Raw genomic sequence first — 57,167 nt, forward strand, 5'->3', positions numbered from 1 at the left:
GGACTGCTTGGGGTCCTGCTGTGGTCCTGCCACCTGCTCCAACCTCTTCCAACGGGTGATCAAACTACCCGCGGCTGATAGGTGTTTCGGACCGGGACTGGTTCATTAGCTCTGACGCGGATGGCCACCGCACCGGCGTGACGCGTGACCAGCTCACCACCGCGCTGTGGCCAGACGAGACGGGCAAGGACGTGCACAACGCACTCCGGCACTTGCGCAGCGCCTTGGTCACCGCCACCGGCTACGTGAATCCGGACTCCAAACGAGCGCCCTTCATCAACGCGTCGACGACCAAGGACAGCGCCACCTATCGCATCTACGGCCAACTCATCAGCGTGGATCTGTGGGACTTCCAGGACGCGCTTGAGCAAGCCCGGACTGATTCAACCGCTCTCGGACGGGCGGCGGAACTCTGCGCCGGCGAACTGGCCCGCGGTATGGAAACGGAGTGGATCGAGGATCACCGCTATCCGCTCACCCGCTCGCAGGCCGATGTCCTCAGCCAGCTCGCACACCGATATACGGCGGTCGAGCCTGAGCGGGCTCTGCAACTGCTCGAACAGGCTCGCAATCTTGATCCGGAGGCGGAGGAGTTGTACGTCCGGATCGTCCAACTACAGCTGCAGCTCGGTCGTCGAGAGGAAGCTCGTAGATCAGCCGAGCTCCTCCGCCGGCGTCTTCACACCCTCGGACTGGCGATCAGTTCGCGGACAGAACAGGCGCTGTCCTCCGCCTTCAGGACGAAGCGATGATTACGGAGCACCCCGTTGCGGGTTGCTCGTCGCGGACAGGATGATTCACCTGTTCGCCGGAACCTCGTGGCCGTACGTGGGTCCGCAGGAGTCAGCACCTGTCGTGGCGATCTGCGGTGACGATTCAAGTGCTCTCGATCGCGCGGCAACCCTGATTCAAGACCTTGGCGGACGACCCGCGGTAGTTGGTGGACTCGCCAGTGCCCGGCAGCTTGAGGAGGCCGCCGGATTTGTCATGAGAGTCGTGGCGTCAGGTCACAACCCGCGGCTCGCCGTTCCCGATGTGGATCCAGCACTCCTTCGAGGAGCACAGTCGACCACGGGGTAAGCCAACAGATGCCTCGGGAGGGTCGTGACTCCGGAGTTCACGACCCTTTCCGCTCCCGTGCTCCGCCAGATCTCCAAGGTCGCGGTGCGAACCGATCGACGGAGTAAGTACGTATTGATGTGTTCCTACAGAGAGAGGCGTTCCAATGGCATTGGAATCCATCAATCCCGAAGAGCTGGACACGCCGGCAACCTACAGCCACGTCGTCGTCGCCACCGGCACTCGAATGGTCTTCGTCGCGGGTCAGGTGGCCGAGGACAAGGAAGGCAACATCGTCGGACATCGCGATATGGCGGCTCAGGCTCATCAGGTGTTCACCAATATCGGGCATGCGCTCGCCGCAGCTGGAGCCCGTCCCGACCAGGTGGCCAAGCTAACGATCTTCGTCGCCGACTACAAGCGTGAACATCTCGCACAGATCGAGCAGGGCAGAGTTGCGCTGTTCGGCGACCACAAGCCAGCAGACACGCTGGTGGGAGTCGCCGCGCTGTCCAGGCCGGAGTATCTCCTGGAAGTGGATGCCGTTGCGGTCATCGATGATGGTGTTTGACAGATTCACGAATCGGTTCGTCTTGACTGGCGCCGAGGTTCAGGCCGTCGGTGGTGCTCAGCTATGGTCCCTCCGTCTTGGCAGCATCAAGGTGTACTTGCGCGCGAAAGTAAGCCTGCCTAAGGTTGGAGCCTCATCTGCGTGGCTCTACGGGGAGAGGTATGGCAGCAGAGACGCAAGCGTTACGAACGGTGCGACGGCCCACCGCCGCCGACGTCGCCCGCGCGGTGGGGCTGTCTCGTGCCACACTTGGGTACGTACTGAACAACACCCCAGGCCAGAGCATCCCGGCAGCAACGCGGCAACGCGTGCTCCGAGCCGCCACCCAGATCTGCTACCGGCCGCCGCCGCCCAGGCCCTCGCCAGAGGATCGAACCGGACCGTCCTGTACGTCCTCCCCGACTTGCCGGCCGCCCTTCCGCTGCAACCGCACCTCGACGAGACGGCGCTGGTCCTCGACCGGGCGGGATACTCCCTGGTCACCTGGAGCCCGCGGCCTCATGGCCGCGCACGTCCCCTATGGGAGACGCTCGATCCCGACGTCGTCATCGGCGTGGTCCCGTTCGACGGGGAGCAACTCAACACAATGCGGGCCGCCGGAGTTCAGCGTATCCTCCCGAGTAGCCCCACGCCCGGTCCTCTATCCGCACTTCCCGGTATGGGAGACGCTCGATCCCGACGTCGTCATCGGCCTGGTCCCGTTCGACGGGGAGCAACTCAACACAATGCGGGCCGCCGGAGTTCAGCGTATCCTCCCGAGTAGCCCCACGCCCGGTCCTCTATCCGCACTTCCCGGTGTGGCCACCGGGTCGCTGCGCCAGGTTGAGCATCTCGCCGAACGCGGACACACGACCATCGCGTTCGCCGGCACTCACGAACACCGGCTCCGCTGGCTCAGTGACGGTCGCCGCCTAGCCGTACGCCACCGCGCGCGAGAGTTAGGCCTCAAGGTCGCCGGAGGCGCGTCCATCACTCTCCGAAGCCCGGCGACCAGGCGCACGATCACTCGGTGGCTGAGCACCGAGGTCACCGCAGTCACCGCCTTCAACGACGACACCGCCGCTGCCATCGTGGCCGCCGCGCTCGATCTCGGCGTGCGGGTGCCCCAAGACCTGGCGGTCATCGTTCACGACGACAGCCTGCTCGCCGCCCTTTACCGCCCACCCTTGTCGAGCGTCCGCATCGACTACCGAAGCATCGGCCACTACATGGCCGAGGTGGCCCTGGCCACCGCGCGGGGTGTCCGACCCGACGAGATTCCCGTCCCCGGCATCCACGCCGAGGCGGTCCACCGGGGCACTACCTGAGCGGGGTGGCAGACGTGATCACGGTCACAGAACTCCTTGAGAGGCTGGACGTCCCTCCGCCTCTCGCCCCTGATGGGGTCCCGGCCGAGCCTTGGGTGATGCTGGACCTGGCCACTGTCCCACCTTCGAGCTTTGACGAGGCGAAGGCGGCACGGCTGAGGGAGCGTGCACAGGTGATCATCGGCGTGCTCTCTGAGAGTCCGGCAAAGGCGGCGATGTCGCTGGCACGCGCCTGCACGTTGACGCTCTCGCCGCTGGCGCTATCCGGCCCCCAATTCGTCACGGTTCACGACCTCAGTGCCGCGATCCAGACAGTGACGACCGCCATTCGCGCGCACCCGGTCGCAGCCATCAGCCTCAGCCGGCTTCTCCACCTACAGTCCCAGCTATCCGCCCCGGACGCGCTCGTGGCCGAGTCCGCCTTCTACTCCGCTCTGCTCGCGGGAAGGGAGTTCACCGACTGGCTGGACAGCCGACCGCGCCGACGGCCGCAGGAGACGGCGGATCCGGTCAGTGTGGCGCTTGAATCGGCCACGCTGCGCATCACCCTGTGCCGCCCGGACCGCCGCAATGCCTTCAACGCCGCCATGCGGGAGGCGCTGTGCGATGCGTTGGCGGTGGCGGCAGGAGATCCATCGCTCAGCGTGGAGCTGCGTGGTCACGGACCGGACTTCTGCGCGGGCGGCGACCTGGACGAGTTCGGCACGAGCCGCGATCCCGCCTCGGCTCATCTGCTGCGCACAGCGCGCTCGGCGGGGATGGCGCTTCACCGGGTCGCCGAACGCACCACCGCATACCTCCAGGGCAACTGCATCGGCGCGGGAATCGAGCTGCCGGCTTTCGCGGGACGGCTCGTGGCACGGCACGATGTGCGCATCCGGCTGCCCGAACTGAGCATGGGACTGATCCCCGGCGCGGGCGGGACCGTAAGCCTGGCCCGCCGCATCGGCCGCTGGCGGACGGCCTGGCTGGCGCTCACAGGGGAGACTCTCACCGCCTCGGATGCCCTCGCGTGGGGACTGGTAGACGAGGTACAACCATGACTTCGGCCTGGGTCGCGTCGGCGCTGGCCGCGCTGACCGGGCACGCGGATGGCCTACCGCTCGATCCTGGGCACCGTACGGCCGAAGCTGCCGCGGAATGGGGAGCCGTGCTGGGCGTCGACGGCACCGTCCTTCTCACGGAAAGAGCGGCACTGACCGGACGCGCACGCCGTGGCCAGATTTCCGTCGGCGGGTCGTGCCGCCTGCTGGAGGGAACCGACGGATGGGTGGCGCTCTCGTGCGCGCGCCCGGACGACCCCGATCTCGTCTCGGCGCTGATCGGCGAGCCGATGACCTGGGAGAGCGTGGGCCTCTGGTGCCGTGGGCGCGCCGTATCCGAGGTGACTGAGCGCGCCCGGCTGCTGGGGCTGGCCGCGGCGACGGTCGGTGAATGGTCGAGCCCCGCTCCGTCAGCGGCTCCCGTGCGAGCCCCCGATCTGCGCCACCTGCTCGTCGTGGACTTCAGCGCGCTGTGGGCCGGGCCGCTCTGCGCGCACCTGCTGGGGCTGGCGGGGGCTCAGGTCGTGAAGGTCGAAACACCCGGGCGGCCGGACGGCGCGCGCTCTGGCCATCAGGGCTTCTTCGACCTTCTTCACGCTGGACACCGGTCGGTCGTCCTGGAGCCGCACGACCCCGCCCTCGATGCGCTGGTCGAGGCGGCTGATGTGGTCATCGAAGCCTCCCGTCCCCGGGCGCTGGCCCGCTGGGGCCTGAACGCCGACGCGGTCGCGGCGTCAGGAACGGTGTGGCTGTCCATCACCGCCTACGGCCGCGATCATGACCGAGTGGGATTCGGCGATGACGTGGCCGCTGCGGCGGGGCTGGTGGCCTGGGCTGACGCGGGGCCGGTGTTCTGCGGCGATGCCATCGCCGACCCGCTCACCGGCCTGTACTCCGCCTGCCGCGTGGTAGCCAGCCTGGAAGCGGGCGGCCGTGAGGTGCTGGACGTCGCCATGGCCTCGGTCGCGGCGAGCACCGTCTCCCGCGGCTCTCCGGCCACGCCGGTCGTGTCCGCCCCCGGTCCCCGGGCTCGCACGGTTCCCCCGGTCTCGGCTGCTTCGCCGGGCCAGGACACGACGTGGCTGCGGGCTAAGCTGGGCCATGTTGATTCGTGACGTCGAGGTCCACGGGCGGCGTGTCAATGTACGGCTGGCATCGGGGCGGATCAGCGAGATGGGCTCCCTTCGCCCCGGCCCTCGGGAGGAGGTGCTCGACGGCAAGGGAGGCGTGCTGCTGCCCGGCCTGACCGATCACCATGTCCACTTGAACGCCTGGGCCGCGGCCATGCAGTCGGTGCAGTGCGGCCCACCTGCCGTACGGAGCGAGCGGGATCTGCGCGAGGTGCTGGCGCAGGCGACGCCAGATGCCGCCGGATGGGTCCGCGGGGTCGGCTGCGTGCTGACGCTGGATGCGCAGGCGCTCGACCTGCTGCAACCTCACCGCCCGGTGAAGCTGCAACATCGCGGCGGCTCCCTGTGGATTCTCAACACCGCCGCCATCAGGCTGCTGGAGCTGGATCGCAAGGACGACCCGAGCATCGAGAGAGCGGCGGACGGCTCCCCTACCGGACGGCTGTGGCGAGGCGATCATCTCGTGCGCGACGTCCGGCGCTCGCCTAACCTGCGTCCCGTCGCCGCGGCCTTGGCTCGCTGGGGTGTCACGTCGGTTACCGACGCGACCCCCGGGCTGGAAGAGGTCGTGCTTCCGCAGCGGGTGCAGCTCCTGGGCGCGTCCCGCGGAAGCGCACCACGGAAGATCATCATCCGCGATGATGCGCTCCCTGGCCTCAGCGATCTCATCTCGGAGATCTCCGCCGTCCACGCCACCCGGCGGCCCGTCGCCATGCACTGCCTGACGACGGAGGCGCTGCTGCTGGCCCTGACCGCACTCGACGAGACCAGCTCGCTCGACGGTGATCGGCTGGAACACGCCGCCGTCGTGCCCGCCTGGGGCGTCGAACGCATCCGCGCGCACGGGTTGCGCGTGGTGACCCAGCCGGGTTTCCTGGCCGATCGTGGTGAGGAGATGGCCCGCGACACTGCACCGGGCGACCTGTATCGGTATCGCAGCCTGCTGGAGGCCGGTGTGATGACCGTGCCGTCCAGCGACGCCCCGTACGGCCCGGCCGACCCTTGGCAGGTGATGGCCGCCGCACGCGACCGGGTCATCGGCCATGAGGAGCGGGTGAGCGTACGGGTTGCGCTGAACGGCTACCTTACCCCTGGAAACCTGCCCCGATCAGGGCCTGCGGAGGTACGGCGAGGCGCCGCCGGCGATCTGGTCCTCCTGGAGGGATCTCTCCAGGAGGTCCTCGAAGAGCCGGACGCCGGGCGGGTCCGAAACACGATCATCGGTGGCCGGATCGTCTACTGAGTCAGTGCCCTTTCCAGGTCCTTCTTCAGCTCCTCGGAGGCGCCCGGCACGAAGGCCAGGATCCGGTTGAGGGAGTATTCGGCCGCCTCCGGGGCGGTGCCGTCGAGGGGGATGCCGGGGAAGTGCTTGGCGAACACCTCGGTCAGCGCCCGCCACACCGCCAGGTCGCCAGTGAGCGTCTTCAACGGAGTGTCCATGGTGTACGGCTCGCGCATGGGCTGGATCAGGTCGCAGGCAAAGGAGTGGGTGCCGCCCGCGATCTCGAAGGTCTGGCCGTCGGGCAGCTCGACGGTGGCCTGGCTGCCGTTCGGGATGGTGACGTCCAGGCTGAAGCCGTCGGTGACGCGCCAGGCGATGCGTGTGCCCCCGTGGCTGAGCGTGGCGTGGGTGAGGCCGCCGCCGGGCTTGGGGGCGATGCGCATCCGCCGGTAACCAGGCTCGAGGGAGGTCAAGCCGCCGACCGTCTTGTGCAGCCAGTCGCAGACCGCGCCGAGGGCGTAGTGGTTGAGCGAGGTCATGCCGGTGGAGTTGAGCGTGCCGTCGGGACGGACGGCGTCCCAGCGCTCCCAGATCGTGGTCGCGCCCATGGTGACCGGATACAGGAAAGAGGGACAGTCCGTCTCCAGGAGCAGCAGATAGGCCTCCTCCAAGTGACCGGTCCTGCTCAGGGCCGGCAGGATGAGCGGGGTGCCCGCGAAGCCGGTCGAGATCTTGAATCCGGCCTTGGCGACCAGCGCGGCCAGGCGCTTGCCAGCGTGCACCTCTTGGTCGGGGTCCAGCAGGTCGAAGCAGATGGCAAGCGCATAGGCCGTGGCCGTCTCGCCGGAGACCCGCCCGTGCTTGGTGACATATTCCGCCCGAAACGCTTCTCTCGTCCGTTCGGCCAATGACGCGAAGTATCCGGCGTCGGCCGTGCCTAGGATGCGGGCGGTGTCAGTCATCTCCCGGGTGGTCTTGGCCAGGTAGGCGGCTGCCACGAGATGCCGGTCGGTCTTGCCGCCTCCGGCGTTGTCCGGGGGCGCGTCGGGGTCGAGCCAGTCGCCAAACTGGAAGCCGCTGCTCCACAGCCCGTTGTCGTCGAGCCGGGTCTCGACGTCACGGATGAAGGCGGCCATGGAGTCGTAACTCCTCCTGAGAATTTCCTCGTCACCGTATTCCTGATAGAGAAGCCATGGCAGGCTGACGGCGACGTCGCTCCACAGGGCGGTGGGAGAAGAGGGGTTGGACAAGATGTCCGGCACCACCCAGGGCACGTAGCCCTTCTCGTGCTGCTCCGCGGCGAGGTCTTCCAGCCAGGAACCAAGGATGCCGCGCACGTCGTACAGGAAAGCGGCTGTCGGGGCGAAGGCGTTGAGGTCGCCGGTCCAGCCGAGGCGCTCGTCGCGTTGCGGGCAGTCGGTCGGCAGGCCGACGAAGTTGCCACGCATCGACCAGACGGAGTTCTGGTGCAGGCGATTCAGCAGCTCGTGCGAGGTGTCGAACCAGCCGGTACGGCGCATGTCGCTGTGCACCACCACCGCCTTCACCTCGTCGAACGGGCCATCGATCTCGGCGTAGCGGAAGCCGTGGAAGGTGAAGCGCGGCTCCCAGATTTCCTGGGCGCCGCCGCGCAGAGTGTAGCGGTCAGTGGCCTGGGCCGTGCGCAGGGTTTCGGTGTCGAGCTCGCCGTCCCGCAGGATCTCGGCGTGGCGGATCGTCACGCTCTGCCCGGCCTCGCCGGTGACGGCCAGCCGTACCCAGCCGGACAGGTTCTGCCCGAAGTCGACGATCGTCTTGCCGTCCTTGACGAAGGTCGCCACCGGGGTCAGCTCTTCGATCCGCCGGATCGGGGTGTCGACCGTGGGCACCAAGGTGCGGAGGTCCCAGTCGAAGGGCTCCACCGGCGACCAGTCGCCGGTGAAACCGGGCAGATTCCAGCCGTCCGGCTCGAGCCGCGCGTCGTAGGTCTCACCGTCGTACAGGCTCGCGGCCAGCACCGCACCGGTGCCCGCCGTCCACTGCTTGTCGGTGACCACGGTCGTCGTCTGCTCGCCGTACGTGAGCTCCAGCCGCATGTACAAGGCGGGCCGCTGGGTGTAGTGATGCCGCTTGCCCTCGTAGCCCAGGCGCCCGGCCGCCCAGCCCTCGCCGACGATCGCGCCCAGGGCGTTGACTCCTGGGCGGACCAGCCCGGTGACGTCATGGGTGCTCACCTGGAGCCGGTGCCGGTAGGAGGTCCACCCGGGCGCCAGCACCTCATCGCCCACGCGGATGCCGTTCAGGTACGGCTCGACGGTGCCCAGTGCTGTCACCTGGAGCCGGGCACGGTCGGGTGGCGCGTCGGCGGTGAACTCGCGCCGGAAGTAGGGCACCTCGACGGAAAACGGCGCTGTGACGAAAGACATGAAGGCAGGCTCCTCAGCTGACGGCTTCGGCACGGTAGGAGATCTGCTGAACCACGACCTCGCCGTCGACCGGCTCGACGCCGAACGTGCGACCGGTGAAGCCACCGGCCACTTCCGTCGACAGATAGCGTCCGTCGAACGTGCCAAGGACCTGGGAGGTCCCGTCGGCGGCGAGAACGGTCAGTTCCACGAGGTCAGGCTCCGACGGTGGCATGGGACCCGTCGCCACCGGTTCCCGGACCGAGATGCGCAGCCGCACACTGTCGCCCGGCGGAATCGGGACCCGCGCTACGGTCGTGCTCGCAGGCCCGATGACCACGGTGGCCTCAACCGTCTCGGCGTCGGCCGTCAGCCCGTACCGGTGGGAATCGTCGTGCCGAACGAGGAAGCGCCCAGTCCCTCTGGTGGTGTCGAGTTGGGTCTCCGCGGTCCACTCGAGGTCTCGTGCTCGCGCCGACAACACCGGCCTGGGGTCTCCCTGTGCAGGCGCTGTGAGCACCAGGCGGCCAGGAGCCTCCCACCTGGCGAACGTGTGTGGGAACAGGTTCGGCGATACCCAGCGCGGGTCGAGTTCGCCGGAGTCGAACCGATCGACGAACGAGTGGTCCGGAGGGCTGGGGGTGAAGCGTTCCTCGTCGACCACGGGCCAGCCGTCGACCCACTCCACGCCCGCGATGAACGTCTCACGGCCGTTGACATGGAACATCGGGGTCCGGCCCCGAGGGCGCACCCCGAGATACACCATCGCCCAGGAGCCGTCGGCCAGCTGGACGAGGTCGGCGTGGCCGGTGTTCTGTACGCGATGGCTGGAGCTGCGATGGGTGAGGATCGGGTTGGTGGGCGCCGCCTCGAAGGGCCCGTCAAGCGAACGGGAGCGCGCGATGGTAACCGCGTGGCCCCGCTCCGTGCCGCCTTCGGCGAGCATGAGGTACCACCAGCCGTCACGCCGGTAAAGATGAGGGCCCTCCGGAAAGGCCAAACCTGTCCCGTTCCAGAGCAACCGTGGCGGAGCGAGCATCTTGCCCGTCGCAGGGTCGATCGGAGCGCTGGCGATGCCGGTTAGCTCGGGCGCGGCTGATGCCCAGGTGAGGTGGCACGTCCCGTCCTCGTCCCAGAAGAGATCGGGGTCGATCCCGATAGCGCCGTCCACGTGGACTGCCTCGGACCATGGGCCCGCCGGATCGTCGGCCGAGACGATCAGCTGTCCCCGGTGGAACTCCACAACGTTCGTCGTGACAAGCCAGAACTTCTCCCCGTGGTAGCGAAGAGTCGGTGCGTACACTCCTGTGCTCGCCGGGGCGGCGTGGACATCAAGCTGATCGGAACGCTGCAGCGCGTTGGTCACCAACGTCCAGGTCACCAAGTCGGTGCTGCGATGGATCGGCACGCCTGGCGCGAACTCGAAGCTGGAGTTGGCGACGTAGTAGATGTCGCCCACCCGGCAGATGGTCGGGTCGGGGTGGAACCCGGCGATGATGGGTGTCGTCGTCATTCTGCAGCTCCTCTATCACCGGACGACAAGGCCCCCGACTGTAGGCATCATAACTTTCGCGCGCAAGTACTTGTGCGCGAAAGTTTAGGAGAGTTACGGTACCGCCAAGCTTGCACGCGAAAGTGACGAAACTCCTGGAGGGGCCAGGATGGCCTATCCCAGCCACAGGCCCACCAGCCCGTCGTGGGACGCACCCCCGAACACGGGGCCGCAGGGCTCGGCCCGCACAGGAGCCCGCCTTCCGACGCCGGCCTCAGCCAAGTCCGCGCTAGCTCGACAACGTCGCAGGGGCCGATGCCCTGACGCCCTAGACCCATCCGGTCCGCCACTGGAGGCACCGTGACCACCCCGAACCCCCCTGCCGAGTCCACCGTGAGCGCCGATCCGCCGGAGAACCTGCCCCGCGTCGGCGGCTGGACCATCGCGGTCTACGCGCTAACGATGTTCGGTTTCCAGCTGACGTTGCTGCTGCCGGCTCTGTTCAGCCTCGCCTACAAAGTGCAGCTGATCGACCCGGCGAACAAGGATGCGAGCCTGGGCCTCGTCGTCGGCCTCGGAATGCTGATCAGCCTTGTCGTGAGCCTGCCTGTGGGCGTGATGAGCGACGGGACCCGGCTGGCATGGGGGCGGCGGCGGCCCTTCCTCGCGGCGGGTCTCGTGCTGTCGGCACTCGGCGCGATGATCATCGCTGCCGCCCCCACGGTCGTGGTCATGATTTCCGGCTATGTCGTCGTGGGAATAGCCAACGCCGCGGTCAGTGCCGCGATCAACCCGTTCCTGGCCGAACGAGTGCCCGCGGAGCAGCGCGGCAAAGTCGGCGCACTCGGCGGAGTGGCCTCCGCGCTCGCCGGCGTCGGCTCGACGCTGCTGGGCAGTTTCCTGACCGGCAACATCTATGTCCTGTTCCTGACCCCGGTGGCTGTTCTCGGCGTCACCGCCCTGGTGTATCTGCTGGTGATCCCCGATCGGCCGGCACCGGAGAAGCTGGGGGTCGGATCGATCCTCGACGTGTTCAAGAACCTGTGGTTCAACCCGCTCAGGCATCCCGACTTCGCGCTCGTATGGATCGGAAAGTTCTGCCTGTCCGTCGGGTCCACGTTCTTCACCACTTACCAGTTCTACCTCCTGCTGGACCGCCTGGGCTTCACGCCCGAGGAGGCCGGCCGTCAGCTCGCGGCGGTCGGCGGTCTCAGCCTGCTGGCCATGGTCGGCTTCTCGATCGGCGGTGGCGCGCTCTCCGACCGCACCAAGCGACGCAAGCCCTTCATCTACCTCGCGGCTGGCCTCATCATCGCCGGACTCGTGGTCGCTTCGACCGCGTCCTCGTTCCTGCTCTTCGCCGTCGGCGGAGTCCTACTATCGGCGGGCACCGGCGCGTTCAGCTCGGTCGACCTCGCCCTCGCCTCGGATGTCATGCCCGAGAAGGACGAGGCAGGCAAGTACATGGGCATCTACTACCTCTCCTCCACCCTCGCGGGCGCCCTCGCCCCGCTCATCGCCCCACTGATCCTGGGGCTCGGCGGCGGGGGAAACTATGGCGTCCTGTTCTTGTCGGGCGCGGTCCTTACGTTCGGCACCATCGTGACCGCCGCGAAAATCCGCAGCGTGCGCTGATATTCCATGCCGTGAGCACGGGCAACGCTACACATCGACACGATCACATCACGGGCGGAGGCCAGCGCAAACGCACTCCGAAAGCGAGTCCATGGGTATCGGATGGTGCTCGATCCGACACGTCTCCGAGCCCTGTGCCAGCTCCCCGTTGCAGAGCACTGTAGCCTGGGCGAGGAACCCGTGGTTCGGTTCTCGTCTGATCGAGTTTCCCGACGAGCGCGGGATCGAGGACGGTATCCAGGATCACGGCCGGCGTAGGCAGTTCGGCCCTCAACCGACCGGCCTCGGCAGGTGGCCGCATGTTGGGACTATGGCCAATACCGAGGATCGTTCGCGATTGCCGCACGTGCTTGGGCGAAGGCCGCGTGAAGTGTGTTTTCTGGTGCGGAATCCCATGAGCGGGTAATGACGACCATGGCGTCGGGATCAGGCGCGCCAAGGCAGTGCGGGGCCAGCGCGGCGAAGAAGCTCCTCGGGTCGAGCAGGGTCTCCGGGGTGTGCACGCCGGATTCAGCGCCCGGGAGCAATCCGAGGGCGACGCCCATCGGAACTCCGGTCACTTCGCCCATGGTGGTGCCCGGGAGCTGCGCCAGCGCGCACCCAACGGTGGCCGGACGATTGTCGCGCGTACCGGTCGCCAGCGCGAAAACCGGGGGTAGCCGTCCAGGCGCCAGCGCCCGTTCGAACGTGCTCGGCAGCCAGCGTTCGGCTCGCTCGATGACCGAAGCGGCCCGGAGAGGCGACAGGATGCCCCGGTCCACGGCGATACCGATCGCAGTAACCGCTGCCATCACCCCTGGACCAGCAAAGGCGACATTGACAGTTGTCGCACCTGGATACACGCGCGCCAACGTGATCGCTTCCGGGTGTCCGAAGGTCCTGGCGATTCTGCGGCCGACGCCGGGGTAGTCGAGCCGCTCCGAACGCAGCGGGCGTTCGTCGACAGCCCTGCCGTCCCGGGTCACCCGGATCGTTCCGGTGATTTGCTGGACACCGTGCACCACCGCCGCACCTGGCTTGCCGTTGTGCGTGGGCTCCGGAGCTGCGGCCTCGAGATTCCAACCCGTGATGACTTTCTCCACGGTGTCCAGTTGCTGGCCGGCGAGGACGGCGAGGATATTGGTGATTCCCGGGCTCGCGCCCATGCCCACCAGCGCGGTGACGCCGGCCGATCGAGCCAGATCGTTCAGTTTCAGCATCGGGGCGGTCGGCTCCCAGTCGTCGCAGATGTCCAGGTAAGAGCAGCCCGCGTCGATCGCGGCGCGGAGGATCGGTACGCCGAAGCGGAAGAACGGCCCCACGGTGTTGATCACCACGTCGGTGTCGGCCAGTGCTTCTCTCAACGCCGCGGTATCGGTCACGTCTAGTAGCCTGCCGCGCACGTGTGGCCCCAATGCGGCCGCAGTCCGTTCGGCCCGGCGCTCGTCCAGGTCGGTCACCGTCAGTTCGGTGACCTGCTCAAGACCGGCAGCTACGCGACAAGCATGCTTACCTACCCCACCGGCGCCACCCAAGGCCAGTACTCGCACAACGGTACTCCTCGCTAATATATTTACTGTTATGTCAGTCAATAAACTAGGGCGGCCAAGCAAGGCTCGTCAACGCATGCGAGAGATCCTGAGCGCCATGGCCGGGGTCGTGGCCCGCGACGGACTGACTGGCATCACCATCGCCAACGTCGCTGCAGCGGCCGGACTGCAACGCACCCTCGTGCTGCACTACTTCGGCAGCAGAGACGAGCTGATGGCCTCGTTCATCACCAATGCCGTGGCCGAGTACGGCGACCGGATGGTCGGCGACGATCCGCGACACGCGAAGGAGCCGATCGAAGACCGGCTTGATCGCCTCTTCGAGCCCGGCGCCTACCACAGCCATGAGGACTTGGTGATCTGGGCCGAATTGGTGGCCAGATCGGCCCGCGACCAGACCGTCCGGCAACGCCTGCACGAGCTGTGGACCGGCCGATGGCTACCCGCGATCGAACAACAGCTTGGTGTGGCATATCCGCAGGCCGACGCTGAGCGCATCGAACAGGTCGCTTACGCTCTGGCCTGTCTTGTGGAGGCGCACTGGTACTTCCACCTACAGGGAGTCGACTCCAGTAGCCGCACACGGCAGGCACAGCAAGCCGCCCGTACCCTGCTCGCCACTCTCGACGACTGAGACCGCCCATCGAACCCGGTCCACTGCGATCGAACGATGCGCACGAACCAACGGAACTGCGAGAATTTTCCCATGATGGCAAGCAGAGGGGTGGGCATCGTCGGCTTGGGTCGAATGGGGCTGACCCTGGCGGCTGGGTTCTGCAGATCCGTCGGGTCAGGCCGACTGTTCGCTGCCGGGCGGTCGGAGAGGAGCATTGCACGGCTAAGGGACACGGTGCCTGATGCGACGCTCGTCCCGCTTACAGAGCTGCCCAACCGGGCAGACGTGATTGTGTTGTGCGTGCGTAACGCAGATTTGGCCGCTGTGCTCGACGAGTTGCGGCCGCAGTTGGCAGGCCATCACATCGTGCTCACCCTCAACAATGGGCTGCCACTGCACCTCCTGAGTGAAGCGGTACCCGGCCAAGTGGCCAAACTGATTCCAAGTGTCGGCAATGAAATCGGCGCAGGCGCAACGCTCCTGATGCCTGGTCCGCGGTTGACTGAGCACGCCACCGAGCATCTTCTGGAGATGCTGCGCGGGTTCTCACACCCGTTCTTGATACGAGAGCAGCAGGGACGGGCTGCGACCGACCTCGCTTCCTGCGGTGCCGCTCTGTTGGCCAGCGTGGCCCAGTCGATGATCGCTGCCCAGAGCGAGCGTGGCGCGACACTCCCGATCGAGCTTGCCGAACAGCTTGTTGTACAAAGCGTGCACGCCGTCAGCCAGCTACTCGAGCATGGATCATCCCTGGATGAGATTGTGGCCCGCGTCGCAGTTCCGGGTGGCAATACGGCGGCCGCGATCCAGGCCAGCCGCCACGATCTCTCCGCGGCATGGCGCGCAGCTTTTCAGGCCACTGCGGACAACGAAGCCTCGAAGCCGATACCGCCAATCCTCGCGCATAGCGAGGCGGAATAGCCGAAGCACACGTTGAACGAGCCCGTGCTCACGGCTGCCCGGTCGCGCCCGTGGACCGCACGGTGGATCGCCACCCACGAAAGCCGGTCCAACCGCGAACAACGAAACGGGCAGAATTCGCGTAACGCACTCTCGGGTCCAAAGAAAGGCGTCGCGGTTCCCGACTCAGATCTTGTTGGCTTTCGCGACGGCTCCGAGCCAGCCCAGGCTGGGCTTGGGGCGGCGCTCGAAGGTCTCGTGGTCGACGGCGACGAGTCCGAAGGTGGGTTCCCAGCGGCCCCACTCGTAGTTGTCGAGAAGGCTCCAGTGCAGGTAACCGCGGACGTCGATGCCGTCCTCGATGGCATCTCGGAGGTGACCGAGAGCCTCCTGGGTGTAAGCGATACGGCGTTGGTCATCGTCGGTGGCGAGGCCGTTCTCGGTGATGAGGATGGGGACGTCGCCCACGACATCGTGGGTGTGGCGTACGGCGATGCCGATGGCGTCAGGGCGGTACTCCCAACCCATCAGAGTGTTGTCGGGATGGTCGGGATGCGGTTGGATTCCGTCCTGGTCGACGAATTGGCTGGTGTAGGTCTGGACACCGACGAAGTCGTCATGGCGGGCGGGTTCGAGGTACATATCCTCCCAGATCCACTGCACCTCGGCCAGCTTCGCCTCACCGCCCGGGGCCGCCTGGAACGCTTGGTTGCCGATCGTCCAACCAACCTTGGCACCCACCAGGTCACGGATCAGCGGCGCGACGGTCTTGTGCGCGCTGACCAGGGCGGCGCCGATCTCCTCGTCGGGCAGCATGCCTGGAGGGAACTCCTGGCCCGCGCCGATTCGCCGGGCGCCGTGCATGAGCGCCACGACGTTGGGCTCGTTGAAGGTGCAGACCCACTCCACACCGTCGAGAATCGAGCAGACTTGCTCGGCATACCGCGCGAACAGATCGGTCGCGTCGGCTGCGAGCCATCCTCCTGCTTCGCCGAACCAGACCGGCTGAGTGAAGTGATGCAGGGTAACGATCGGTGTCAGGCCCAAGCTGCGAGCGGTGTCGATCATCCGCCGATAGTGGGCGAGCAGCGCTCGGGAGAAGCGTCCGCGCGTAGGTTCGATCCGGGCCCATTCGATGCTGAACCTGTAGGCGTTGAACCCGGCCTGGGCGAGCAGCCGCATGTCTTCCTCGAAGCGGTGGTAGCTGTCGAGCGCGTCGCCACTAGGTTGCACGCCGGGCCGGGACTGTTCGAGCTGCCACCAGTCGCTGTTGACGTTGTTTCCCTCGATCTGGTGGGCTGCGGTCGAGGCGCCCCACAGGAAGTCGGCTGGGAACTGGCGCGGCATGTGCATAGGTCTCTCATTCTTTGTCGGCAGGGTTCTGGGAACTTCTGATCTGGTCAACCTTTGATTCCGGACGCGACGACGCTCCGGACGAAATAGCGCTGCGCGAACAGGAAGATCAGCATCACTGGGATGACGTAGAGGGCAGCGGCGGCCGCCTGCACGGTCGGCAGGGGGTTGCCGCGCGGGTCCTGGTACCAGGCCGTGATGGCCACGGAGAGCGTCGTGTGATCGATGTCCAGCAGCAGCGCCGGCGCGATGTAGTCACCCCAGCTCCAGGTGAAGGAGAGCAGGAACGCCGTGATCAGCACCGGACGGGACAGAGGCAGGAAGACCTTGAAGAAGATCCTTCCCCAGCCGCAGCCGTCGATGATCGCCGCGTCCTCCAGTTCGCGCGGGATCGCCGCGAAGAACTGCCGGAACAGGAACACCAGGAAGGGCGAGGCGGCCAGACCCCACAGGACCCACGGCCAATAGGTGTTGACGAGCCCGAGCCGCGAGAACAGCACGTATGTCGGCAGGAGCGTCAGGATCTGGGGCAACATCATCGTGGCCAGCAGCACGAGGAACATTACGCGCTTGCCGGGAGCCCGCAGGCGGGCGAATCCGAACCCGACCACCGCGCTGGACGCGGTGATGAGAAGCGCGTAGGTCGTGGCCAGGAACAACGAGTTCATGGCGTAGGCGGGGAAGTTGATGTCGGTGAGCGCGTGGGCGAAATTGCTCCACTGTGCCTGCTCGGGCAGGATCTTGGCGGGCACCGCCGCCCACTCCTCGCGGGTTTTGAGCGCCGCCAGCAGCAGCCAGAGGATCGGGCCGACGAAGATCACAGCCAGTGCCATGAGGAGGACATACACGCCGCCCGCGCTTCGGCGCCTGCGCCTTGGCCGCGCCCGGGACGGGTGAGCTCGGCCAGCGTGAACGGGGCGGCTGCTAACGGTCTGCATCGCTGTTGACCTCGTAGTGGACCCACCAGCGGCTCGACCGCTGTACCAGCAGGGTGAAGGTGAGAATGATGACGAAGAAGACCCACAACATCGCCGAGCCGTAGCCGAAGCGGTTGTTGAGGAAGAACTCCTCCCACACCTGCACCATGTACAGGTGTGTGCTCTGCGGTACCTGACCGACAATCGAGATGCTGTTGGTCTCGGCCAGCAGCAACGGTTGGACGACGATCTGGAGGGTGGCGATGATGCCGGTGACAACCTGGAAGTACAGCACCGGCGAGATCATGGGTACCGTCACGTGGCGGAACGCCTTCCAGCGCCCGGCACCGTCCACCCGGGCCGCATCCTCGAGTTCTTTGGGGACGCCCTGTAGAGCAGCGAGCATGATGACCATGCCACCGCCGAGACCCCACAGGGTCAGGACGATGAGCGCGTAGAAGGCCATCGGGTCGACCAGCCAGGTGATCGCGTCAAGCCCGGCGACTTCGAGGATGGCGTTGAGGATGCCCGCGTCGCGGTTCAGGACGAGTTTCCACATGATGGCCGTCGCGACGACCGGCACGACCGATGGCAGGTAGAAGACTGTGCGCCAGAGCCCCACCGCCTTCAGCCTGCGGTTGAGCAGCACGGCCAGGCCGAGCGAACCGGCGACGCTCAGCGGCACCACTATCGCGGTGTAGCCGATCGTCCTGAGCAGAGCCACCCAGGCGTATTCGTCGCCGAACAGCTCGACGTAGTTGCGCAAGCCGACCCAGCGCCAACGCGGCGAGCTGCCGTCGAAGTTGGTCAGGCTCGTGGCGAACGCGAACACCAGCGGTGCGGCGGTCAGGAGGAGGAAGCCCGTCACCCAAGGGCTGACGAACAGGTAGAAGGTTCGCCGCGGGTAGCGGGACCAGTTACGTTGTGCCATCCCGGTCTCAGCCGATCTGCTCTTTGCCCTGCTTCAGCAACTTGTTGATCTCGGCAGTAGCCGCCGCGCATGCGGCGTCGACGGTCTGCTCCTTCTTGATCGCGCGCTGCAGCTGCTTGTCCAGCGCGACGTTGCACGCGTCGGTCGTGACGTACGGGGATTCCGGCAAAGGGACCGCGTACTGGAGCTCGTTCTGGGCGACGGTGTAGGCCTGCTTCTGGTACGGCAGGTCCTGCGGCAGCTTCGAGGCAAGGGACTTCAGCCCCGGGATTCCCCACCCGCTCGTGGCTCGTTTCTCGGCGGGCGGGCCCGCCAGGAAGTACTCCATCAGCTTCCAGGCCTCGTCCTTGTGCTTGGCCTCCGCCGGAATCCACGCTCCCTGGCCGGAGTAGCTGGGGCTGACCCGCTTGTCCCCCATGATCGGGGCGGGCGCCATCCGGATGCTGCCGTTGATCTCCTTGTTGTCGACGAAGTTGCCGCCGAACCAGTAGCCGTCCTGCGTGATCGCCATCCGCTTGGCACTGAAGGTGGACATGTCCGAGCCGTCCGGCAGCGGGTTCAGCGAGGTGGGACCGACCCCGGCCTCGCCGAAATCGACGTACCACTGGATGGCGCGGCGCGCGGCGGGCGTGGTGAAGTCGATCTCGGTCAGGTCCTCGTTGAACAGCTGGGCGCCTTGCTGGAGGACCATCGTGGCGATGGGGCTGATCAGGCTCCACGCCCACTCGAGTCCGAGGCCGAACACGAGGGTCTTGCCGCCGTCCTTGACCGTCAGCCGCTTGGCGATGGCCAGCAGCTCGTCGTAGGTCGTGGGCTCGGTATCGCTCAGGTAGGGCACCTTCGCCTTGTCGAACAGGGCGGTGTTGTACCAGAGGGTGGCGTCCTGGCTCCAGTCCTTGACGATGCCGTAGTACGGCCCCTGGCCGATCTTGGTGCCGTCCCAGCGGAAGCTCTCGTTGACGGGCTGCAGATCGTCCTTCTTCAGCACCTGGCTCTTGTCCAGATATGGGGTCAGGTCGGTCGCCAGACCGCGGGCGTTGGTGTTCGCGCTGCCGACAGCGGCGCTGATCGTGATGTCGGGCGGGTTGCCGGAGGCGAGCATCGCGTTGAGGCGGGCGAGGTCGTACTCCAAGAGCTGGATCTTGATGCCGGGATTCTTCGCCTCGAAGTCGGCGATCTGCTCCTTGGAGAGGTCCTCGGCACCGAACATCACGGTGAGGGTCACCGTGCCCGCGCCAGGCGCGCTTCCGCCGCTTGACGACTTGCTGGACGGGCCTGCGTTGCATCCGCTGAGCAGGGGCACACCCGCGATTGCTGCCGCACCTGCGAGCAGCCGGCGCCTGCTGAGCGGTTCAGATCTGGTCATGTCGACCTCCTGGCCACGTGCGATCCGGGCCCTTCCGAGGAGCCCGGGGGCGGATTGAGGTGACAGTACAACCAAACCCGAACACATGCTACATTTTCGTTCGGGTCAGTTTTCCTTGAGATCAACTCGGTGTAACCACGCGCCCACCACCACGGAGAACCCGATGACAAGCCCACCGCATCAGGACGCAACGGCAGCCGCGCTATGGTCTCTTCTGTGACCCCGGCGAAACCCGCCCGCATTCGAGGGCCGTATGCCAAGTCGGCGCAACGCTGGCAGGAGATCCTCGAAGCAGCAACAACCGTGTTCGCCACTCACGGGTATCGCGGCGGCTCGTTGCGCGACATCTCACGGCAGCTCAATCTGAGCTTGACCAGCATCGTTCATCACTTCGGCACCAAGTACGAGCTTCTCGAAGCGGTGCTGGAACGGGCGGACAAGACCGTGGGAACGGGGTTCGCCCCCTTCGACTTCGAGGCGGACTGTGAGAAGCGCGGGATCGTCCTGGCCACCATGGATCGCGTGCGGTCCAACCTCGAACGACCGGAGCTGCTCAGGCTCCTGGCGATTCTGGCCGCCGAGTCCTCCGCTCCCGAACATCCCGCCCACGAGTGGTTCGTCAACAGATACCGCACCAAGAGAGCCTCCCTCGCCGAGGCGTTCGCCTTCGACCAGAAGCAGGGCCGCATCAACACCACGCGTGACCCCGAGGTGCTGAGCGGATTCCTCATCGGCGCATGGGACGGGCTCCAGTTGCAGTGGCTCATCGATCCGTCCACCGACATGGTGCGGGGCATGCGCACTTTCTTCGAGTCGACGGTTCCCGAGGCACTGCCACACGAGACGTGAGCAAAGACATTTAGGAGTTCGACTACTTCACAAGTGCGACGCACCTCCTTTTTTGGCATGTCTATTTCACAAGCAATTCGCCTATTGACAGCAGAAATAGCCCTTGTTTCGATGTGCGACTAAATCGGGGATTAGCCAAGGCTTGTGCCTCTTTCAAAGATCACAGGACCGGAGGAAAATCCAGTGGACCGCCATCAATTAAGCGACGACAATAGGTGTCGCGGGATCCAAAAGTTCAGAACGTTCGTAATCGCCGCAACGCTCGCGCTCATCGCCACGGCCTACATGCCAGCAACGCCGGCGAACGCAGCAGGCCTCAGCCTGCGTGAGAAGGCCACCGGAGCGGGAGTTCTCATCGGCTCCGGGGCGGTCAACCCCGCCTATCTCGATGACCCGCAGTTCGCACGGGTGCTCCCACAGCAGTTCAACAGCCTGTCACCCGAGAACGAACTCAAGTGGTCCTTCGTCCAGCCACAGCAAGGCGCCTTCGACTTCTCGAAGCTTGACCGACTCGTCGACTTCGCGGAGGAGCACGACATGGCGGTGAAGGGTCACGGCCTCATCTCCGGCTGCTGCAATCCGGCCTGGCTGGAGCAGATCCAGGACCCGAACCAGCTGCGCGCCGCCATCACCGCGCACTTCCAGGCAATCATGACTCGATACGCGGGGAAGATGGACCGGTGGGACGTGGCCACCGAGGTATTTTCCACCTTCGGCGGAACCGGGCTCGCGCAGAACTACTTCTACCGGGTCCTCGGCCCCGACTATCTGGCCCAGGTATTCCAGATCGCGCACGCCGCGGATCCCAACGCCAAGCTGTTCATTAATGAATCGCTCGTGGAATATTACCCGGCGAAGCGTCAAGAGCTTTATGCGCTCGTCTCCGATCTGGTCGCCAGAGGCGTGCCCATTCACGGCGTGGGCCTCGAAACGCATCTGACCCTGTCCGCGCCCGAGCCCGGCGTGATCACCGAAATCGTCAACTCGTACAAGGCGCTCGGAATCGAGGTTGCCATCACCGAGATGGACGTTCACCTGAATCCCGGTCCGAGTCACGATGCGGACCAGGCGCAGATCTACTGGAGCGTCGTCTCCGAGGCTCTCGCAGCCGGGATCCGCGACATCAGCTTCTGGGGCTTCACCGACAAGTACGCCTTCACCTGGCTCCCGGGCGCCAAGCCGCTGATGTTCGACGACAACTACCACCCGAAGCCGGCCTTCTACGCCACCTGGGCCGCGGTGGCGCTGCACGCCTGCGGCTCGACCCAGGGAGCTTCCGGGTCCCTCCAGGAAGTTACGCAAGCGCTCATCACCGCCGGCGCCATCGACGCCGCCGACGCTTCCAGGCTGACCAAGAAGGACCTCAAGCTTCAGTGGAATCAGCTGCCGAACTGAGGACGGTCAGCCTCGAACTGGTGGAGCCACCGGGTCCGGTGGCTCCACCCCCTTCAGATCGCGTTGGCGCGGGCGATGCCCCCGAGCCACGTGAGGCTCGGCTTCGGCCGGCGTTCGAAGGTCTCCCGGTCGACGGCGATGAGCCCGAAGGTGGGTTCCCACCGCCCCCACTCGAAATTGTCCAGCAGGCTCCAGTGCAGGTAACCGCGGACGTCGATCCCGTCATCCATGGCGTCGCGCAGGTGGTTCAGAGCCTCCTCGGTGTAGGCGACGCGCCTCTGATCGTCGGCAGTGGCGATGCCGTTCTCGGAGACGAGGATTGGGACGCTCCCCACGACATCGCGGGTGTGGCGTACGGCGATGCCCAGGGCGTCCGGCCGGTAGGCCCAGCCCATGAGGGTGTTGTCCGGGTGGGGCGGATGCGGGACGACGCCCTTCTCGTCGACGGGCTGGCTGGTGTACGACTGCACGCCCACGAAGTCGTCGTCGCGAGCAGGCTCGAGGTACATGTCCTCCCAGATGTGCTGAATCTCTGCGTATTTCGCCTCCGCGCCGGGAGTCGGGACGAGTGCCTGGTTGGCGACGGTCCAGCCGACCTTCGCGCCCGTGGCCTGCCGTACCAGCGGCGCCGCCGCGCGATGCGCAGCGATCAGGGCCGCGCCGATCTCGGGGTCGGGCAGCGCCCCCACGAACTGGTACTCCTCTCCCCGAGCGATACGGCGCAGCTGGCCCTGGTTGAGCGCCAGGACGTTCGGCTCGTTGATGGTGCAGACCCACTCGACGCCGTCGAGGATCGTGCACGTCTGCTCCACGTAGCGGGCGAACGCATCGACCGCACCCTCTCCGAGCCAGGCCTCGCCGTGTTCGCCCAGCCAGATTGGGTGCGTGAAGTGGTGCAGGGTGACCACCGGCGTGAGGCCCAGCTGTACCGCTGTGTCAATCATGCGGCGGTAGTGGGCGAGCGCCGCCCGCGAGAACCTGCCCGGGCTCGGCTCGATGCGCGACCACTCCAAGCTGAACCGGTAGGTGTTGCAACCCGCTTCGGCCAGGAGTCGCATGGCCTCCTCGTAGCGGTGGTAGCTGTCCACCGCGTCGCCGCTGAACTGCACGCCGTACTCCGCCGTGGCGAGCTCGAAATGCCACTGGTCGTTGTTGACGTTGTTGCCCTCGACCTGGTGGGCGGAGGTCGCGGCCCCCCAGAGGAAGCCGTCGGGGAATGAGCGGGTCACGCGGAGTCTCCAGTCTTCGCGAGCAGTTCGTCGAGCAGCGACAATGGGAACCGGCCGCCGCTGTAGGCGACCATCTGCCGCAGGGTGAGGTCGAAGGCTGGGGCGAGCACTTCCTCGTCAAGGCCTCCGAGCGCTTCCCGGAGCAGCGCTCCTCCCACGGGGTGGTCAAGCCATTCACGGACGGTGTTGTCTTGCGTGATCGGCGCGACGGGGCCCAGCTCCCGCCTCTGCCGTGACGCGGGCCCTTCGGATGCGGCCGCGCCGACGGTGACAGTGCTGGTCAACGGACGGTCCGGGCCGGGGAAGTGGTGCTTCCCGGTGAGCGTGGCCTCGCCACGCAGCTGGATGGCGGCCGAGGAACCGCCGACGAAGAACTTGATCAGTCCGGGCTCCACCACCCATCCCTCGTCCACGTCCCAGAGCGCGAACATGCTCGCGGGGACCTCGACCGTCACCCGAGCCGCGGCTCCGGGCTCGAGGTGAAGGCGGCGGAAGGCGAGCAACTGGCGCCCGCGCCGTGCCGTACGCGCGATGACGTCACGTCCGTACACCTGGGCGACCTCGTCGCCCGCCCGATCGCCGACGTTGGCCACGGTGAATGACAGGCGCACCACGCCGTCCGTCGGCACCTCCAGGGTGTCGATCTCCAGGTCGCGGTAGTCGAACCGGGTGTAGCTGAGCCCGTGCCCGAAGGGGAACACCGCGCCGATCGAGCCGTCGATATACGTGGGCTGCTGCAGCGTCCGCCAGTAGGGCACCGGAGCCGCCCCGGCGGAACGCAGCATCGCGATCGGCAGGCGGCCCGCCGGGTTCACGTCTCCGAACAAGACGGACGCTACCGCGTTGCCTGCCTCCTCCCCGCCGAAGAACGAGCTCACGATCGCGGGCACGGAGTCGGCCATCCACCCCAGCACGTACGGCCGGCCGTGGCTGAGGACAACGATCGTCGGCGTCCCGGTGGCCACGACGGCCTCGACCAGTTCACGCTGCACGCCGGGAAGAGCGCACTCGGTGCTGTCCAGACCCTCGCCGACCGTGCCGTAGCCGTTGATGCCCGACTGGTCGCCGACGACGACCACGGCCACCTCCGCGTGGCTCGCCGCACGGATCGCAGCGTCGAAACCGGAACGGTCGTCGGTGGCGACCGGACAGCCGGGCTCGTACAGCACGGTCACGTCGTCCCCGGCGCGCCGTCTGATGCCCTCCAGGAAGGTCACGACCGGCACCGACTCGACCATCACCCTGGCATCGTCGGGGCTGCCCTTGCCGGCGAGGTCCTCGACGTCCTCGGGACGCGCCTGCGGGTCGGCGGCCAGGTGGAACCGCGTGGTCATGCTGTCGAGAACCTGGTAGCTGTAGTTCCCGAGCTGACCCATCAGACGGTCCGCGTTCGGACCGATCACGGCGATCGTCCGCAGCGAAGGGCTGAGCGGGAGCAGAGACGTATCGCCGACCGGCTCGTTCCTCAGCAGAATGACGGACTTCTCCGCGATCCTGCGCGCGAGCGCCCGCTCCTGATCGGAGTCGAAGGTCTCGGGCACCAGGTCCGGGTCGGCGTAGGGGTTCTCGAACAGGCCGAGGCGGAACTTGGCGAGCAGCACGCGCGAGACGGCTCGATCCAGGTCGGCCTCGTCGATGACGCCCGCTCGCACGCCTTCGACGATCTGCTCGGCCGACACCTTGTTGTCGAGGTTCAGATCGACTCCGGCGCGCAGCGCCTGGGCCAGCGCGTGAACCTCGTCCTCGGCGACTCCGTGCTTGGTGTGCAGCTGTCCCACCGCAGCGAGATCGGAGATCACCAGACCGTCGAAGCCGAGGTCCTCGCGCAGCAGACCGGTCAGGTAGGCCTTCGATCCCGAGACCGGAACCCCGTCGATGGCGTTGTAGGAGGGCATCACGCCTCGCGCGCCGCCCGCGCGGATCGCCATCTCGAAGGGCAGCCCGTGGATCTCGCGCAGCTCTCGCGGGCCGAGCTGCGCCGGTTCGGTGTTCCGGCCGCCGTCGCTCGCGCTGTAGCCGAGGAAGTGCTTGAGCGTGGCGATGAGGGGAACGCGCGCGTCGGCGTTCTGAAGTCCGCGCACGAAGGCGGTCGCCATGGTGCCGACCAGGTACGGCTCCTCGCCGTACGTCTCCTCGATGCGGCCCCATCGCGGGTCGCGGGCGACGTCGGCGAGCGGCGACAACGCCTGCCGTACCCCGAGCCGGGCCATCTGCGTCCCGATCGTCCTGGCCATCTCCTCGATCAGCCCGGGATCCCACGTGGCCGCCTGGGCGATCGCGTCGGGGAAGGTCGTCGCGTCACGGACCTTGAAGCCGATCAGGGCCTCCTCCGCGAGCAGGACCGGGATGCCCAACCTGGTGTCTTCGACGTGCTTGCGTTGCAGCTCGTTGGCCCTGTGCACCGCCTCGCGGGGTGGGAGCCCGAGTGTGCATATGCCTGCCGTGGCGTTGCCCCACCCAGCCCGGGGCGGAGTGTGCACATCGACGGCCGATCCGAAGGGCGCCTGCGTCTGGGCGGCCTTCTCCTCGAGAGTCATCCGGCTCAACAGGTCACGCACTCGCTCCTCCGCCGGGAGGGATGCGTCTCGGTAATTCTCCATCTGCCTTTTCATCTCTACTGGTGAGCGCCGCCGTCGATGCGGATCTCGGTGCCGGTGATGAACGAGCCGTCGTCCGAGACCAGCATCGCCACCACACCGGCGATCTTCTCCGGTCCGGGTATCCCGCCCGGCAATGCCGGGGTGAGCTTGCCGAACAGTGACCAGTCAGTGTCCGCTGGCATGAGCCTGCCGATGTTGTCGGTGATGCCGCTGCTGATCCCGCCCGGCACGATGTTCACCGCTCGCAGCCCCTGCTTGCCGTACTCCAGGGCGATGCTGTGGGTGAAGGAGGCGACGCCGCCCTTGCTGGCCGCGTACGCGGCCATCGACGGGTGGGCGAAGAAGGCGGCGGTGGAGCTGAAGTTGACCACCACTCCCCGGCCGGTCTCCAGGAGGTACGGCAGAGCCGCGCGCGTCATCAGGAAGGTGCCGGTCAGGTTGACGGCGATGATGCGGTTCCACAGCTCCAGCGAGCACTCGTGGGTGTGCGCGCCCCGCAAGATGCCCGCCGCGTTCACCAGGGCGTCCAGGCCGCCCAGATCGGCGGCGGCCGTGCGCACCACGCCCTCGACCGACGCCTCGTCGGCGACGTCCACGGTGGCAACGGTGAGCCGGTCGGTGGCTGCCAGGGACGCGGTCTCCGCCAGCCCTTCCTCGGAGACGTCGGTGGCGACCACGCGAGCGCCCTCGGCCAGGAGCCTCAGGGCGGTAGCCCGGCCGATGCCGGAGCCGGCACCGGTGATCACGATGCGTCGGTCGATGAGCCGTTCCATGGAATATCGCCTCCAGAGCTACTTTCGCGCGCAAGCTTGTCGGTACGCTAACCAGCATCACTTTCGCGCACAAGTACTTGCGCGCGAAAGTTACCTTGCCTACAGTGAGGCCCCCACCCGCGTCCGTCAGTTGGGAAGGATCCATGCCCTCGATCGATATCGGCTCCCTGTCTCTGGAGCAGAAGGCCTCCCTGCTCTCCGGGGCGGACATGTGGTCGACGCACCCCCTGCCCGAGGCCGGGCTCCTGGCGGTCATGCTCTACGACGGGCCGCACGGACTGCGCTACTTGGAGGATCGCGGCGACACCGCCGACATCTACGGCAGCACGCCGTCCACATGCTTCCCGCCGGCCGTCGCGGTCGGCGCGAGCTGGGATCCGGAGGTTGCCGCCCAGGTCGGCGCCGCGCTCGGCCGTGAGGCCAGGACGCTGGGCGTGCACGTGGTGCTGGGGCCAGGGGTCAACATCAAGCGCTCACCGCTGTGCGGGCGCAACTTCGAGTATTACTCGGAGGACCCGCTGCTGTCCGGCGTGCTCGGCGCTGCTCACGTGCGTGCCCTGCAGGAGCAGGGACCGGGCGCGTCGGTCAAGCACTTCGCGGCCAACAACCAGGAAACCGAGCGGACCAGGGTCAGCGCCGACATCGACGAGCGGACGCTGAGGGAGATCTACCTGCCGGCCTTCGAGCGGGTCGTGACCGAAGCCCGGCCGGCGACGGTGATGGCCGCCTACAACAAGGTCAACGGGGTGTATGCGGCGCAGAACCGGTGGCTGCTCACCGAGGTGCTGCGTGAGGAATGGGGCTTCACCGGCACCGTGATCTCGGACTGGGGAGCGGTGCACGACCGTGTCGCCGCGCTCGCGGCGGGCCTGGACCTGGAGATGCCGGGTGACGGCGGAGCGAACGCCGCCCGGATCGTGGCCGCAGTGCGGACCGGTGAGCTGGACGAGGCGTTGGTGGACGCGGCCGTGGCGCGGATCGTCGAGCTGGCCGAGCGGGTGGCGCCGGCCACAGGCGACCTGGACGTGGACGGCGGCCATGCGCTGGCGCGGAAGCTGGCGGCCGAGTGCGTGGTGTTGCTGAAGAACGACGCCGAGGTACTTCCGCTGGATGGGGAGACCCGGCTGGCGGTGATCGGAGCAGCGCCGCGTTTCCAAGGCGGCGGCAGCTCGCGCGTCAACCCTACGCGCATCGACACGGCGCTGGACGCGATCATCACACTCGCCGCTGGTCCCGTGGCCCACGCCGTGGGCTTCACCACCGACGGCTCAGGTGACGCCGCCGCGTTGCGAGCCGAGGCCGTCTCGATCGCCTCTTCGGCCGAGGTGGCGGTGGTCTTCGCCGGGCTGGGCGACCACCAGGAGTCGGAAGGCTATGACCGGGAGAGCCTGGAGCTGCCCGATGTACAGATCGAACTGATCCGCGCGGTGGCCCAGGCGGCGCCCCGCACGGTCGTGGTGTTGTCGCACGGCGGCGTGGTGTCGCTGGAAGGCTGGCACGACGACGTGGACGCCATCCTGGACGGCGGGCTGCTCGGTCAGGCAGGCGGCGGGGCGCTCGCGGACGTGTTGTTCGGCGTGGTCAACCCGTCCGGCCGGCTGGCGGAGACCATTCCGCTGCGCCTGCAGGACAACCCGAGCTATCTGAACTTCCCCGGCGAGGCGGGCCATGTCCGCTACGGCGAAGGCGTCATGGTCGGCTACCGCTACTACACCAGCGTAGATCGGGCGGTTCGCTACCCGTTCGGCCACGGCCTGTCCTACACCACGTTCGCGACCGGCGACCTAACGGCGACGGCGACCGGCGACGACACCGCGAGAGTGAGGGTCACGGTGACCAACACCGGCAGCCGTGCGGGCAAGCACGTCGTGCAGGTCTACGTCGCCACATCAACGGGCAAGGTCCGCCGCCCGGCCCGTGAGCTGCGTGCCTTCACCAAGATCACGCTGGAGCCCGGCGAGTCCCGCACAGTCGGCTTCGAGCTCGACCGCCGGGCGTTCGCGTACTACGACATCACACAGTCCCGATGGGTGGTCGCTCCCGGCGACTACCGCATCCAGATCGGCGCCGACGCCCACCACGTGCTGAGCGAATCCGTGATCACCCTGACCGGTGACAAGGGCCTCACACCGCTGACCCTGGAGTCAACCGTGGGTGACTGGCTCGACCACCCCATCGCGGGGCCGGCGCTGCTCAGGAAGATGAACGAGCGCATCCAGGACATGACAGAAGAGGAGGCCGCCTTGGCCGCGCAACACCCTGACGGCCTGAGAATGGCGGCGGCGCTGCCGATGAGCAAGCTCATCGCCTTCACCGGAGACACCTTCCCGGCCGATTTCCTCGATGACCTGATCCGCGCCAGCAGGGTCGCATGAACCGCCTGCCCATGAGCGCGCTGCGCCGCGCTCCCGAGATCGTCCTCGACGGAACGTGGGACTTCCGGCTCCTGCCGCACGAGCAGGACTGGAAGCCCGTCCAGGTGCCGGACCTGTGGACGATGCGGGAGAAGCACGACCCGCCGCACTACCTGAACGTCGCGATGCCGTTCGAGGAGGTGCCTCCCGTCGTCCCCTCGCACAACCCGACCGGCCAGTACCGGCGGACCGTGGAGCTTGCGCCGCAGCCGGGGCGTCGGACGATCCTGCACGTAGGCGCGGCCGAGGGCCACCTGAGCGTCACCGTCAACGGCCATGCCATCGGGACCAGCACGGACTCGCACCTGGCGGCCGAGTTCGACATCACCGAGGCGGTGACCGCGGGCGTCAACGCGATCGAGCTCGTGATCGCCAAGTGGTCGGCGGCCACCTACCTGGAAGACCAGGACCACTGGTGGCAGTCCGGTCTGACCCGGTCGGTGTTCCTCTACACCGTCCCCGACGTGCGCCTGGTCGATGTGGCCGTGGTCGCCGACTACGCGGCCGGTCGCGGCAACCTGCATGTGACGGTCGCGACCGCCGGTCTGGATCACCTCCACGAGGTCGGGTGGTCGGCACGCATCGGAGTGCTGGGCCGGACGGAGACCTGCCCGATCGCACCGCGGGTCGTCCAACCCGCGTTCCCAGTGCCGTTGGCCGACCGTTCCATCCGTCCCGAACCCCTCGGCATCCCCGACGGGCTGCTGGACCTGCCCAGCGTGGACTCGGCAGGTGGACCCGTCCCCGAAGAACTCAGGCCCATCGTCGACCTCATCAAGGCCCAACCGGCGAAGGCGGGGACCGCGGCGTTCTCGCTGAAATCGCTCGACGTGGCTCCCTGGACGGCGGAGACGCCGCATCTGGAGGACCTGCTGGTCGAGCTGGTCTCCCCGGAGGGGGAAGTCGTGGATGCGGCCCGGTTCCGCGTCGGCTTCCGGCGAATCCGGATCGAGGGCCGCGACCTGCTGGTCAACGGCGAGCGCGTGCTCATCCAGGGCGTCAACCGGCACGACGTGAACCCCCGGACCGGGCGGATCGTCTCCCGCGAGCAAATGCTGACCGAGCTATCCTTGCTCAAGCGGTTCAACGTCAACGCGATCCGCACCTCGCACTACCCCAACGATCCAGTCTTCCTGGATCTGTGCGACGAGATCGGCTTCTACGTGGTCGACGAGGCCGACATCGAGGGTCACGCCTTCATCACCACACTTCCCCACGACCCGCGCTACCTGCCCGAATTCGTCGAGCGAGTCTCCCGGATGGTCCTGCGCGACCGCAACCACCCGTCGGTGATCATCTGGTCGCTCGGCAACGAGACGGGTTACGGCCCCAACCACGACGCCGCGGCTGCCTGGATACGCCGCGTGGACCCGACCCGGCCGCTGCACTACGAGGGCGCCATCGCCCACGACTGGCACGCCGGGCACGCGGCGACCGACCTGGTGTGCCCGATGTACCCTTCGTTCGAGGCGCTCGAGGCTTTCTCGGCCGACCCGCGGGCCGACCGGCCGGTCATCCTCTGCGAGTACGGCTACTCGCAGGGCAACTCAACCGGCGGCCTGCATCACTACTGGGAGTTGTTCGAGAACCTACCCGGTCTGCAGGGCGGCTTCATCTGGGAGTTCAAGGACCACGCGCTCGACCCCGATGGCGACGGCCGCCATCGCTACGGCGGCGACTTCGGCGACGAGCCCAACGATGGCACCACGCTCCTCAACGGCGTGGTCTTCGCCGACCTGACGCCCAAACCGGCGTTGTACGAAGCCCGCGGCCTGTTCAGCCCGATCCGGGTGGCCAGGGACGGCGAAGCGCTGCGGATCCGCAACCGGCAGACCTTCGCCGACCTCAGCGCCTACGAGCTGCAGGTGCGGGTGGAAACAGAAGCCGGACCGGGCAGCTCGGTCACTCTCCCGGCACGGGCGGTGGCTGCGGGTGAGGAGGCCACGATCGACCTTCCCGGCTCCATCCGAGCTTTGCTCGACGGCGCTCTGGCGCTCACGGCGAGTCTCCACACCCGCCGGGACGCGCTGTGGGCCCCGGCCGGGACGGAGATCGCCGCGCACCAGATCACCTTCCCCCGCACACCACCACCATTGCCCCGTAACGGCACGAAAGCTGAGCTGCGCCATCCGCTGCTGCGCCATGCGCCGCGGCTGTGCCTGTGGCGGGCCTTGACCGACAACGACCAGTCCCATGCCTTGGATAACCGGTTCGTCCGCTCCGGGTTCTTCCGGCTCACCCCGGTGGACGCCGACCGCTACGCGACAGCCTATGGCGACGAAGTCGTCCACACCCGGAGCGTCACCCAGGTGGGCGAGGGTGACTACGTGCTCGACGAGCGGGTCACTCTCCCTCACGACAACATCGAGGTCCTGCGCGTGGGCATGGAGTTCGAACTCGTCGACGGCTTCGACCGGGCCCGCTGGGTCGGGCTGGGCCCGTGGGAGAACTATCCCGACCGGCGGGCCTCGGCCCTGCTCGGCGCCTGGGAGAGTGACATCGACGACCTCGCCGTGCCGTACCTGAAACCACAGGAGAACGGCGGCCGCGGCGAGGTCACTGAGCTCGTGCTGTCCGGGCCCGCCGGAACCGTGCGCACCCAGCACGCCGTTCCGCTGCACATGACTGTCAGCCGCCACACGGTGGAGGAACTGGAGGCGGCGACGCATTGGTGGAAGCTCCCGCCGACCCGTAAGACCGTCGTCCACCTCGACATCGCACAGCGCGGCGTCGGCACCGCCCTCTTGGGGCCAGACACCCTGCCCGCGTATCGTCACAGCCAGCGTGAGTACACCTGGCAGTGGCGGCTGACGCTCGCCAACCCGTGAGATAGTGGTACGGCTTGCGCGTGCAAGCCGTACCACCCCGGAGGGAAGCTACGTGCCGGAGCGAACAAGGCGGGTCACCGCAGAGGACGTCGCCCGCTCTCTCGGGGTGTCCCGCGCCACCGTGGGATACGTACTCAACAACACCCCGGGGCAAACCATCTCGGCCGCCACCCGCGAACGGGTCCTCGCTGAGGCCGAGCGCCTGGGTTACCGGCCGCATCGGTCAGCGCAGGCGCTCGCCAGCGGCCGCAGCATGATCGTCCTGCTGCTGCTGCCCGACTGGCCCATGGAGTACTCCCTGCGTCAGCACCTGGACACCGCCACCCGCGTGCTCGACGAGGCCGGCTACTCCCTGGTGACCCACACCCGCCACGACAGCGGCCACGCCCGACCCCTGTGGGAACTGCTCAGCCCCGACGTCATCATCGCCTGGACGCCCATCACCGCGGCCGAACGCGCCTCCATGAAAGCGAGCGGCATCACCAAGATCCTGCCCTCGCCCCGGCAGAACCGCTCCTTCCTGGCCTCGCCCGCCCTCACCGCGGGCACCCGGCTGCAGATCGAATACCTCCACGAACAGGGCCATCGACGAATCGGTTTCGCGGCGAGCGGAGACAAGCGGTTCAGCCTGCTGTCGCAGGGCCGGGTGTCAGCGGCGCAGCAGGCCGCGGAACGGCTCGGGCTGGATCTCCTCGACGTCCGATCGGTCGATCACCGCGACGGCAGCGCGGCGCGGGCCGTCCGGAAATGGCAGCACGAAGGCGTGACTGCCGTCGCCACCTTCAACGACGATCTTGCCGCGATGGTCATGTCGGCTGCGCTCCGAGCCGGTCTGGCGGTTCCCTCGGATCTGGCCGTCATCGGACACGACGACACTCCGCTGGCGGGCATGCTCTACCCGTCCCTATCGAGCGTGAGCATCGACAACGTCGGGCTTGGCCATTACTTCGCCGACCTCGCCCTGCGCGCCGCCCGCGACGAGCCGCCGCCGGAGAAAGGGCCCGACCTGCAGGCCCGGGTCGTGCCACGCGAGTCGACTCAATCGACCACCCAGGTGACAGCATCGCAGACATCGGCCCGCGAGGTGCGGTAGGCGTTCACTGGTTGGCCGTGATCGCCGTAACCGAAGGACAGGCCGGCGACTATGACGCGCTCTTCGGGGATGTCGAAGAAGGCACGGATCGCCGGCGACTGCATCGCCAGCGCCGCCTGCGGCACCAGACCGATCCCCAGCGCCTCCGCGGCCAGGGTCAGCGTCGTGATGTAGCCACCGACGTCGAGGACGCCGTACGTCCCGAGAGCCGCGTCGGAGGTGACGATGGCAACGTGCGGGGCCCCGAAGAACCGGAAGTTCTCCAGCGCCTGCCTACCGCGCGCTTCCGTGTCCGTCCGCGCTATGGCCAGCGCCTCGTACAGGCCGTGGCCGGACTCGCTGCGCCGCAGGCGATAGATGCCTCGATACTCGCTGGGCGGCGGTATGTCCGAGCGCATGGGGCGGGTCGATGCGGCTTCGTACAACACCGCGCGCAACCGCTCCGTCGCCAGCCCGCTCGTAACGATGACCTGCCACGGCTGAGTGTTGCACCAGGAGGCGGTCCGCTGCGCGATCGAGAACATGCGATCGACCAGGCTTCGCGGCAGTTGCTCCGGATGGAAGGCCCGGCAACTATGCCGCCGCCGAAGGAGCTCTTCCAGGAGTTCGGCTTCCATCAGACCAGGCCCTTGAGCAGCCGGCGCATCAGCTTGCCCATGTCGTTGCGGGGCAGGGCCGCACGGAACACGATGTGCGCGGGGACGCGGCTGGACCGCAGCCGCTCGCCCACCCAGGTCCGCAGTTCCTCCGCGCTGGGGGCGGCACCGGGACAGGGGACGACCGCGGCGGCCACCACCTCGCCCCACTGATCGTCCGGGACACCCCACACGGCCGCCTCGGCGACGCCGGGGTGGCGGATCAGCACGTCTTCGATCTCACCGGGCGAAAGGTTCTCGCCTCCTCGGACGATCACGTCGTCCAGACGCCCCTCCACGAACACGTAGCCGTCCTCGTCGATCCAGCCGCCGTCCCGCGTCCTGAACCAGCCGTCCGTGTCCGTGAGAGTGCCGTGCGCGTACTCGCCCGATACCTGCGCCCCACGCACCCACAGCTCCCCGCGCTCAGCTTCGTTGCCGTCGGAGTCGCGGACGACGATCTCAACGGTGGGCAGTGGCCTGCCCACCGAGCGCAGGCGGCGGCGGATCTCCGGGGCGTCGGCGGCGAGCGCCTGCCGGTGCTCCTCCGGGCCCAGCACGGCGATCGACGAGGACGTCTCGGTCAGCCCGTAGGCGTTGACGAAGCCGACGTGCGGAAGCAGGTGAAGGGCCCGCTCGATGACCGGCGCGGGCATGCGCCCGCCACCGTAGGACAGGTGCCTGAGGTACGGCAGGCCGTCGCCGTCCTCCTCCAGCACGGAGACGATGCGGGCGAGCATCGTCGGCACCACCATGGCGTGGGTGACCCGCTGCTGGCGTGCCAGCCGTACCCACTCGGCCGCCTCGAAGGCCGGCAACTGGACGATGCGACGGCCCGCGTACAAGGCGGTGAGCAGGCCTGCGACGCCGGCGATGTGATACGGCGGCACGCTGATGAGCGTGGCCTCGCCGGGGTCGGCGGACAGGAAGTCGACCGAGCCGAGCACATACGAGGTCAGGTGCCGATGGCGTAGCACGGCGACCTTGGGAGCGGCGGTGGTCCCGCTGGTGTGCAGGAGCACACAGGGCAGGTCGGGATCCTGGACGGGTTCCGGCGCCGCACCGGCGAGGTCCATGGCCTGCGCGGGGGTGTGGATCTCCAGCCCGTCTACCGTCGCGGCCACCTCGGCGGGCCGTCCCTCGGCGATGACCAAGGCCGGAGCCTGGCCGCGTAGCAAGGCCTTGAGCGGCTCGTCGGCCAGGCGGTAGCTGACCGGGACGAAAGGGCGGCCGGTCCACGCGGCGGCGAAGAGCGCCACCGGCAGGGCCGCAGTCGCCATGGTCGCGTAGACCACGCCGGGCGGCGCGTCAGCCAGGTGTCCGGCCATTTGCGACGTGGAAGCCAACAGGTCGGCATACGTGACGTCCGAGCCGAGGGCGATCCGGCTGGGGTCGGCGCTGGCGGCCATCTCCAGGAAGGTGACGATGTTCACTGATCAGTCCGAGGAAGGCAGGGCCCTGGCGGCCTTGATGGTCAGAGGTTCGTCACCGAGCGCCAGTTGACCACTCCCGGCCTTGGTGACCAGCACCTCCAGCTCGCCCGTGTTGTCGCTGTAGCGCTTGCCGATGAGCAGGTCGTGCCCGTCACCGGGACCGGGGGCGGCGAGCTGGTCGTGGGCGATCACCGGGACGCCGCCGCAGCGCAGGTCCACCTCCTCGGCGGGCGCGCGGATGACGATGATCTCCGCTTCGGAGACGGCACTGCGGAGCCGTAGACCCGGATGAAGTTTCATGGACGACCTCCTCAGCCGTAGAGCCCTGGCCGGTGCTCGGCCACCTCGGGGAAGGACGGGCCGAGCGATGCGCCGCGGGCGGGTAGCCGTACGGTGGCCAGCCCGGTCGCGGTGACCACTCCGGCCTGATTGACGTTCTCGAGCTCGACCTGGATCTCCCCGCCGTCGATGCGAGAAACCGCTCCCCGCACCGTGTTGGTGTCTCCGACGAGGTTGGGACGGCGAAGCCGGGCGTCCAGCCGGAGCAGCGTGCCGTGGTCGCCCATCCAATCGGTCACGGCCTGGATGAGCCAGCAGATGCGCTGGGGCCCGTAGTCGAAGCTGGCGGCCTGGGCTCGGTTGCTTCTGGCGTAGTCGGGGTCGGCTCGTCCGCCGGCGCCCAGGTCGATCGCGCCGGCCTCGACATACCGCGAGCGGTGCGGGCTGAGCGCGGCGTGGGCGAACAGGTAGAGCTCGGTGGTGGTGTAGGTGCCCCTGGGTAGTTCCGGCATGGGGTCACCGGTGCGGACGTCCTGATGGTAGAGGAGCTCGGAGCCGCGCCGTACGCGCTCCCAGACGAGCGGGTCGGGGGCGATTCGCGGGCCGGGTTCGCGGGTGGAGCTGACTCCTTGCCCGGGATTGGCGAAGCGCAGCATGTCGGTGTGCATGGTGGCGATCTGCTCACCACGGGAGTTCCAGTACTCGGTACGACCCGTGCACACGCAAGCCTCACCGATCTGCGACATGGTCACCCGCTTGATCGACTCCGGTGTCTCGATCCCTCGCACCCGGTCGCCCGGCCAGATCTGCCGATGCCACTCAATTCGCGAGCCCAGGTAGAGCATGGTCAGATCGCTGGTGGAGATGTTCTCCTGCGGGATGTGCCCCCAGATCGCGGCGTTGGCCCCGAACTCGATGGAGAACAGGAACGCCGGGGAGGCCACGACCTCTCGGAAGCGCGGGTTGTAGTCGCCCGCGCCCTCGCTGAAGCGCCACAGCCACTCATCGCTGACGGCCCGCCACGGCCTGCCGGGAAGGGGGGCGCCGAGCCCTTCCCGAAAGGCCTTCTCGAACTCGTCGAGCGTCGTGATCCTCACCATGTCACCGGGAGGTCGGTCATGCCGCCGGTGAGCACGCCTTCCAGGTAGACCGGGTCCCCAGCCAGGGCGAGGCCGGGCAGCCGCTTGATCAGTACCCCGATGCCGACCTGCAGCTCCATCGTGGCCAGTGCGGCACCGATGCAGCGGTGCAGCCCGTGACTGAAGGTGAGGTGCGGGTTGTGCTTGCGGGCGAGGTCGAAACGGCCCGCGTCGTCGAAGACCCGCTCGTCGTGGTTGGCCGAGCCGAGGTCAACCATGACGGCCTCGCCCTGCTTGATCATGACCCCGGCGAGCTCGACGTCCTCGGCGGCGGCGAACGGCACCAGCCCGACCCTGCCCTCGACCTCCTTGCCCATCGCCATGCCCGCGTGCCGCAAGATCTCCTCCACCGCAGGCCCGATCCTGGCATCGATATCCTCGGTAAGGTAGGCGCGCTGCTCTGGATTGAGCAGCAACGACAGGACCCCCTGCTCCATGAAGTTGGCGGTGTTGTCGAAGCCGCCGAGCACCAGCAGCATCGCGATCTCGACGATCTCGCCGTCGGTGAGCCGGTCGTCGGCCTCCTGCGCCGCGGCCAAGGCGCTGAGCAGGTCGTCCTGCGGTTCGGTTCGCTTCGCAGTGATCAGCTCCGACAGGTACACAAACAACGACGCTGCGTGTTCGATCACGATGTCCTCGGCCATCCCCGAGGTCGACAGGAGGGCGTGACTCCATTCGACGAACTTCGCCCGGCCCTCGTCCGGCACGCCGAGCAGATCTCCGATGACCTGAATGGGGAGCGGCAACGCGTATGACTCGACCAGGTTCGCGCTGGTCCGCCCGGCCGTCATCTCATCGATGAGCCGATGGGCGAGCGCTTCCGTCGAGGGCCGCAGCTTGTCGACCCGCCTCATGGTGAACGCCTTGGCCACGAGCCTGCGCAGCCGGGTGTGGTCGGGCGGGTCCATGAACTGCAGGGTCTTGGTGAGGAATTCAGGGAACTCGATCGCGTACGGCACAACGCGCCCGTCGTGGAAGGGTTTGCGGACGAAGCGCCGGTCCTCCAGCATCTGCCGGCACGCCTCGTAGCTGTGAATCACCCAGGCGTCGCCACCGTACTCAAAGGTGAGGCGGGTCATGGGACGGTCGGCGTGGAGGGCCCGGATGATCTCCATGCCCTCCGCGGCCGTCACCGGGCCGAAGGGGTAGGTGGCTGTCACGGCTTGGCTCCCGTCAGGTCAGTGATCTCAGTCAGCCGCTCGGCGACCGTCTCCGGTGTCAGCTTCGGGTCGTGGATGCCCGGCGTGTTGACCACGACCAGGCGCGAGACGTATCCGCCCGCGGCGTTGAGCACCTCGCCGTTGAGCTCGCAGTCCTGGTGGACCAGGTAGGCCCCGACGGGGGCCACGAGCTCGGGTGGCATGTGCTCGTGCATGAACTCGGCCGTGCCCGGCGGGAGCGCGGGAGCGGCGAGGTCCATCAGGCGCGTTCCCGCACCCGGCGATACGGCGTTGACCTTGATGCCGTGCGCTTCGCCCTCGAGGGCCAGGTTCCGTGTCAGGCCGTAGACGGCCCCCTTGGCCGCGCCGTAGTGGAGCATCTGCGGCTGGCCGGTCATGGCGCCGGAGATCGTGTTGACGATCCGGCCGCTGCCCGAGTCGATCAGGTACGGCCAGGCCGCCCGGCTGAGCATGAGGCTGCCCAGGTAGTGCACGTTCAGGAAGTCCTGGTAGACCGCGGGCTCCAGCTCGCGGAAATCGCCCAGGCGGTAGATGCCCGCGTTGTTGATGACCGCGTCGAGGCGGCCGAAGCTCTCAACCGCGAGGGCGACGATGGCCGCGGCGCCGGTCGTGACGGACTCCGCGCTCGCGATAGCGCTTCCGCTGTCCGCCTTGATCTCCGCGACGACCGCGTCGGCGGCCTCGCTGGAGGGGCCGTGTCCGTCTTCGTCGCCGCCCAGGTCGTTGACCACGACGTGGGCGCCCCGCGCCGCGAGCAGCTTGGCATAGGCGCGGCCGATGCCGCGGCCGGCGCCGGTCACGACGATGACGCGGCCGGTGAAGTCGAGCATGTCGGTCTCCTCAGAGGGTGGTCAGCGCCTGGATCTCGGCTTGGGTCAGTCCGGCTTCTGCCAGGACCTGCGCCGTGTGCTCGCCTGGCACCGGGGGCTCTCCGGACGATCCGCCTCCCAGGCGCTGGACGCCCTCGACGTCGAGGAAGGTGCCGCGGGCCAGGTGGTGTGGGTGATCCAGCGCTTCGGTGGGGGTGAGCACCGGGGCGAAGCAGGCGTCGGTGTGCTCCAGCACGGCGCACCATTCGTCGCGGGTGCGGGTACGGAAGATCGTGGCGAACCGCTCGCGCATCGCCGGCCAGGCGGCGCGGTCCAGCTGCGCGGGCAGGTCCTCGCCGTCGAGGCCCAGCCCGGTGAGGAGCGCCCGGTAGAACGGCGGCTCGATCGCGGCGACCGAGACGTGACATCCGTCAGCGGTCTCGTAGACGTTGTAGAAGTGCGCGCCGCCATCCAGGACGTTGGTCCCTCTGCGCTCACTCCAGCTGCCGTTGGCGATCAGCGGGTGGAACATCGCCATCATGGCGGCCACACCGTCGATCATGGCCGCGTCCACCACCCGTCCCTCACCGGTGACCAGGGCGGCAAGCAGGGCGCTGACCACGCCGACGGCCAGGTACATCCCGCCACCGCCGAAATCGGCCACCAAGTTGAGCGGCACGGCGGGAGGTCCGTTGGCGGCGCCGATGGAATGGAGCGCACCGGTGAGTGCGAGGTAGTTGAGGTCGTGCCCGGCCACCAGCGCGTAAGGGCCCTCTCGGCCCCAGCCGGTCACGCGTCCGTACACCAGCGCTGGGTTCCTGGCCAGGCAGACCTCGGGACCTAGGCCCAGCCGTTCCACCACTCCCGGCCGGAATCCTTCGATGAACACGTCGGACTGCTCGATCAGTCTGAGGACGGCGTCGATGGCTCGCGGGTCCTTCAGGTCGAGGGCGACCCGCGTCCCATGACGTCCCTCCGGTGATCGGCCCAGCGCTGCGCGTCAGGCCGATCTATCCGGATCACGTCCGCCCCGAGATCGGCCAGGATCATGCCGGCGAAGGGCACCGGGCCCTGCCCGGCCAGCGCCACGACGCGCACGCCGTCCAGCGAGGGCTTCATGGGCGTGCCTCGCCTCCTGGCACGTCGACGCGGGCGGTCCAGATCGAGCCTTGGCCCTCCTGGCGGGACTTCTCGTGGTCGAAGACCTCGAAGCCGCAGGCTAGGTAGAGGGTGCGGCGGTCGGGTCCGCCCAGGCCGCACGCCGTGCTGACACCGGCTTCGGCCTGTGGCACGGTGACCTCGGCCAGGACCTGGCCGCCCTCGGCGACGCGGATCGCCCGGCCGGTGATGACCATCGCCACCCAGGCGGCGCCTTCGGCGTCCAGGCACATGCCGTCGGGCATGTCGCCGAGTTCGGCGAAGACGCGGTGGCCGGATAGGTCGCCGGAGATGTCGACGTCGAAGGCGGCCAGCCGGTTGGCGAAGGCCTCGGCGGTGACCAGCGTGGCGCCGTCCGCCGACAGGGCGATGCCGTTGGCGCCCATCAGGTGCTCCGAGCCCTTGGCGATCCTCGCGGCGCCGTCCGGCTCGACGATGATGATCGGCGCGGGTGCGGGCTGCTCCCCGGCCCACAGGTCGAAGCCGAGCTGGGTGACGTAGGCGCGGCCGGTCGCGTCGACCACCATGTCGTTGATCGGGCCGGCAGCCAGCTCCCGCAGGTCGGCATGCACGCTCCCCACGCCGTTCTCGACGACGAGCACGACCTTCTCGAACATCGAGTTGACAAGCATGCGGCCGTCGGGCAGGAAGCCGGTGCCGACGGGGACGATGTCGGCGCCGTCCAGGGCCTGGCGGTCGTTCAGGTCGAGGAGCGTTTGCGCGTCGCCGTTCCCGTCGAGAGCGACGATGCGGCGGTTGTACATGTCGGAGAAGTGGAAGCGGCCCTCGTGCCAGCGGGGACACTCGGTCCAGCTGAAGCCGGTGGCCAGTCTGGTGGCGTTCATGGAGTCCTCACAGATGGGCTGGGGAGGTGCCGATGACTCCGCGGGCGGCGAGGTCGTCGATCTGGTCGGGTGTGAGGCCGAGGTCCTCGGCGAGGATCTCGGCGGTGTGCTGGCCGAGGGTGGGCGGGGGCAGGTGGGACCAGCGGTCGATGCCGGAGTAGCGGTAGGGCACGACGGGAAGGTGAATCGGGCCGGTGACCGGGTGGTCGACCTCCTCGAAGAGGCGCGGCAGGCTATCGTGAACGAAACGAGGGTCGGCGAGCTGGGCAGCCGGGATGCCCCGCTCGCGCAACGCGGCGACCAACTCGTCGGCGTCCTGCTCGGCCGTCCACTCGGCCAGTTCACGATCCAGCAGGTCGTGCTGGGCTTCGCGGCCCGCCAGGGACTCCAGCGCGGGGTCGGCGAGCCAGCGAGGCAGCTTGACGAGGTCGCGCAGCGACGCCCACTGCTCATCGGTCGCCACGGAGACAGCCACCCAGCTCTCGGTGCCTGCGCAGGGGTAGGCGCCCTGGGGAGCGATGCCGGGGCTGCGGTTGCCGTTCCTGCCGGGCACGCGGCCGGTGGCGCTCGACTCGACGATCTGCTCGGCGGCCATGGTGATCGCCGCCTCGGCCAGCGGCGCCTCCACCAGGACACCCTTGCCCAGGCGCAGGGCGGCCAGCAGGGCGAAGACGGCGTTGGCGCCGCCCATGGGGTCGGACGGACCGCTGGGGTTCGTGGGCGGCCCGCCCGCGTACCCCGTCGTCCAGCACAGGCCGGAGTACTGCTCCACGGTCTGCGCGTAGCCGACCCGCTCGCGCAGCGGCCCCGTCAGCCCGAAGGCCGGCATCCGCAGCATGGCCAGCGAAGGGTTGAGGGCGTGGACGCCGTCCCAGTCCAGGCCGAGGTTGTCCAGGACGCGTGGCGCGAAGTTCTCCAGCAGCACGTCGGCCTTGGCGATCAGCCGCTTGAGCAGGCCGAGCCCTTCCTGGTCCGTGAGATCGAGCGTGATGCCTCTCTTGTTGTGGTTGGCGCCCAGGTAGAAGGGGCCACGCTCCCACCACGACTCTTGCCTCGGGTCGCCGTTCAGCAGGCGTGCTCCGTCCACTCGCCGGGTCGATTCGACTTTGAGGACGTCGGCGCCGAGAGATCCGAGCAGGGTCGCGGCGAAGGAGCCTGCCCACCATGTGCCGAGGTCGAGAACGCGTAGGCCGGACAGGGGCCGAGGCGCCGGCTTCTTGCCCCGGTGTGGAAGGGGGGCGCCGCCGGGGCGTGGTCGCCGCCCGTTGATGAGGAAGGGGACGTCGGGATGGCCGTCGCGGAAGAAGCCACGCTCGGCCAGGTGGGGATCGTGGACCACGGTCTCACCGTTGTGGACCGGTGAGGCCGGAATCCGCAGCAGTGCGGCCTGCTCGAGGATGTGCGCGGTGGTGTGGCGCCGGGTCCAGCTCTGGACGATCTCGTTCCACTCCGCGGCGCGCCGGTAGCGGCCGTAGTGCGTGGTCAGCTCCTCGTCGGCGAGCAGGTCCGGCCGTTCGACGAGAATCATGAAGTCCTGGAGGTTCTGCGCGGTGGCGAGGTTGAAGCCGACCCAGCCGTCGAGCGTTGGCTCCACCGACGGGCTGAGCCGGTGGCGCAGGATCGCCGGTTCTCGAGGGTCGCCGCGCAGGGCGGCGGCCGCGTCCACGAACAGGTTGGTGACGTAGGCGTGCACGTCGAGCAGCGCCACGTCCAGCTGGGCCGGACCGCCGCCGTGGACTGCGGCCAGCGCGCCACCCGCCGCCAGCGCCCCGGCGACCCACTCCGCCGGGTGCCCGGCGGCCATCAGCGGAGGGGCTTCCGGCACCCCGCGCAGGCGTAGCGACCCGCTCTCCGCCTGCAGGGTGAAGTCCGTCCACGGCCGCTGCGGGCCGCCGCTCCCATAGGGCGAGATGTCGACGACGATCGGCGCCTGACCCGGCTCGTCGGTCTCCCGGATGAGCACATCGGCGGGGGGAAGGCTGCTCACCACCCGCTTGCCGGACGATAGGAAAGCGCCCAGTGGCCCTTCCAGCCCGCCGGTGGTGAAGACCTCGGCGCCGCAGTCGGCGAACAGCTTGCCCGCGTAGGCACCCGCGATCGTCCGCGAGTCTTCGGCGACACGCAATCCCGCCAGCGGGCTGCTCATGACCGGCCCGCCAGCATCCCGCCCAGTCCCAGCAGCCGCGCCGAGGCTCCACCGAGGATCAGCTCGGTGCGTTTGCCCTCCAGGAAGTAACGGTGCAGCGGATAGTCCAGGTCGGTCCCCAGTCCTCCGTGCAGGTGCTGGGCCGTGTGGAGAACCCTGGGACCGGCGTCGCAAGCCCACCAGGCGGCGATCTCCACTTCCTGGCTGGCGTCGCGCCCCTCGGCCAGCCGCCACACCGCCTGCCAGGCGGTCAGCCGCATGCCTTCCACCTCGATGTAGGCATCGGCGATGCGCTGGCTGGCCGCCTGGAAGGTGCCGAGAGGACGGCCGAACTGCTCACGGGTCCGCAGATGCTCGGCGGTTAGGTCGAGCGCCGCCGCGGCGCAGCCGGCCTGCTGCGCGCAGTACGCCGCCGTGATGCGAGGCAGCAGCCACTCCAGCACCTCGGCGCTCTCGCCTGGATGGCGCAGCACGTCCTCGGCGGCGACCGCGGTGTCGTTCAGACGCAGCACGAACTCCGGGTCGCCGGTCAGGGTGTCCTGGCGACGGAGCTCCACCTCTCGCGCGGCCGGATCGACGAGGAACAGACCGTCGCTCGCGGCCACGAGGATCCGCTGCGCGCGCTCAGCCAGCGGGACGAAGGGGTGTTCCCCGCAGAGCCTCCACCCGTCCTTGTCCGGTATGGCTTGCGCCCTGCCATGTTCCAGAGCTGCGGGCAGCACGCTGTCGCCCGCGCAGACCGGGGGGATCAGCCGGGCCCGCTGCTCCGCCGTCCCGAACTCGGCGACCGGAGCGGCGCCCAGCAGGACGCCTTCGATCAGCGGGACACGCGCCTCGACCAGCAGGCAGAACTCGATGAACGAGGCGCCGGAGCCACCCAGTTCCTCGGGTAGGGCGATGCCGAGGAGGCCGGTTTCCGCAAGGGTCGGCCACACCCGTTCCGGTGGCCCGGAAAGGATCTCCGCGGCCAGCTGCCGCAGGCTCGACTGGTCTTCGTCGAAGGTGAAGTCCATGGTGGCTCCTAGCGCTTGGCGCGTGGCATGCCCAGGCCGAGCTGGGCGATGAGGTCACGCTGGATCTCGTTTGCTCCCCCGATGAAGGTCATGACGTGGACGGACCGATACGACTTGGACAGCGAGCCGTCCAGAACCGCGCCGGGCGCCTCGCGTGTGAGATAGCCGCGCCTTCCAGCCAGCTCCATCAGCACCTCCGTCAGCTCGATGTGGAGTTGACTGCCGAAGACCTTGGCGGCCGAAGCGTCCGCGGCGGCCAGTCGCCCGGAGTCGACCGCTGCCGCGGCCTTGGCGTTGAGCAGCCGAAGAAATTCGATCTTGGCGCGCATCCTGGCCAGAGCCATCCGCACGTGAGGCTGGTCCAGTAAGCCCTCCTGTGCAGCCCAGCGGATGGCCCTGTCCAGCTGCGCGGCCAACCCGGCCGAGGGCGCGAGCGCGATTCGCTCGAAGTTGAGCTGCCCGGTGATCAGTGGCCAGCCCTTGTTCTCGCCCCCGATGCAGGCGTCGATCGGCACCCGGACCTCGTCGAAGCCGACGGCGGCGACCGAGTGGTCGCCCATGGTGCGCAGTCGGGTGGAGCTGATGCCTTCGGCGTGGCGGGGCACCAGAAACACCGAGATGCCCTTGTGCCTGGGCGCCTCCGGGTCGGTCCTGACGGCCAGCCAGATGTAGTCCGCCGCCTCCATCATCCCCGTCCACAACTTCTGCCCGGTGATGACGTATTCGTCGCCGTCCTTAACGGCGCGCGTGCGGAGCGAGGCGAGATCGGTGCCCGCCTCGGGCTCGGAGTAGCCGATGGCGAAGTGGATCTCACCGGCGAGGATTCCTGGGAGCAGCATCGCCTTCTGCTCGTCCGTACCGAAAGCGGCGATGGCCGGTCCCACACTGTTGATCGTCAGCAGCGGGGTCGGCACGTTGTAACGAGCCGCCTCCTCGGCGAAGATGGCCTGCTCCATCATCGTCCTGCCCTGCCCGCCCAGCTCCCGGGGCCAGCCGATGCCGAGCCAGCCGTCCCGGCCCAGCTGACGCACCACGGCCCGGTAGGTCGGCGTCGCCTCCGGCACGGAGGTGCCATTGCGCAGCTCGTGGCGGATTTCCGGGGTCATCAGGCCCTCGAAGTAGGCACGCAGTTCGTCACGAAGGGCAAGCTGTTCAGCGGTGTAGTCGAGATACATTCAGACGTCCGTCCGCCGGCGATATACTGTCGCTTGGAAATAATGTCGTCACGACAGAGTAATGTCGACGGCCTTTCGAGGGAAGAGCTCAAGCGAACATGACTTCACATCCGGGCCCAGAGCCGAGCCTTGCCCTCGTTCTCGAGGCGTTCGGCTTGATCGTCGGCCGGTGGACCACGGTGGGGATGCAGGACATCATCCTCGAGCGGGCAGGCGTCGAAGCGGACGCCGCCTCGATGACGCTGCTGTGGGAACTGTCGCGGGCGGGAGGGACGGCACGGCCTTCCCACCTCGCCCAGATCACGCGCACCAGCGCCTCCAACATCAGCAAGGTGCTGGGCAGGATGACGGCCTGGGGGCTCGTCGAGAGGACGACCGAGCCCGGCGACCTGCGCGCGGTCGCCATCACGTTGACGCCTGCCGGACAGCGAGCCGTAGAGGCGATCAACCGGACCAGCGTGGAGATGCTGGGCGAGGTCATGAAGGACTGGCCCCAACAGGACATCGACCAGTTCGGCCACCTGCTGAACCGCTTCGCCCAGTCGATCCGGGCGTCCTTTCTCGCGTGAGCCCGTCATGATCGGACGAACTCGTCGATCTGCTCGCCCACGTAGGCGATCTGGTCGTCGCTCAGCCCGTGGCTGCAGGAGACGAGGACGCCCCGCTCCAGCACCGCGTCAGCGCCCGGCAGGCCCGTGCCGGGCTGACGGAACCTCGCGTCCTTCATGAACGGCTGGCGAGCCGCGTTCCCGGTCCAGACGGTCCGGGTGTCGACACCGCGCGGCTCTAGGAAGGACTGGAGGTCCGAGCGGTCGAAACCCGCGTCGGGGTGGATGAGGAAGCAGTAGCAGAGCCAGGCGGTGTCCAGGCCGTCGGTCTGGCGGGGCGGGATGAAGTGCTCAGGGTGGCGGGCCAGGATCTCCGTGTACGCCGCGAAGATCTGCTTGCGGCGGGCGACGTTCTGGGGCAGCTTGCGCACCTGTTCCACGCCGAAGGCCGCGCAGAGCTCGGTGGGCAGGAAGTTCCAGCCGGGCTCGTCGAAGATGAACATGTCGTCGTAGCGGACGCCATCCAGATCGGCTCGCAGGTTGCGCTCCCCGCCCCGGCCGGAGCCGTACAGCTGGACCTCTGAACGCCGCCCCCAGCCGCGCAGGGTCAGGCAGCGGTCGATCCACCCGGGATCGTCCAGCAGGACCATGCCGCCCTGGCCGGCCGCCGTGACGATGTGCGATAACGAGAAGCTGGTGACGGAGATGTCCGAGCGGCGCCCGGTGGGGGTGCCGCGGAGCGTGGCGCCCAGCGCGTCGCACGAATCCTCGATCACCTTCAATCCATGTCTGTCAGCGATGCGCCGGAGTTCGTCCCAGTCGGGGGCGTTGCCTGCCAGGTTCGGGATCAGTATCGCCCCGGTGGCGGGGCCGATCATCTCCTCCACCTTGGTGACGTCGATCTGGAAGGTGTCGGGTTCGATGTCGGCGAAGACAGGGACGAGTCCGGCTCGCAGCAAAGCCGTCAGGTCGGTGGAGAAGGTGAGGGGGCTTGTGACGACCTCGGCACCTGACGGAAGATCCAGCAGCTCCACGGCCAGCATGAGCGCGGCCGAGCCGGAACTGACCATCACCCCGCGCCGCTTGCCGAACAGCTCGGCCACCAGCCGTTCCATCTCCTCGACGTGCGGGCCGATGCGTAACGCATTTTGCCCCTGCGTCAGGACACGTGTGACAGCGTCTATCTCGCTCTGGTCGTAGACGGCAGCGGAGTAGGTGACCCGTTGCATCGCACCGGCCTTCCGTCAAGGGCTTGCTTATAGCCTCTAAGCAAGAGTAAATATCACCTAGGTTAGGGACGAACAAGCCTTAAGGGATGAGGCCTCGTGAAGTTCGCCATCTTCTTGAACCCCCAGATTCCTGGCTCCGGGTACGCCGCTGAGGCCAACGCCCTGGCCAAGCGTCCGATCGGCCGTGATACCGAGTCGTACCAGGCACTGCTGCACGAGGTGCGGGAGATCGCCGTGCACGCCGACCGCATCGGGTTCGACGCGCTGATGATGACCGAGCACCATTTCCACTCCGAGGGGATGGAGTTCTCGGTCAATCCGCTCATGTTCCTCACCGACCTGGCCGCGCGGACCGAGCGGATCCTGCTCGCCCCGCTCGGGCTGGTGTTACCCGCCTGGGACCCGATCCGGGCGGCCGAGGACGTCGCGCTGCTCGACCAGTTCTCCAAGGGGCGGCTGCGGCTGGGGGTGGCGCGCGGCTACCAGAACCGGTGGATGAACGTGCTGGGCCAGCGCTGGCACGCCGCCGCCGCGCGCTCGGACGGCTCGTCGGCCGACAACCGCAACTTCGACGTCTTCGGCGAAGTGCTCAAGATCATGAAGATGGCGTGGACGCAGGAGACGCTGCGCTACAAGTCGGAGGTCCTGGACTACCAGGTGCCCTACCCCTACGAGGGCATCGAGGGCTGGCCCGCCACCGAGTGGACGCGCACCTTCGGCGCGCCGGGCGAGCTTTCCGACGACGGCAGGGTCCGGGCGGTGTCGGTCTGCCCGCGGCCGTACCAGAACCCGCATCCCGAGCTGTGGCAGCCCTTCACCGTCTCCGACCGGTCGGTGATCCGCGCGGCTCAGGAGGACATCATGCCGTGGATGTTCACCCCCAACCCGGACGACCACGCGGCCAAGGCCCAGCTCTACCAGGAGGGGTCGGCCAAGTGCGGGCGTCACTACAAGCTGGGCGAGCACACCGGCATCCTCAAGGTGGTCGGCATCGCCGACACCCGTGAAGAGGCGATGGCCCGCTACGGCGGGGGGGTGCCCAAGGACTTCGCCGCCTTCTTTGGGCCGTTCGGCTACCTGGAGGTGCTCCGTACCAAGGAGGACCCGTCTCACGTGCCGATCTCCCCTGACAAGGGGGACATCAAGCGCATGCACCAGGTCGAGATGGCGCTGTTCGGCTCCCCTGACGACGTCAAGCACGGCATCCAGCGAATGCTCGACCGCATGCCCGATTTGGAGTGGTTCGGCCTCTATCTGCAGGGCCAGCAGGGCGTGCTCCCGCTCGACACGGTCAAGCGCAACCTGGAGCTGTTCGCCACCAAGGTCATCCCCGAGTTCCGCGGCTGAGGAGACATGGACGCTGTACTGGACGGCCTGCGCGTCGTGGACGCCGACACCCACATCACAGAACCGCACGACCTGTGGACCTCCCGCGCGCCCGCGGACTACCGCGACCGCGTGCCCCGCGTCACCGAGATAGACGGCGGACCGAAATGGGTCGTCGACGGCGCGGTCCTGGGTCGGGCAGGCGCCTCGGGCGTCGTCACCAGGGACGGCGAGCGCATCCGCGGCACCGAGTTCATCGGCTGGACATTCGACGACGTCACCCCGGCCGCCTACCAGGTGGAGGCCCGCCTGGAGCTGATGGACCGGCTCGGCGTGTGGGCGCACATCATCTATCCCAACACTGCCGGCTTCGGCGGCCAGCGCTTCGGCGACATCAAGGATCCGGTGCTGAAACTGCTGTGCGCGACCGTTTACAACGACGCCATGGCCGAGATGCAGGACGCCTCTGGGCAGCGGCTCTTTCCCATGGGGCTGATCCCCTGGTGGGACATCGACGCCTCGGTGGCCGAAGTCCAGCGCATGCACCAGCTCGGGCTGCGAGGCGTGAACACGACCAGCGATCCCCAGCAGGCCGGACTGCCTGACTTCGCCGATCGTGCCTGGGATCGCCTGTGGGAGGTGTGCGCCGATCTCGGCATGCCGGTCAACTTCCACATCGGGGCGGCCCACGACAGCCTCAGCTGGTTCGGCTCCTCGCCCTGGCCAGGCTTGGGACCCGAGCAGAAGCTCGCGGTGGGCTCGGCGATGATGTACCTGACCAACGCGCGGGTGCTGGCCAACTTCATCTACTCGGGTGTTCTGGAGCGTCATCCCCGCCTGAAGATCGTCTCAGTCGAGAGCGGCATCGGCTGGATCCCGTTCTTCCTGGAGGCGCTGGAGCACCAGCTGGGCGAGACCGCTCCAGGCAGCATGGACTATCTCAGCCTTTCGCCGCGCGAGTACTTCCGCCGGCAGATCCACGCCTGCTTCTGGTTCGAGAGCGACGACATCTCCCACACCATCGACCGGGTGGGGCCGGAGAACGTCCTGTTCGAGACCGACTTCCCGCATCCGACCTGCCTGTATCCCGACAGCCTGGACATCGTCGGCCCGGCCGTGGCGCAACTGCGTCCCGACGTGGTCCGGCGAGTGATGCAGGACAACGCCGCCCGCCTCTACAACCTCCCGCTGCCGTCGTGAGCCTGCGCGTCATGGAGGTCTCCCGCACGGTCGCGGGCGGCTACTGCGGCAAACTCCTGCGTGATGCGGGAGCCGAGGTGATCAGGGCGGAGCAGGACGAGCCGCGCTCGCCCTTCCTGCGCTTCCTGCACGAAGGCAAGACCTCCGGCTGGTCGGCCGAGGTGGACGTCCTCGTCGAGGACGTGGGGTTGGACCTGAACACCGTTGATCCCGACGTCGCGGTCGTCTCCGTCTCGCCCTTCGGCCGCTCCGGGCCGTGGGCGAGTCGGCCTGCCAACGAGTTCACCCTGCAGGCGTGGTGCGGTTCCACCGGGTCCCGCGGCCTGCGGGAGCCCGTCTGTTCAGGCGGCAGGCTGGGCGAGTACGCGGCCGGCGCCTACGCCGCGATCGCCGCCCTGACCGCCACCCCCTCCGCGCGCGTGGACATCTCGATGCTGGAGACGATGCTGCTCACGCAGAACACCTTCGGCTATCTGTTCCCCCAGCTGGGGGCAGAAGGGCCGGCCAGATCGGTGGAGCTGCCGTCGGTCGAACCAGCCAAGGACGGCTACGTAGGCTTCTGCACGGTCACCGCGCAGCAGTTCCAGAACTTCCTCCTCATGATCGAGCGGCCCGACTGGATCGACGACGCGGAGCTCGCCACAGCCGCGGGAAGACGGCGGCGCCGCACCGAATTCCTCCAGGCCGTGCACGCGTGGACCACCACACGGACCGTCGCGGAGATCCTGGAGCTGGCCGAGGCGCTGCGCATCCCCGCCGCGCCGGTGACCACCCCCGCCTCCGTTCTGGAGGTCGAGCACTTCCGGGAGCGCGGCGTGTTCGTCCCGAGCCACGACGGGCTCCCTTGGCCCCGCGTGCCCTATAGCCCCGCGGGGCAGGCCGGATTCGTCGACGTCCGAGGGATCAGGGTCGTCGATATGACAGCGTTCTGGGCCGGTCCGTCCGCGACCAACCTGCTCGCCGCGCTCGGAGCCGACGTCGTCAAGGTGGAGTCGCCCAGCCGCCCTGATCCCATGCGCTTCACCACCGCCCGGCCCGGCGCCGAGTCCTGGTGGGAGTACGGGCCGATCTTCCACGGCGCGAACACCGGCAAGCGCGGCCTCGCCCTGGACCTGCCCGCCGGACGCGACCTGCTACGACGGCTGATCGAGGTCAGCGACGTGCTGGTCGAGAACTTCACCCCCCGAGTTCTGGAGCAGCTGGACCTCACCCCCGACCGGCTGCTCGCCTGGAACCCCGACCTGATCGTCGTCCGTATGCCGGCGTTCGGACTGGACGGGCCGTGGCGTGACAAACCGGGCTTCGCCCAGACGATGGAGCAGGTCTCCGGGCTAGCGTGGATCACTGGCGAGGCGGACCTGCCGCCCATGACGCCCAAGGCGGGAGATCCCATCGCGGGCCTGCACGCGGCTTTCGCCACCCTGGTCGCACTCAACGGGCCGCGGGGCGTCGTGGTAGAGGCGCCGATGATCGAGGCGATACTCAACGTCGCCGCGGAAGCCGTCATTGACACCGCCGCGACCGGCGTGACCCGTTCGCGCACCGGCAACCACGACCCCGCCGCTCTGCTCCAAGGCGTCTTCCCCTGTGCGGGCCCGGATCAGTGGCTGGCCCTCAGCGTGCAGACGGAAGAGCAGCTCGTACGACTCACGCAGTTGCTCGGCGGCGACCTCGCCGGCCACGACCGGGACGCCACGGTCCAGCTGTTGCTCGACCACGGCATCCCGGCTGCGCCGGTGCTCGCCCCAGCCGAGGCGGCCCGTAACCCGCAACTGGAGCACCGCCGCTTCCTGGAACGGCTCACCCATCCGATCGCGGGCACGCTCGACCTGCCCGGCCTGCCGTACCCTCGGAGCCAGCCCTGGCTCAGCCGTCCGGCGCCTACCCTCGGACAGCACAACGCCGAGATCCTCACCGATCTGCTCGGCGTGAGCGACCTGGAGCTCGCCGACCTGCGTGCACGGGACGTCATCGGCGAAAGCCCACGTCGATGAGCTGGGGTCACAGCGAGCCGCTCGGCGATCTGGCCACCGGCGTGGCGATCGCCGGCATCGGCGAGGCTCCGCATACCCGGGCCTCCGGGCGCGCCGCCTCCGAGATGGCGGCCGAAGCCGCCGCGGCGGCCATCGAGGACGCTGGGCTCACCCCCGCGGACATCGACGGCATTATGTGGCATCCGGCCTTCGCCGACCAACTGGACGCCGACGCCTTCAGGCGGTACTTCGGGCACACCGGCCCGCTGTGGAGCTCCACAGAAGGCGGTGCGATGGTGTGGGCGGGCACGGCGCCGCACACCGCCGCCCGCGCGCTCGCCGGCGGCAGCGCCCGCCACATCGTCAACGCCTTCGCCGTCGCGTGGGCGACTCAGCGCTCCGCCATGGTAGGCGGCCCCGGCCAGAGCCACGCCCAGAAGGTCACCAAACGACAGCTCGAGGTGCCCTTTGGCTGGTTCCCCCAGCCGGTCTACTTCGCCACCATCGCCCGTAGGCACATGCATGAGTACGGCACCACCGTCGAGCAGCTCGGCCATGTGGCCGTCACCACACGCCACCACGCCAACCTCACTCCTGGTTCGGTGATGCACGACCGGCCGCTCAGCCTCGAGGAATACCTCTCCTCCCCGCCGGTGGCTGAGCCGTTCCGCAAGGAGGACTGCTCGCTCATCTCCGACGGCGCGGGCGCGTACGTCATGACCACGGTAGAGCGTGCGCGGGACCTGCGGCAGACGGTGGTGGAGGTCGCCGGAGTCGGGCTGGGCACCAGCCACACCGGCAGCCACTGGGCTCAGCAGCCCGCCTTCACCCACACCCCGCAGGTCTTCGCCGGACCCGCCGCCTTCGCCATGGCGGGCATCACCCCGTCCGAGGTCGACGTCCTGGAGCTCTACGACCCCTTCACGATCGTGACGCTCATGCAGCTCGAAGACCTCGGCTTCTGCGCGAAAGGCGAGGCGGGTCCGCTGGCGGAGAGCGGCGCTCTCCGGGTCGGGGCGAGCCTGCCTACCAATACCCACGGCGGGCTCCTATCCCACTCCTATGTTCTGGGCATCGCCCACGTCACCGAGCTGGTCCGCCGGCTGCGCGGCTCGGCCGCTGAGATCGGGCTGTACGGCGGGTACACGGGCGCCCAAGCCAGCACCCTCCTTCTGCGGAGAGCACGATGACCTTTCCCCTTCCCCGCCTCGACGAGCCGCTGACCGGCGAATTCTGGCGCGCCGCCGCCCAGGACCGGCTGGCCTTCCCGCAGTGCGCGTCGTGCGGCCGCTTCTGCTGGTATCCCGAGCCGTGCTGTCCCGCCTGCGGCGGCACAGATCTGCCGTGGATCGAGGTACGGCCGGCGGGAAGGCTGTTCTCCTGGAGCGTGGTGCACCATGCTTTCCTGCCCGCGTTCGCCGCCCACGTCCCCTTCGTCGCCGCGATCGCGGCTATCGACTCCGCACCCGGAGTCAGGCTGGTCAGCCGCCTGCTCGGCGACGACCCCGCGATGGACGCACCGGTGCGGGTGGAGTTCGGCTGGCTGGGCTTCGGCGAGCACAAGGTCCGCGCGCCCTTCCTCAGGAGGGTGTCGTGACCGTTTCCTGCTCGGGCAGGCTGGCGCTGATCACGGGAGCCAGCCGCGGCATCGGCCAGGCTCTGGCGGTACGGCTGGCTGCCGCGGGAGCACTCGTGGGCGTCGTCGGCCGGACCGCGCATCCCGGTGAGGGTGCCTATCCCGGTTCCTTGGCGGAGACGGTCAAGATGATCGGTGACTCCGCGCTGGGTGTCGTGGCCGACATTGGCAGCGCGGAGGACAGGCGACGTGCAATCGAGGAAACGGAACGGCATTTCGGCCTGCCGGTCACCCTCCTGGTCAACAACGCCGCCGCGCCCCGCGTCTTCGAGTTGCCGTTCCATCGGATGACCGAAACCGCGTTCCGCACGGCCATGGAGGTCAATGTCTGGGCGGCCTGGGACCTCGCGCGCCTAGTCATCCCGGGCATGATCGAGGAAGGCGCAGGCTGGATCCTCAACATCACCTCAGCTCAGGCACGTCACCGCACCGGCCCGCCGTACCTGACCACCAGATCCGGCGGCGCCTGCCTGTACGGGGGGACCAAGGCGATGATCGACCGGCTGACCACCGGTGCGGCGATGGATCTGTACGGCAGTGGCATCGCGGTCAACGCCCTGGCACCCGAGGGAGCGGTTCGCACCGATCACGCAATGGCTGTCGCGGATCTTCCCGCTCATCGGATCGAGCCTGTCGAGGCCTTCGTCGAGGCGGCGCTCGCCCTGCTCACCGGCCCGCCCGATCAGCTGACCGGGCGGGTGACGACGAGCCTTTCGTTGATCCTGGAGCTCGGCCTGCCCGTCCGTTCCCTTGACGGGCGCGAGCTGGTGGCCGGGTGGCAACCCGGCGAGATCGACCCCGTACGGCTCAGCGGCTCGTGAGCCTCCGGAAGTTCCCGGCGGCCACCGCCGCCAGTTCGTCGCCGGTCAGCGGCAAACGGAGAAACGCCTGCAGGGAACTCTCCGTGCGGACCCGCTGGGGGCGCGCCGCGTCGGCGACCGGCTGGAGCAGTTCGGCCAGCACGAAGTTGCTCCCATAGAGCACGCGGTCGACACCGATGCGGCGGATGTGCTGCGCCATTCGCTCCGGCTCCACCTTGCCGTCGGCGACCTCTAGCACGCGCAGTGACAGGTCGGCGCAGACGTTCTCGAAGCGACGCGCCAGCTCGACCACCTCCACATCAGCGCCCTCCCCGAAGACGGGGCTGTGACCGCAATGAGCGAAGATCAGCTTCAATGACGGGAACTCGGTCAGCGGCTTCTCGAATCCGGAGGGCCTGCCGAAGGCCGCGCCATGGCCGGAGGACTCCGTGAGCACCGGGACGCCACGTCTGGCGCACCAGTCGAAGAGGGGGCGCAGGCGTGGATCGTCGCCCCGGATCCGCATGTCCCTCGGCACGATCTTGACGCCGCTCGCGCCCTCCGCGACCCGCGCCTCCAGCTCCGCGAGCATCTCCTCCTCGCCCATGAGAACCGCATCGACCCCGCAGAAGTAGGTCAGGTCCGGCTGGCCGGCGACGGTCGCGCCGGCCCAGGCGTTGTTGTCGCGGATCCGATCCACGATCCGCAGCCGCAGTTCCTCCGCCGCCGCTTCACGCCGCGTCCCTTCGTCCGGCAGCGTGTACTGGCCGTCGCGCCAGTACTGGCCCGACCAGGTGAACATGAGGATGTTCGCGCCCGAGACGGCGTTACTCGCCATCATCTGCCGCAGTTCCCCGACGGTCCCGTACGCCACCGGCTCGGCCGGATGACCGGATCGGGGGTTGCGGCTGAGGAAGTAGCCGAAGGCCTCCCGGCCGTGGTCCTGGGACCGGAAGACGTGGGTGTGCGCGTCGATGATCTCCATCAGAGTCGCTTCACCGCCTCGGCCTCGCGGTCCATGCCGACCGGTGGTCTGGCTGTGGTGTGCACCACCCCGCCGTCTGAGACCACCGTGTGGCCGGTCATGTAGCTGGACAGGTCCGAGGCCAGGAACAGGGCCACGCCTGCCGTCTCCCTCGCCTCGCCCAACCTGCGCAGCACCGGCGCCTCGGCCGCGCGACGGCGGAACTCGGCGATCTTCTCATCGGCGGGCGGCCGCTGGGCGGGATTTGCGTGAGTACCCGGGACCACGCAATTCACCCGGATGCCGTACCTGGCCAGCTCCATCGAGGCCGACTTGGTGAAGTGCGCGACCGCCGCCTTCGCCGCGCCGTATCCGCTGATGTTCGGCGCCCCGACTATGCCACTGGAGGAGCCGAAGTTGACGATGGCCCCCGCCACACCATCCTCGATCATCGCCAGGGCTTCGGCCTGGCAGCACAGGAAGGCGCTCAGGAAGTTCAGCTCCCAGCGCTCCTGGACGTCCTGCACGGTCATGTCGAGGAAGGGCTTGACGCCGGCCGCTCCGCCAGGGTTGCCGACCACGTTGACCGCCACGTGCAGGGGGCCGAAGGCCTCTCTCGCGGCCCGCACCGCCGCCTCGACCTCGTCCTTCCGGCGCGCGTCGGTCTGCCGGTAGACGGCTTCGCCACCTCGTTCGCGCAGCTCCGCGACAAGCTTCTCGGCCGTGTCGTGGGCAACGTCGGCCACAGTGACTCGACATCCCGCCTCGACCAGGCGCTCGCTCACCGCCGCCCCGAGTCCTGCGGCCCCGCCGACCACCACGGCGCTCTTGCCGGCCAGACCTAATGAGTCCTTATTCACTTTTCCTTAATAGCTATAAGTAGAGACGTGCACAAGGCCTAGCTGGCCCTGCGTCGCAGCATCTCGGCGAAGTTCTCCAGGAAGTATTCGAAGCCCGCGTCCGCGCTCCCGTCCACATCCAGGACGACGAAGCCGGAGATGGCTGCACGGAAGAACTGGTGTGCCGCGGGCACCTCCTCCTCAGGAAGCCCGTAGGAACGCAGCACCGCTCGAACCGCCTCTGCCGCCCGCTCTCCCACCTCGTGGTATTCCTCCGTCCGCGGCGCCCGCTGCTGCAGCGCATAGCGGTGCGGGTGACGACGGACGTAGTCGCGGTAGGCCTCGGCGAGCGCACGGAGCGCCCCATCGCCCGACCGGCCCAGCACCGCTGTACGCAGTTCCTCGCTCATCTGGCGCATGCCGTACAGGCCGACCGACCGTTGAACGGCGGCGAGATTGTCCACATGGGCATACAGGGCTGGCTGGGTCACTCCTAACCGGCGAGCCAGGTTCGTCATGGTCAGCGCCTCGACGCCCTCATCGTCGACCAGCTCGACCGCGGCCCTGGCGACCGTGCCGGCATCCAGACCAACCCGCCGGCGCTTGCGCGGCGAGCCCTGAGCGACCTCGGACCCTTCCATGGCGGGCTCCTCTCCTCGATAAGGAGCTTAGAGCCTATAAGCATCGGAGCGGCTCACCCTTCTTCGCCAGCAGACCGCGCCCTACAGCGCGAGACGCCACGCCGCTTGCGAGCCGGTTGGTCGGCTCGTCCGCGACGGGCTGGAACTTTGTGGCCGGTCTGGGCGAGAAGACGCCAAGATGCTCTTTCTCTGGGACGCCACGGACCTTGCGGCGCCGCGCCGGCTCAGCCCGCCGATGTCACTCCCGGAAAGTCGCCGTCCCAGGAAGGAGCTGCAGCGTGTAGTAGTTGAGGGCGGTTGAAGCACCATGTTGGCGACGTCATCGCTCGGAGCCGACCTCGCGGGGCCAAGCTCTCTCAGTGCAACCGGCCGGAAAGCAGCGCTCTCCAGAGTTCTTCGGCGTCTCGGCACCTAAGCCTCGTGCTTTCGGTAACGGCAGCACCCTGAGATCGGCGAATGAAGTACTGCCCGCCCGCCGCGCAGAGCTCGTACACAGGACTGGTGCAATCACACGTCCACTTGAGCACCCGGACCCGTTGATCCATACGGACCGGATCCCAGTCCAGCGTGGTGAACTCGTCAGCAAGCTCCGCCGCGTGAGGGCTGATGCAATCTCGCGACGCCACGGTCAAGCCGCCGCAGCCCAAGGGAGCGGCTTGTGGCCGACTCCACCAACAGGCATGGAGGTAAGCGTCGCCGCTTGTCCGACCTTCTCCGGACGCCATTCGCGGACGTCAACCAAACCCGGTTCGATCAGCTCAAGCCCATCGAAGCACCGGATCGCACCCTGAACGGGTGGACAGCTGGCAGCAAGGTAGCTGCCGGGAGCCATGATTTCCTGGAGAGACCCCATCCCCTCGAACTGAGGGCGCATCAGCAAGATGGATAGAGGACGGTCGAGGTCTATGAGGCCTTGGGTCTCGCCACGCCGGAAGCCCGAGGGAATCGAACCCGCGAGGACAGCATGAACACCTTGCCGTCGTGCGAGCAGTGCGCGGGCATGGGTCACGATCATCGGATCGTCGTCGACATAGATCACTCGCGCATCCGGGATGATCCTTTGAGCGACATCATGCACGTTCTCCTGCGTCGGAACCGGCGCCCATGGCGATGAACTGCCTGATGCCTGCCGTACGCGCGAGATACCGCACCACACGACGAAAGAAGGCTCGGGTCTCCCGCACCCGGTCCACCAGGTCCGGGATGGTGAGCTTGAGCTCCTCCGCCGCTGCCCTGTCGGCCCCGTAGTAGGCGTTACCGCCTAGGAGGTAGTCGTAGATGCGCGCCTCGTTGGGCTTGGTGATGTCGATGAGCGGACTGGTGCCGTTGTGCTCACTCATGCCCCGACTCCGCATCCATCCAGCTCGGCCCAGACCTCCTTGCCGTCACCGGCCGGTTCGATGCCCCAGCGGTCCGAGTACGCCTCGACAAGCCAGAGCCCTCGCCCGTCGGGCGCCTCTGTTGTCGGCACCTGCTGAACCGGCAGATTCTGGCCGTCTCGATCGTGGACCTCAAGCCGAAGCGTTTCGTCGGCGAAACGGAGGACGAGGCAAACAGGAGCA

General features: G+C 68.0%; 49 protein-coding genes and 2 pseudogenes (1 of these 51 running past the window's edge). 22 read left to right on the forward strand and 29 right to left on the reverse strand.

Features of this window, described 5'->3' with window-relative positions; all coding sequences use genetic code 11:
- Positions 1–137: 137 nt before the first annotated feature.
- From ACTWQA_RS31670 to ACTWQA_RS31700, 7 genes and pseudogenes are all read left to right on the forward strand, one after another.
- Positions 138–752 (forward strand): AfsR/SARP family transcriptional regulator, encoded by a 615-nt coding sequence (locus ACTWQA_RS31670; protein ID WP_443162683.1) that lies wholly within the window; start codon positions 138–140, stop codon positions 750–752.
- 473 nt (positions 753–1,225) lie between these two features.
- On the forward strand, positions 1,226–1,630 hold the full coding sequence (locus ACTWQA_RS31675; RefSeq protein WP_443162684.1) for a RidA family protein: 405 nt from the start codon (positions 1,226–1,228) through the stop codon (positions 1,628–1,630).
- 161 nt (positions 1,631–1,791) lie between these two features.
- Positions 1,792–1,962 (forward strand): annotated as a pseudogene (locus tag ACTWQA_RS31680) (LacI family DNA-binding transcriptional regulator); the annotation flags it as partial.
- 465 nt (positions 1,963–2,427) lie between these two features.
- Entirely contained in the window at positions 2,428–2,937 is a 510-nt protein-coding gene (locus tag ACTWQA_RS31685) for a substrate-binding domain-containing protein (RefSeq protein ID WP_443162787.1), read from the forward strand.
- Between the two features lie 98 nt (positions 2,938–3,035).
- A complete protein-coding gene (locus ACTWQA_RS31690) occupies positions 3,036–3,980 on the forward strand; it encodes an enoyl-CoA hydratase/isomerase family protein (RefSeq protein ID WP_443162685.1) in 945 nt (314 codons plus the stop codon).
- Positions 3,977–5,095 (forward strand): CoA transferase, encoded by a 1,119-nt coding sequence (locus tag ACTWQA_RS31695; RefSeq protein ID WP_443162686.1) that lies wholly within the window; start codon positions 3,977–3,979, stop codon positions 5,093–5,095. The genes ACTWQA_RS31690 and ACTWQA_RS31695 overlap by 4 nt, the downstream gene beginning before the upstream one ends.
- Positions 5,082–6,353 (forward strand): amidohydrolase family protein, encoded by a 1,272-nt coding sequence (locus ACTWQA_RS31700; RefSeq protein WP_443162687.1) that lies wholly within the window; start codon positions 5,082–5,084, stop codon positions 6,351–6,353. Before ACTWQA_RS31695 ends, ACTWQA_RS31700 begins: the two co-directional genes overlap by 14 nt.
- On the opposite strand, the gene ACTWQA_RS31705 is transcribed toward ACTWQA_RS31700, so the two are convergent.
- Entirely contained in the window at positions 6,347–8,737 is a 2,391-nt protein-coding gene (locus ACTWQA_RS31705; RefSeq protein ID WP_443162688.1) for a family 78 glycoside hydrolase catalytic domain, read from the reverse strand. The two genes, ACTWQA_RS31700 and ACTWQA_RS31705, sit on opposite strands and share 7 nt — an antisense overlap.
- A gap of 13 nt (positions 8,738–8,750) precedes the next feature.
- Positions 8,751–10,229 carry a family 43 glycosylhydrolase gene (locus ACTWQA_RS31710; RefSeq protein WP_443162689.1) on the reverse strand — a complete coding sequence of 493 codons (1,479 nt, stop codon included), beginning with the start codon at positions 10,227–10,229 and terminating at the stop codon, positions 8,751–8,753.
- A gap of 339 nt (positions 10,230–10,568) precedes the next feature.
- Here ACTWQA_RS31710 and ACTWQA_RS31715 point away from each other — a divergent pair, with 339 nt between their 5' ends.
- Positions 10,569–11,843, forward strand: coding sequence for an MFS transporter (locus ACTWQA_RS31715; RefSeq protein WP_443162690.1), 1,275 nt, complete (start codon positions 10,569–10,571; stop codon positions 11,841–11,843).
- A 308-nt stretch (positions 11,844–12,151) separates the two neighbouring features.
- Here ACTWQA_RS31715 and ACTWQA_RS31720 read toward each other — a convergent pair whose 3' ends face one another.
- Complete coding sequence (locus ACTWQA_RS31720; protein ID WP_443162691.1) at positions 12,152–13,372, reverse strand: saccharopine dehydrogenase family protein; 1,221 nt, start codon at positions 13,370–13,372, stop codon at positions 12,152–12,154.
- Between the two features lie 97 nt (positions 13,373–13,469).
- Here ACTWQA_RS31720 and ACTWQA_RS31725 point away from each other — a divergent pair, with 97 nt between their 5' ends.
- Complete coding sequence (locus ACTWQA_RS31725) at positions 13,470–14,006, forward strand: TetR family transcriptional regulator (protein WP_443162692.1); 537 nt, start codon at positions 13,470–13,472, stop codon at positions 14,004–14,006.
- 75 nt (positions 14,007–14,081) lie between these two features.
- Complete coding sequence (locus ACTWQA_RS31730; RefSeq protein WP_443162788.1) at positions 14,082–14,909, forward strand: pyrroline-5-carboxylate reductase family protein; 828 nt, start codon at positions 14,082–14,084, stop codon at positions 14,907–14,909.
- A 165-nt stretch (positions 14,910–15,074) separates the two neighbouring features.
- Here the strand turns inward: ACTWQA_RS31730 and ACTWQA_RS31735 are convergent, their stop codons facing one another.
- From ACTWQA_RS31735 to ACTWQA_RS31750, 4 genes are all read right to left on the reverse strand, one after another.
- Positions 15,075–16,241, reverse strand: a complete 1,167-nt coding sequence (locus ACTWQA_RS31735) for a glycoside hydrolase family 1 protein (protein WP_443162693.1) — start codon at positions 16,239–16,241, stop codon at positions 15,075–15,077.
- A gap of 47 nt (positions 16,242–16,288) precedes the next feature.
- Positions 16,289–17,074 carry a carbohydrate ABC transporter permease gene (locus ACTWQA_RS31740; protein WP_443162694.1) on the reverse strand — a complete coding sequence of 262 codons (786 nt, stop codon included), beginning with the start codon at positions 17,072–17,074 and terminating at the stop codon, positions 16,289–16,291.
- A 91-nt stretch (positions 17,075–17,165) separates the two neighbouring features.
- Positions 17,166–18,089 (reverse strand): carbohydrate ABC transporter permease, encoded by a 924-nt coding sequence (locus ACTWQA_RS31745; protein WP_443162695.1) that lies wholly within the window; start codon positions 18,087–18,089, stop codon positions 17,166–17,168.
- Positions 18,090–18,096: 7 nt separating this feature from the next.
- A complete protein-coding gene (locus tag ACTWQA_RS31750) occupies positions 18,097–19,455 on the reverse strand; it encodes an ABC transporter substrate-binding protein (RefSeq protein WP_443162696.1) in 1,359 nt (452 codons plus the stop codon).
- Positions 19,456–19,671: 216 nt separating this feature from the next.
- Between ACTWQA_RS31750 and ACTWQA_RS31755 the strand changes: the two genes are divergently transcribed.
- Entirely contained in the window at positions 19,672–20,304 is a 633-nt protein-coding gene (locus tag ACTWQA_RS31755; RefSeq protein WP_443162697.1) for a TetR/AcrR family transcriptional regulator, read from the forward strand.
- A 183-nt stretch (positions 20,305–20,487) separates the two neighbouring features.
- On the forward strand, positions 20,488–21,699 hold the full coding sequence (locus tag ACTWQA_RS31760; RefSeq protein WP_443162698.1) for an endo-1,4-beta-xylanase: 1,212 nt from the start codon (positions 20,488–20,490) through the stop codon (positions 21,697–21,699).
- Between the two features lie 53 nt (positions 21,700–21,752).
- Here ACTWQA_RS31760 and ACTWQA_RS31765 read toward each other — a convergent pair whose 3' ends face one another.
- From ACTWQA_RS31765 to ACTWQA_RS31775, 3 genes are read right to left on the reverse strand one after another with little or no spacing between them, the layout of a single operon-like run.
- Positions 21,753–22,928, reverse strand: a complete 1,176-nt coding sequence (locus ACTWQA_RS31765; RefSeq protein WP_443162699.1) for a glycoside hydrolase family 1 protein — start codon at positions 22,926–22,928, stop codon at positions 21,753–21,755.
- Positions 22,925–25,486 carry a glycoside hydrolase family 3 N-terminal domain-containing protein gene (locus tag ACTWQA_RS31770; RefSeq protein WP_443162700.1) on the reverse strand — a complete coding sequence of 854 codons (2,562 nt, stop codon included), beginning with the start codon at positions 25,484–25,486 and terminating at the stop codon, positions 22,925–22,927. The genes ACTWQA_RS31765 and ACTWQA_RS31770 overlap by 4 nt, the downstream gene beginning before the upstream one ends.
- A 56-nt stretch (positions 25,487–25,542) precedes the next feature.
- Complete coding sequence (locus ACTWQA_RS31775) at positions 25,543–26,301, reverse strand: SDR family NAD(P)-dependent oxidoreductase (protein ID WP_443162701.1); 759 nt, start codon at positions 26,299–26,301, stop codon at positions 25,543–25,545.
- A gap of 143 nt (positions 26,302–26,444) precedes the next feature.
- Between ACTWQA_RS31775 and ACTWQA_RS31780 the strand changes: the two genes are divergently transcribed.
- From ACTWQA_RS31780 to ACTWQA_RS31790, 3 genes are read left to right on the forward strand one after another with little or no spacing between them, the layout of a single operon-like run.
- Positions 26,445–28,676, forward strand: coding sequence for a glycoside hydrolase family 3 C-terminal domain-containing protein (locus ACTWQA_RS31780; protein WP_443162702.1), 2,232 nt, complete (start codon positions 26,445–26,447; stop codon positions 28,674–28,676).
- Positions 28,673–31,543, forward strand: coding sequence for a glycoside hydrolase family 2 TIM barrel-domain containing protein (locus ACTWQA_RS31785; protein ID WP_443162703.1), 2,871 nt, complete (start codon positions 28,673–28,675; stop codon positions 31,541–31,543). Before ACTWQA_RS31780 ends, ACTWQA_RS31785 begins: the two co-directional genes overlap by 4 nt.
- 52 nt (positions 31,544–31,595) lie before the next feature.
- The gene (locus tag ACTWQA_RS31790; protein WP_443162704.1) at positions 31,596–32,636 is read left to right on the forward strand and encodes a LacI family DNA-binding transcriptional regulator; all 1,041 of its coding nucleotides are present in this window, start codon (positions 31,596–31,598) and stop codon (positions 32,634–32,636) included.
- Here ACTWQA_RS31790 and ACTWQA_RS31795 read toward each other — a convergent pair.
- Genes ACTWQA_RS31795 through ACTWQA_RS31850 form a run of 12 tightly spaced genes read right to left on the reverse strand, consistent with a single transcriptional unit; the run spans position 32,582 to position 44,449 of the window.
- Positions 32,582–33,253 carry a nitroreductase gene (locus ACTWQA_RS31795; protein ID WP_443162705.1) on the reverse strand — a complete coding sequence of 224 codons (672 nt, stop codon included), beginning with the start codon at positions 33,251–33,253 and terminating at the stop codon, positions 32,582–32,584. The genes ACTWQA_RS31790 and ACTWQA_RS31795 overlap by 55 nt on opposite strands.
- Positions 33,253–34,704 (reverse strand): class I adenylate-forming enzyme family protein, encoded by a 1,452-nt coding sequence (locus ACTWQA_RS31800; RefSeq protein ID WP_443162706.1) that lies wholly within the window; start codon positions 34,702–34,704, stop codon positions 33,253–33,255. Before ACTWQA_RS31800 ends, ACTWQA_RS31795 begins: the two co-directional genes overlap by 1 nt.
- 3 nt (positions 34,705–34,707) lie before the next feature.
- Positions 34,708–35,004, reverse strand: a complete 297-nt coding sequence (locus ACTWQA_RS31805) for a hypothetical protein (RefSeq protein ID WP_443162707.1) — start codon at positions 35,002–35,004, stop codon at positions 34,708–34,710.
- Positions 35,005–35,015: 11 nt separating this feature from the next.
- Positions 35,016–36,083: an FAS1-like dehydratase domain-containing protein gene (locus ACTWQA_RS31810; protein WP_443162708.1), complete on the reverse strand. Its 1,068-nt coding sequence runs from the start codon at positions 36,081–36,083 to the stop codon at positions 35,016–35,018.
- The gene (locus tag ACTWQA_RS31815) at positions 36,077–37,282 is read right to left on the reverse strand and encodes a cytochrome P450 (RefSeq protein WP_443162709.1); all 1,206 of its coding nucleotides are present in this window, start codon (positions 37,280–37,282) and stop codon (positions 36,077–36,079) included. The genes ACTWQA_RS31810 and ACTWQA_RS31815 overlap by 7 nt, the downstream gene beginning before the upstream one ends.
- Entirely contained in the window at positions 37,279–38,133 is an 855-nt protein-coding gene (locus tag ACTWQA_RS31820) for an SDR family NAD(P)-dependent oxidoreductase (RefSeq protein ID WP_443162710.1), read from the reverse strand. The genes ACTWQA_RS31815 and ACTWQA_RS31820 overlap by 4 nt, the downstream gene beginning before the upstream one ends.
- A gap of 10 nt (positions 38,134–38,143) precedes the next feature.
- On the reverse strand, positions 38,144–39,103 hold the full coding sequence (locus ACTWQA_RS31825) for a CaiB/BaiF CoA transferase family protein (RefSeq protein WP_443162789.1): 960 nt from the start codon (positions 39,101–39,103) through the stop codon (positions 38,144–38,146).
- Positions 39,052–39,231 (reverse strand): CoA transferase, encoded by a 180-nt coding sequence (locus ACTWQA_RS31830; RefSeq protein WP_443162711.1) that lies wholly within the window; start codon positions 39,229–39,231, stop codon positions 39,052–39,054. Before ACTWQA_RS31830 ends, ACTWQA_RS31825 begins: the two co-directional genes overlap by 52 nt.
- Complete coding sequence (locus ACTWQA_RS31835; protein ID WP_443162712.1) at positions 39,228–40,115, reverse strand: SMP-30/gluconolactonase/LRE family protein; 888 nt, start codon at positions 40,113–40,115, stop codon at positions 39,228–39,230. The genes ACTWQA_RS31830 and ACTWQA_RS31835 overlap by 4 nt, the downstream gene beginning before the upstream one ends.
- 7 nt (positions 40,116–40,122) lie before the next feature.
- A complete protein-coding gene (locus ACTWQA_RS31840; protein WP_443162713.1) occupies positions 40,123–42,261 on the reverse strand; it encodes a CoA transferase in 2,139 nt (712 codons plus the stop codon).
- On the reverse strand, positions 42,258–43,274 hold the full coding sequence (locus ACTWQA_RS31845; protein WP_443162714.1) for an acyl-CoA dehydrogenase family protein: 1,017 nt from the start codon (positions 43,272–43,274) through the stop codon (positions 42,258–42,260). The genes ACTWQA_RS31840 and ACTWQA_RS31845 overlap by 4 nt, the downstream gene beginning before the upstream one ends.
- Positions 43,275–43,282: 8 nt before the next feature.
- On the reverse strand, positions 43,283–44,449 hold the full coding sequence (locus ACTWQA_RS31850; protein WP_443162715.1) for an acyl-CoA dehydrogenase family protein: 1,167 nt from the start codon (positions 44,447–44,449) through the stop codon (positions 43,283–43,285).
- Between the two features lie 98 nt (positions 44,450–44,547).
- On the opposite strand from ACTWQA_RS31850, the gene ACTWQA_RS31855 reads away from it, so the two are divergent.
- Positions 44,548–45,018, forward strand: coding sequence for a MarR family winged helix-turn-helix transcriptional regulator (locus ACTWQA_RS31855; RefSeq protein WP_443162716.1), 471 nt, complete (start codon positions 44,548–44,550; stop codon positions 45,016–45,018).
- A gap of 5 nt (positions 45,019–45,023) precedes the next feature.
- Here ACTWQA_RS31855 and ACTWQA_RS31860 read toward each other — a convergent pair whose 3' ends face one another.
- Positions 45,024–46,226 (reverse strand): DegT/DnrJ/EryC1/StrS family aminotransferase, encoded by a 1,203-nt coding sequence (locus ACTWQA_RS31860; protein WP_443162717.1) that lies wholly within the window; start codon positions 46,224–46,226, stop codon positions 45,024–45,026.
- A gap of 96 nt (positions 46,227–46,322) precedes the next feature.
- Here ACTWQA_RS31860 and ACTWQA_RS31865 point away from each other — a divergent pair, with 96 nt between their 5' ends.
- From ACTWQA_RS31865 to ACTWQA_RS31890, 6 genes are read left to right on the forward strand one after another with little or no spacing between them, the layout of a single operon-like run.
- Positions 46,323–47,573 (forward strand): LLM class flavin-dependent oxidoreductase, encoded by a 1,251-nt coding sequence (locus tag ACTWQA_RS31865; RefSeq protein ID WP_443162718.1) that lies wholly within the window; start codon positions 46,323–46,325, stop codon positions 47,571–47,573.
- Positions 47,574–47,579: 6 nt separating this feature from the next.
- On the forward strand, positions 47,580–48,752 hold the full coding sequence (locus tag ACTWQA_RS31870; RefSeq protein ID WP_443162719.1) for an amidohydrolase family protein: 1,173 nt from the start codon (positions 47,580–47,582) through the stop codon (positions 48,750–48,752).
- Positions 48,749–50,746, forward strand: coding sequence for a CoA transferase (locus ACTWQA_RS31875; protein WP_443162720.1), 1,998 nt, complete (start codon positions 48,749–48,751; stop codon positions 50,744–50,746). Before ACTWQA_RS31870 ends, ACTWQA_RS31875 begins: the two co-directional genes overlap by 4 nt.
- On the forward strand, positions 50,743–51,915 hold the full coding sequence (locus tag ACTWQA_RS31880) for a thiolase family protein (RefSeq protein ID WP_443162721.1): 1,173 nt from the start codon (positions 50,743–50,745) through the stop codon (positions 51,913–51,915). The genes ACTWQA_RS31875 and ACTWQA_RS31880 overlap by 4 nt, the downstream gene beginning before the upstream one ends.
- Positions 51,912–52,322, forward strand: a complete 411-nt coding sequence (locus tag ACTWQA_RS31885; RefSeq protein WP_443162722.1) for a Zn-ribbon domain-containing OB-fold protein — start codon at positions 51,912–51,914, stop codon at positions 52,320–52,322. Before ACTWQA_RS31880 ends, ACTWQA_RS31885 begins: the two co-directional genes overlap by 4 nt.
- Positions 52,319–53,182, forward strand: coding sequence for an SDR family NAD(P)-dependent oxidoreductase (locus ACTWQA_RS31890; protein WP_443162723.1), 864 nt, complete (start codon positions 52,319–52,321; stop codon positions 53,180–53,182). Before ACTWQA_RS31885 ends, ACTWQA_RS31890 begins: the two co-directional genes overlap by 4 nt.
- Here the strand turns inward: ACTWQA_RS31890 and ACTWQA_RS31895 are convergent.
- The 6 genes and pseudogenes from ACTWQA_RS31895 to ACTWQA_RS31920 form a co-directional block, all read right to left on the reverse strand.
- The gene (locus ACTWQA_RS31895; protein ID WP_443162724.1) at positions 53,169–54,146 is read right to left on the reverse strand and encodes an amidohydrolase family protein; all 978 of its coding nucleotides are present in this window, start codon (positions 54,144–54,146) and stop codon (positions 53,169–53,171) included. The genes ACTWQA_RS31890 and ACTWQA_RS31895 overlap by 14 nt on opposite strands.
- On the reverse strand, positions 54,146–54,985 hold the full coding sequence (locus ACTWQA_RS31900) for an SDR family NAD(P)-dependent oxidoreductase (protein WP_443162725.1): 840 nt from the start codon (positions 54,983–54,985) through the stop codon (positions 54,146–54,148). Before ACTWQA_RS31900 ends, ACTWQA_RS31895 begins: the two co-directional genes overlap by 1 nt.
- 38 nt (positions 54,986–55,023) lie before the next feature.
- Positions 55,024–55,605, reverse strand: coding sequence for a WHG domain-containing protein (locus ACTWQA_RS31905; protein ID WP_443162726.1), 582 nt, complete (start codon positions 55,603–55,605; stop codon positions 55,024–55,026).
- 628 nt (positions 55,606–56,233) lie between these two features.
- On the reverse strand, positions 56,234–56,479 hold the full coding sequence (locus ACTWQA_RS31910) for an SAM-dependent methyltransferase (RefSeq protein WP_443162790.1): 246 nt from the start codon (positions 56,477–56,479) through the stop codon (positions 56,234–56,236).
- Between the two features lie 57 nt (positions 56,480–56,536).
- A pseudogene (locus tag ACTWQA_RS31915) lies at positions 56,537–56,960 on the reverse strand (SAM-dependent methyltransferase); the annotation flags it as partial.
- Positions 56,942–57,167: the 3' portion of an ATP-binding protein gene (locus ACTWQA_RS31920; protein WP_443162727.1), read on the reverse strand. 194 nt of this gene lie beyond the right edge of the window; the window shows 226 of its 420 coding nt (coding positions 195–420); its start codon lies off the right edge, out of view — the gene reads right to left on this strand; the stop codon is at positions 56,942–56,944. The pseudogene ACTWQA_RS31915 and the gene ACTWQA_RS31920, both read right to left, overlap by 19 nt.

Source organism: Nonomuraea sp. 10N515B (assembly GCF_052245915.1).
GTDB lineage: Bacteria > Actinomycetota > Actinomycetes > Streptosporangiales > Streptosporangiaceae > Nonomuraea.

What these genes read in the sequence shown, in the direction of transcription:
- ACTWQA_RS31675 (WP_443162684.1), top strand. Translation starts at nt 1,226, where the DNA reads ATGGCATTGGAATCCATCAATCCCGAAGAGCTGGACACGCCGGCAACC.
- ACTWQA_RS31690 (WP_443162685.1), top strand. Translation starts at nt 3,036, where the DNA reads ATGCTGGACCTGGCCACTGTCCCACCTTCGAGCTTTGACGAGGCGAAG.
- ACTWQA_RS31695 (WP_443162686.1), top strand. Translation starts at nt 3,977, where the DNA reads ATGACTTCGGCCTGGGTCGCGTCGGCGCTGGCCGCGCTGACCGGGCAC.
- ACTWQA_RS31700 (WP_443162687.1), top strand. Translation starts at nt 5,082, where the DNA reads ATGTTGATTCGTGACGTCGAGGTCCACGGGCGGCGTGTCAATGTACGG.
- ACTWQA_RS31705 (WP_443162688.1), bottom strand. Translation starts at nt 8,737, where the DNA reads ATGTCTTTCGTCACAGCGCCGTTTTCCGTCGAGGTGCCCTACTTCCGG.
- ACTWQA_RS31710 (WP_443162689.1), bottom strand. Translation starts at nt 10,229, where the DNA reads ATGACGACGACACCCATCATCGCCGGGTTCCACCCCGACCCGACCATC.
- ACTWQA_RS31725 (WP_443162692.1), top strand. Translation starts at nt 13,470, where the DNA reads ATGGCCGGGGTCGTGGCCCGCGACGGACTGACTGGCATCACCATCGCC.
- ACTWQA_RS31730 (WP_443162788.1), top strand. Translation starts at nt 14,082, where the DNA reads ATGGCAAGCAGAGGGGTGGGCATCGTCGGCTTGGGTCGAATGGGGCTG.
- ACTWQA_RS31735 (WP_443162693.1), bottom strand. Translation starts at nt 16,241, where the DNA reads ATGCACATGCCGCGCCAGTTCCCAGCCGACTTCCTGTGGGGCGCCTCG.
- ACTWQA_RS31740 (WP_443162694.1), bottom strand. Translation starts at nt 17,074, where the DNA reads ATGGCACTGGCTGTGATCTTCGTCGGCCCGATCCTCTGGCTGCTGCTG.
- ACTWQA_RS31745 (WP_443162695.1), bottom strand. Translation starts at nt 18,089, where the DNA reads ATGGCACAACGTAACTGGTCCCGCTACCCGCGGCGAACCTTCTACCTG.
- ACTWQA_RS31750 (WP_443162696.1), bottom strand. Translation starts at nt 19,455, where the DNA reads ATGACCAGATCTGAACCGCTCAGCAGGCGCCGGCTGCTCGCAGGTGCG.
- ACTWQA_RS31775 (WP_443162701.1), bottom strand. Translation starts at nt 26,301, where the DNA reads ATGGAACGGCTCATCGACCGACGCATCGTGATCACCGGTGCCGGCTCC.
- ACTWQA_RS31780 (WP_443162702.1), top strand. Translation starts at nt 26,445, where the DNA reads ATGCCCTCGATCGATATCGGCTCCCTGTCTCTGGAGCAGAAGGCCTCC.
- ACTWQA_RS31785 (WP_443162703.1), top strand. Translation starts at nt 28,673, where the DNA reads ATGAACCGCCTGCCCATGAGCGCGCTGCGCCGCGCTCCCGAGATCGTC.
- ACTWQA_RS31795 (WP_443162705.1), bottom strand. Translation starts at nt 33,253, where the DNA reads ATGGAAGCCGAACTCCTGGAAGAGCTCCTTCGGCGGCGGCATAGTTGC.
- ACTWQA_RS31805 (WP_443162707.1), bottom strand. Translation starts at nt 35,004, where the DNA reads ATGAAACTTCATCCGGGTCTACGGCTCCGCAGTGCCGTCTCCGAAGCG.
- ACTWQA_RS31810 (WP_443162708.1), bottom strand. Translation starts at nt 36,083, where the DNA reads ATGGTGAGGATCACGACGCTCGACGAGTTCGAGAAGGCCTTTCGGGAA.
- ACTWQA_RS31820 (WP_443162710.1), bottom strand. Translation starts at nt 38,133, where the DNA reads ATGCTCGACTTCACCGGCCGCGTCATCGTCGTGACCGGCGCCGGCCGC.
- ACTWQA_RS31830 (WP_443162711.1), bottom strand. Translation starts at nt 39,231, where the DNA reads ATGAAGCCCTCGCTGGACGGCGTGCGCGTCGTGGCGCTGGCCGGGCAG.
- ACTWQA_RS31835 (WP_443162712.1), bottom strand. Translation starts at nt 40,115, where the DNA reads ATGAACGCCACCAGACTGGCCACCGGCTTCAGCTGGACCGAGTGTCCC.
- ACTWQA_RS31840 (WP_443162713.1), bottom strand. Translation starts at nt 42,261, where the DNA reads ATGAGCAGCCCGCTGGCGGGATTGCGTGTCGCCGAAGACTCGCGGACG.
- ACTWQA_RS31845 (WP_443162714.1), bottom strand. Translation starts at nt 43,274, where the DNA reads ATGGACTTCACCTTCGACGAAGACCAGTCGAGCCTGCGGCAGCTGGCC.
- ACTWQA_RS31850 (WP_443162715.1), bottom strand. Translation starts at nt 44,449, where the DNA reads ATGTATCTCGACTACACCGCTGAACAGCTTGCCCTTCGTGACGAACTG.
- ACTWQA_RS31855 (WP_443162716.1), top strand. Translation starts at nt 44,548, where the DNA reads ATGACTTCACATCCGGGCCCAGAGCCGAGCCTTGCCCTCGTTCTCGAG.
- ACTWQA_RS31860 (WP_443162717.1), bottom strand. Translation starts at nt 46,226, where the DNA reads ATGCAACGGGTCACCTACTCCGCTGCCGTCTACGACCAGAGCGAGATA.
- ACTWQA_RS31870 (WP_443162719.1), top strand. Translation starts at nt 47,580, where the DNA reads ATGGACGCTGTACTGGACGGCCTGCGCGTCGTGGACGCCGACACCCAC.
- ACTWQA_RS31880 (WP_443162721.1), top strand. Translation starts at nt 50,743, where the DNA reads ATGAGCTGGGGTCACAGCGAGCCGCTCGGCGATCTGGCCACCGGCGTG.
- ACTWQA_RS31885 (WP_443162722.1), top strand. Translation starts at nt 51,912, where the DNA reads ATGACCTTTCCCCTTCCCCGCCTCGACGAGCCGCTGACCGGCGAATTC.
- ACTWQA_RS31895 (WP_443162724.1), bottom strand. Translation starts at nt 54,146, where the DNA reads ATGGAGATCATCGACGCGCACACCCACGTCTTCCGGTCCCAGGACCAC.
- ACTWQA_RS31905 (WP_443162726.1), bottom strand. Translation starts at nt 55,605, where the DNA reads ATGGAAGGGTCCGAGGTCGCTCAGGGCTCGCCGCGCAAGCGCCGGCGG.
- ACTWQA_RS31910 (WP_443162790.1), bottom strand. Translation starts at nt 56,479, where the DNA reads ATGCGCCCTCAGTTCGAGGGGATGGGGTCTCTCCAGGAAATCATGGCT.